The sequence below is a fragment of the Geobacillus sp. B4113_201601 genome, assembly GCF_001587475.1.
GTDB lineage: Bacteria > Bacillota > Bacilli > Bacillales > Anoxybacillaceae > Geobacillus > Geobacillus icigianus.
Window position 1 is genome coordinate 67,985 of sequence record NZ_LQYX01000121.1, and the last position, 57,183, is coordinate 125,167.

Annotated in this window: 61 protein-coding genes, 1 pseudogene and 1 other annotated feature (1 of these 63 running past the window's edge); of the genes and pseudogenes, 57 read left to right on the top strand and 5 right to left on the bottom strand. The window is 54.1% G+C overall.

The features are described 5' to 3' along the window. A partial coding sequence (locus B4113_RS16810; protein WP_061912690.1) for an Asp23/Gls24 family envelope stress response protein occupies positions 1-232 on the top strand: 232 nt, incomplete at its 5' end. 38 nt (positions 233-270) lie between these two features. Here the strand turns inward: B4113_RS16810 and B4113_RS16815 are convergent. Together B4113_RS16815 and B4113_RS21060 are read right to left on the bottom strand one after the other, a co-directional pair. After that, positions 271-630: a YugN family protein gene (locus tag B4113_RS16815; protein ID WP_033843460.1), complete on the bottom strand. Its 360-nt coding sequence runs from the start codon at positions 628-630 to the stop codon at positions 271-273. A gap of 53 nt (positions 631-683) precedes the next feature. After that, positions 684-806, bottom strand: a complete 123-nt coding sequence (locus B4113_RS21060) for a hypothetical protein (RefSeq protein WP_255358745.1) — start codon at positions 804-806, stop codon at positions 684-686. A gap of 272 nt (positions 807-1,078) precedes the next feature. Between B4113_RS21060 and B4113_RS16820 the strand changes: the two genes are divergently transcribed. The 7 genes from B4113_RS16820 to B4113_RS16850 all read left to right on the top strand — a co-directional run bounded on the left by B4113_RS16820 (position 1,079) and on the right by B4113_RS16850 (position 4,856). Then, on the top strand, positions 1,079-1,504 hold the full coding sequence (locus B4113_RS16820; protein WP_033022159.1) for a CBS domain-containing protein: 426 nt from the start codon (positions 1,079-1,081) through the stop codon (positions 1,502-1,504). A 126-nt stretch (positions 1,505-1,630) separates the two neighbouring features. Further along, the gene (locus B4113_RS16825) at positions 1,631-2,638 is read left to right on the top strand and encodes a CAP domain-containing protein (protein WP_033843461.1); all 1,008 of its coding nucleotides are present in this window, start codon (positions 1,631-1,633) and stop codon (positions 2,636-2,638) included. A gap of 80 nt (positions 2,639-2,718) precedes the next feature. After that, positions 2,719-3,102, top strand: a complete 384-nt coding sequence (locus B4113_RS16830) for a YlbD family protein (RefSeq protein WP_033843462.1) — start codon at positions 2,719-2,721, stop codon at positions 3,100-3,102. Between the two features lie 12 nt (positions 3,103-3,114). Beyond that, positions 3,115-3,348 carry a YlbE-like family protein gene (locus tag B4113_RS16835; RefSeq protein WP_033022311.1) on the top strand — a complete coding sequence of 78 codons (234 nt, stop codon included), beginning with the start codon at positions 3,115-3,117 and terminating at the stop codon, positions 3,346-3,348. A 90-nt stretch (positions 3,349-3,438) separates the two neighbouring features. After that, entirely contained in the window at positions 3,439-3,798 is a 360-nt protein-coding gene (locus B4113_RS16840; protein WP_033843463.1) for a hypothetical protein, read from the top strand. Positions 3,799-4,121: 323 nt separating this feature from the next. Beyond that, positions 4,122-4,568: a YlbF family regulator gene (locus B4113_RS16845; RefSeq protein WP_033844843.1), complete on the top strand. Its 447-nt coding sequence runs from the start codon at positions 4,122-4,124 to the stop codon at positions 4,566-4,568. A gap of 18 nt (positions 4,569-4,586) precedes the next feature. Further along, a complete protein-coding gene (locus B4113_RS16850) occupies positions 4,587-4,856 on the top strand; it encodes a YlbG family protein (RefSeq protein WP_033022165.1) in 270 nt (89 codons plus the stop codon). A gap of 405 nt (positions 4,857-5,261) precedes the next feature. Here B4113_RS16850 and B4113_RS16855 read toward each other — a convergent pair whose 3' ends face one another. Then, positions 5,262-5,651, bottom strand: coding sequence for a hypothetical protein (locus B4113_RS16855; RefSeq protein ID WP_033022170.1), 390 nt, complete (start codon positions 5,649-5,651; stop codon positions 5,262-5,264). Positions 5,652-5,835: 184 nt separating this feature from the next. Here B4113_RS16855 and B4113_RS16860 point away from each other — a divergent pair, with 184 nt between their 5' ends. The 3 genes from B4113_RS16860 to coaD are packed head-to-tail and all read left to right on the top strand — an operon-like array spanning position 5,836 to position 7,098. Then, a complete protein-coding gene (locus B4113_RS16860) occupies positions 5,836-6,024 on the top strand; it encodes a hypothetical protein (protein ID WP_033843465.1) in 189 nt (62 codons plus the stop codon). A 5-nt stretch (positions 6,025-6,029) separates the two neighbouring features. Then, positions 6,030-6,626 carry a 16S rRNA (guanine(966)-N(2))-methyltransferase RsmD gene (gene rsmD, locus B4113_RS16865; RefSeq protein WP_033843466.1) on the top strand — a complete coding sequence of 199 codons (597 nt, stop codon included), beginning with the start codon at positions 6,030-6,032 and terminating at the stop codon, positions 6,624-6,626. After that, a complete protein-coding gene (gene coaD / locus B4113_RS16870; RefSeq protein WP_033843467.1) occupies positions 6,592-7,098 on the top strand; it encodes a pantetheine-phosphate adenylyltransferase in 507 nt (168 codons plus the stop codon). The genes rsmD and coaD overlap by 35 nt, the downstream gene beginning before the upstream one ends. Before the next feature lie 143 nt (positions 7,099-7,241). On the opposite strand, the gene ylbJ is transcribed toward coaD, so the two are convergent. Then, positions 7,242-8,474, bottom strand: a complete 1,233-nt coding sequence (gene ylbJ / locus B4113_RS16875) for a sporulation integral membrane protein YlbJ (RefSeq protein ID WP_033843468.1) — start codon at positions 8,472-8,474, stop codon at positions 7,242-7,244. Positions 8,475-8,607: 133 nt separating this feature from the next. Between ylbJ and B4113_RS16880 the strand changes: the two genes are divergently transcribed. Beyond that, the gene (locus B4113_RS16880; RefSeq protein ID WP_033843469.1) at positions 8,608-9,396 is read left to right on the top strand and encodes a patatin-like phospholipase family protein; all 789 of its coding nucleotides are present in this window, start codon (positions 8,608-8,610) and stop codon (positions 9,394-9,396) included. Then, the gene (locus B4113_RS16885; protein ID WP_033843470.1) at positions 9,393-10,412 is read left to right on the top strand and encodes a SepM family pheromone-processing serine protease; all 1,020 of its coding nucleotides are present in this window, start codon (positions 9,393-9,395) and stop codon (positions 10,410-10,412) included. Before B4113_RS16880 ends, B4113_RS16885 begins: the two co-directional genes overlap by 4 nt. Here B4113_RS16885 and B4113_RS16890 read toward each other — a convergent pair. Beyond that, positions 10,385-11,605 (bottom strand): nucleotidyltransferase, encoded by a 1,221-nt coding sequence (locus tag B4113_RS16890; protein ID WP_033843471.1) that lies wholly within the window; start codon positions 11,603-11,605, stop codon positions 10,385-10,387. The two genes, B4113_RS16885 and B4113_RS16890, sit on opposite strands and share 28 nt — an antisense overlap. A gap of 530 nt (positions 11,606-12,135) precedes the next feature. Here B4113_RS16890 and B4113_RS16895 point away from each other — a divergent pair. The 44 genes and pseudogenes from B4113_RS16895 to pyrR form a co-directional block, all read left to right on the top strand. Then, positions 12,136-12,678, top strand: coding sequence for a DUF177 domain-containing protein (locus B4113_RS16895; RefSeq protein ID WP_033843472.1), 543 nt, complete (start codon positions 12,136-12,138; stop codon positions 12,676-12,678). A gap of 145 nt (positions 12,679-12,823) precedes the next feature. Beyond that, a complete protein-coding gene (rpmF, locus tag B4113_RS16900) occupies positions 12,824-12,997 on the top strand; it encodes a 50S ribosomal protein L32 (RefSeq protein ID WP_011230605.1) in 174 nt (57 codons plus the stop codon). A 146-nt stretch (positions 12,998-13,143) separates the two neighbouring features. Continuing rightward, entirely contained in the window at positions 13,144-13,899 is a 756-nt protein-coding gene (locus B4113_RS16905) for an enoyl-CoA hydratase/isomerase family protein (RefSeq protein WP_033843473.1), read from the top strand. Positions 13,900-13,972: 73 nt separating this feature from the next. Next, entirely contained in the window at positions 13,973-14,548 is a 576-nt protein-coding gene (locus B4113_RS16910; RefSeq protein WP_033843474.1) for an RsfA family transcriptional regulator, read from the top strand. 99 nt (positions 14,549-14,647) lie between these two features. Continuing rightward, entirely contained in the window at positions 14,648-15,541 is an 894-nt protein-coding gene (locus B4113_RS16915; RefSeq protein WP_033843475.1) for a 2-dehydropantoate 2-reductase, read from the top strand. After that, positions 15,534-15,920 (top strand): DUF3397 domain-containing protein, encoded by a 387-nt coding sequence (locus B4113_RS16920; RefSeq protein ID WP_033843476.1) that lies wholly within the window; start codon positions 15,534-15,536, stop codon positions 15,918-15,920. The genes B4113_RS16915 and B4113_RS16920 overlap by 8 nt, the downstream gene beginning before the upstream one ends. A 447-nt stretch (positions 15,921-16,367) precedes the next feature. Continuing rightward, positions 16,368-17,996: a bacillithiol biosynthesis cysteine-adding enzyme BshC gene (gene bshC, locus B4113_RS16925; RefSeq protein ID WP_033843477.1), complete on the top strand. Its 1,629-nt coding sequence runs from the start codon at positions 16,368-16,370 to the stop codon at positions 17,994-17,996. A gap of 278 nt (positions 17,997-18,274) precedes the next feature. Next, the gene (rsmH, locus tag B4113_RS16930; RefSeq protein ID WP_033843478.1) at positions 18,275-19,207 is read left to right on the top strand and encodes a 16S rRNA (cytosine(1402)-N(4))-methyltransferase RsmH; all 933 of its coding nucleotides are present in this window, start codon (positions 18,275-18,277) and stop codon (positions 19,205-19,207) included. 136 nt (positions 19,208-19,343) lie between these two features. Further along, the gene (ftsL, locus tag B4113_RS16935) at positions 19,344-19,700 is read left to right on the top strand and encodes a cell division protein FtsL (RefSeq protein WP_033844845.1); all 357 of its coding nucleotides are present in this window, start codon (positions 19,344-19,346) and stop codon (positions 19,698-19,700) included. Between the two features lie 6 nt (positions 19,701-19,706). Then, a complete protein-coding gene (locus B4113_RS16940) occupies positions 19,707-21,914 on the top strand; it encodes a penicillin-binding protein (protein ID WP_033843479.1) in 2,208 nt (735 codons plus the stop codon). Between the two features lie 72 nt (positions 21,915-21,986). Then, entirely contained in the window at positions 21,987-23,906 is a 1,920-nt protein-coding gene (locus B4113_RS16945) for a stage V sporulation protein D (RefSeq protein WP_033843480.1), read from the top strand. 112 nt (positions 23,907-24,018) lie between these two features. Then, on the top strand, positions 24,019-25,488 hold the full coding sequence (locus tag B4113_RS16950) for a UDP-N-acetylmuramoyl-L-alanyl-D-glutamate--2,6-diaminopimelate ligase (RefSeq protein ID WP_033844846.1): 1,470 nt from the start codon (positions 24,019-24,021) through the stop codon (positions 25,486-25,488). After that, the gene (locus B4113_RS16955) at positions 25,485-25,940 is read left to right on the top strand and encodes a hypothetical protein (RefSeq protein ID WP_033843481.1); all 456 of its coding nucleotides are present in this window, start codon (positions 25,485-25,487) and stop codon (positions 25,938-25,940) included. The genes B4113_RS16950 and B4113_RS16955 overlap by 4 nt, the downstream gene beginning before the upstream one ends. Next, the gene (gene mraY, locus B4113_RS16960; protein WP_033843482.1) at positions 25,925-26,899 is read left to right on the top strand and encodes a phospho-N-acetylmuramoyl-pentapeptide-transferase; all 975 of its coding nucleotides are present in this window, start codon (positions 25,925-25,927) and stop codon (positions 26,897-26,899) included. Before B4113_RS16955 ends, mraY begins: the two co-directional genes overlap by 16 nt. Then, a complete protein-coding gene (murD, locus tag B4113_RS16965) occupies positions 26,900-28,255 on the top strand; it encodes a UDP-N-acetylmuramoyl-L-alanine--D-glutamate ligase (RefSeq protein WP_033843483.1) in 1,356 nt (451 codons plus the stop codon). Positions 28,256-28,308: 53 nt separating this feature from the next. Continuing rightward, positions 28,309-29,409 carry a stage V sporulation protein E gene (spoVE, locus tag B4113_RS16970; protein ID WP_033843484.1) on the top strand — a complete coding sequence of 367 codons (1,101 nt, stop codon included), beginning with the start codon at positions 28,309-28,311 and terminating at the stop codon, positions 29,407-29,409. Between the two features lie 201 nt (positions 29,410-29,610). Further along, positions 29,611-30,396: a cell division protein DivIB gene (gene divIB, locus B4113_RS16975; protein WP_033843486.1), complete on the top strand. Its 786-nt coding sequence runs from the start codon at positions 29,611-29,613 to the stop codon at positions 30,394-30,396. Then, a complete protein-coding gene (locus tag B4113_RS16980) occupies positions 30,377-31,081 on the top strand; it encodes a DUF881 domain-containing protein (protein WP_033843487.1) in 705 nt (234 codons plus the stop codon). The genes divIB and B4113_RS16980 overlap by 20 nt, the downstream gene beginning before the upstream one ends. Positions 31,082-31,151: 70 nt before the next feature. Continuing rightward, positions 31,152-31,811 (top strand): DUF881 domain-containing protein, encoded by a 660-nt coding sequence (locus B4113_RS16985; RefSeq protein ID WP_051962810.1) that lies wholly within the window; start codon positions 31,152-31,154, stop codon positions 31,809-31,811. 1 nt (position 31,812) lies between these two features. Further along, complete coding sequence (locus B4113_RS16990) at positions 31,813-32,175, top strand: small basic family protein (protein ID WP_033022217.1); 363 nt, start codon at positions 31,813-31,815, stop codon at positions 32,173-32,175. Beyond that, positions 32,162-32,305 (top strand): hypothetical protein, encoded by a 144-nt coding sequence (locus B4113_RS19975; protein WP_156102707.1) that lies wholly within the window; start codon positions 32,162-32,164, stop codon positions 32,303-32,305. Before B4113_RS16990 ends, B4113_RS19975 begins: the two co-directional genes overlap by 14 nt. Positions 32,306-32,351: 46 nt before the next feature. Continuing rightward, positions 32,352-33,620: a cell division protein FtsA gene (gene ftsA / locus B4113_RS16995; protein WP_033022325.1), complete on the top strand. Its 1,269-nt coding sequence runs from the start codon at positions 32,352-32,354 to the stop codon at positions 33,618-33,620. A gap of 26 nt (positions 33,621-33,646) precedes the next feature. Next, positions 33,647-34,774 (top strand): cell division protein FtsZ, encoded by a 1,128-nt coding sequence (gene ftsZ, locus B4113_RS17000; protein ID WP_033022220.1) that lies wholly within the window; start codon positions 33,647-33,649, stop codon positions 34,772-34,774. A gap of 539 nt (positions 34,775-35,313) precedes the next feature. Beyond that, positions 35,314-36,228, top strand: coding sequence for a sigma-E processing peptidase SpoIIGA (gene spoIIGA, locus B4113_RS17010; RefSeq protein ID WP_033022224.1), 915 nt, complete (start codon positions 35,314-35,316; stop codon positions 36,226-36,228). A gap of 110 nt (positions 36,229-36,338) precedes the next feature. Continuing rightward, positions 36,339-37,058 carry an RNA polymerase sporulation sigma factor SigE gene (sigE, locus tag B4113_RS17015; RefSeq protein ID WP_033022225.1) on the top strand — a complete coding sequence of 240 codons (720 nt, stop codon included), beginning with the start codon at positions 36,339-36,341 and terminating at the stop codon, positions 37,056-37,058. A gap of 119 nt (positions 37,059-37,177) precedes the next feature. Next, on the top strand, positions 37,178-37,957 hold the full coding sequence (gene sigG / locus B4113_RS17020) for an RNA polymerase sporulation sigma factor SigG (protein ID WP_033022326.1): 780 nt from the start codon (positions 37,178-37,180) through the stop codon (positions 37,955-37,957). Between the two features lie 95 nt (positions 37,958-38,052). Then, positions 38,053-38,301 (top strand): YlmC/YmxH family sporulation protein, encoded by a 249-nt coding sequence (locus B4113_RS17025; RefSeq protein WP_033022226.1) that lies wholly within the window; start codon positions 38,053-38,055, stop codon positions 38,299-38,301. Positions 38,302-38,550: 249 nt separating this feature from the next. Further along, complete coding sequence (pgeF, locus tag B4113_RS17030; RefSeq protein WP_061912745.1) at positions 38,551-39,369, top strand: peptidoglycan editing factor PgeF; 819 nt, start codon at positions 38,551-38,553, stop codon at positions 39,367-39,369. A 2-nt stretch (positions 39,370-39,371) separates the two neighbouring features. Next, a complete protein-coding gene (locus tag B4113_RS17035) occupies positions 39,372-40,046 on the top strand; it encodes a YggS family pyridoxal phosphate-dependent enzyme (protein ID WP_061912692.1) in 675 nt (224 codons plus the stop codon). Between the two features lie 12 nt (positions 40,047-40,058). After that, positions 40,059-40,490: a cell division protein SepF gene (locus B4113_RS17040; protein ID WP_061912693.1), complete on the top strand. Its 432-nt coding sequence runs from the start codon at positions 40,059-40,061 to the stop codon at positions 40,488-40,490. Positions 40,491-40,493: 3 nt separating this feature from the next. Beyond that, positions 40,494-40,766 (top strand): YggT family protein, encoded by a 273-nt coding sequence (locus tag B4113_RS17045; RefSeq protein WP_033022236.1) that lies wholly within the window; start codon positions 40,494-40,496, stop codon positions 40,764-40,766. Positions 40,767-40,906: 140 nt separating this feature from the next. Next, positions 40,907-41,680 carry an RNA-binding protein gene (locus B4113_RS17050; protein WP_061912694.1) on the top strand — a complete coding sequence of 258 codons (774 nt, stop codon included), beginning with the start codon at positions 40,907-40,909 and terminating at the stop codon, positions 41,678-41,680. A gap of 75 nt (positions 41,681-41,755) precedes the next feature. Then, positions 41,756-42,268 carry a DivIVA domain-containing protein gene (locus B4113_RS17055; RefSeq protein WP_131385764.1) on the top strand — a complete coding sequence of 171 codons (513 nt, stop codon included), beginning with the start codon at positions 41,756-41,758 and terminating at the stop codon, positions 42,266-42,268. Between the two features lie 595 nt (positions 42,269-42,863). Beyond that, positions 42,864-43,083, top strand: a binding site (T-box leader). Positions 43,084-43,131: 48 nt separating this feature from the next. Next, the gene (ileS, locus tag B4113_RS17060; protein WP_061912695.1) at positions 43,132-45,906 is read left to right on the top strand and encodes an isoleucine--tRNA ligase; all 2,775 of its coding nucleotides are present in this window, start codon (positions 43,132-43,134) and stop codon (positions 45,904-45,906) included. 398 nt (positions 45,907-46,304) lie between these two features. Then, a pseudogene (locus tag B4113_RS21310) lies at positions 46,305-47,196 on the top strand (hypothetical protein); the annotation flags it as partial. A gap of 389 nt (positions 47,197-47,585) precedes the next feature. Beyond that, positions 47,586-49,637 carry an ABC transporter permease gene (locus B4113_RS17075; RefSeq protein ID WP_033843491.1) on the top strand — a complete coding sequence of 684 codons (2,052 nt, stop codon included), beginning with the start codon at positions 47,586-47,588 and terminating at the stop codon, positions 49,635-49,637. Further along, entirely contained in the window at positions 49,634-50,503 is an 870-nt protein-coding gene (locus tag B4113_RS17080; RefSeq protein WP_033022250.1) for an ABC transporter ATP-binding protein, read from the top strand. Before B4113_RS17075 ends, B4113_RS17080 begins: the two co-directional genes overlap by 4 nt. 32 nt (positions 50,504-50,535) lie before the next feature. After that, positions 50,536-51,159, top strand: coding sequence for a hypothetical protein (locus B4113_RS17085; RefSeq protein WP_231559812.1), 624 nt, complete (start codon positions 50,536-50,538; stop codon positions 51,157-51,159). 338 nt (positions 51,160-51,497) lie between these two features. After that, on the top strand, positions 51,498-53,516 hold the full coding sequence (locus B4113_RS17090) for an ABC transporter permease (RefSeq protein ID WP_033022255.1): 2,019 nt from the start codon (positions 51,498-51,500) through the stop codon (positions 53,514-53,516). Further along, the gene (locus tag B4113_RS17095) at positions 53,500-54,366 is read left to right on the top strand and encodes an ATP-binding cassette domain-containing protein (protein WP_061912696.1); all 867 of its coding nucleotides are present in this window, start codon (positions 53,500-53,502) and stop codon (positions 54,364-54,366) included. The genes B4113_RS17090 and B4113_RS17095 overlap by 17 nt, the downstream gene beginning before the upstream one ends. Beyond that, positions 54,359-54,991: a hypothetical protein gene (locus B4113_RS17100; protein WP_033022258.1), complete on the top strand. Its 633-nt coding sequence runs from the start codon at positions 54,359-54,361 to the stop codon at positions 54,989-54,991. The genes B4113_RS17095 and B4113_RS17100 overlap by 8 nt, the downstream gene beginning before the upstream one ends. A gap of 255 nt (positions 54,992-55,246) precedes the next feature. After that, the gene (gene lspA / locus B4113_RS17105; protein ID WP_081897193.1) at positions 55,247-55,738 is read left to right on the top strand and encodes a signal peptidase II; all 492 of its coding nucleotides are present in this window, start codon (positions 55,247-55,249) and stop codon (positions 55,736-55,738) included. Then, the gene (locus B4113_RS17110) at positions 55,739-56,653 is read left to right on the top strand and encodes an RluA family pseudouridine synthase (RefSeq protein WP_033022263.1); all 915 of its coding nucleotides are present in this window, start codon (positions 55,739-55,741) and stop codon (positions 56,651-56,653) included. Between the two features lie 269 nt (positions 56,654-56,922). After that, on the top strand, positions 56,923-57,183 hold the 5' end (the start) of the coding sequence (pyrR, locus tag B4113_RS17115) for a bifunctional pyr operon transcriptional regulator/uracil phosphoribosyltransferase PyrR (RefSeq protein WP_031410515.1). The gene runs 279 nt beyond the window's last position; the window shows 261 of its 540 coding nt (coding positions 1-261); it begins with the start codon at positions 56,923-56,925; its stop codon lies off the right edge, out of view.

Sequence of the window (57,183 nt, forward strand, 5' to 3'; positions counted from 1 at the left end):
GATGTGTGTGCAGGAGCAACGCGATGTCGTTCTTGATGACTGTGAAGCGCTTGTCATAGCAGGACAAGATGGGCGGTGCCGCGTGCTTGTGAAGCTGTCTTTGCACTACGGAGCGCCGGTGATGGCCGTTTGCCGCCAATTGCAGCGACAAATTGCCGAGGAAATCGCGACGATGACCCCGTATGTAGCGGAGGCGGTTGATGTGGTGGTCAAACGGCTCGCCATGCCGTGAAAAAACGCATGAGCGCAAACGTCTCATGCGTTTTTTCCTTACTCTTTGATCTTCTCGATTTCGCTTTTGACTTGGGCCAATACGTTTTGGCACTGGTTGACAAGGGAAGACGGAAAATGTTCATCTTCGCCATACTCGACGCCGTGCGGATAGTAATGTTTGCCTAAAATCGGTGTGAGCAATTTGATGAGCGCATAACGCGAATCAACGTCGCCTTCGATGGCGTACCCTTGGACGCGCAAATAGTACGTCCCTTCTTTCACAACGTATTTGCGGTCGTATGTAACCCGCTCGTAGTCCCATTGCCCCGCGCGCACAAAGCCGAGGCGCTCCATAATGTCATCAAGGCGGGACAGTTCAACCGTCTGATTTTCCAGTCCGCTATTTTCAAATTTCATGCTTCTTCCTCCTAACAACGCAGTATGGAAAGCGCCAAAAAGAAATGATCCCCTCATTTATAATAGTACGAAAACGGTTTGTTTTTCAATGAATTGTTTGCCGCCGTTGCCGTTTCGTCTTGCATTTTTTCCCGCGCCGAAGCGCACAATATAGAACGGAAAAGTTCCACGGGCAATGGTTTGCCCTCCACTGGGGATGAACATCCGGCTCGGTTCGGAATTTTCATGGGGAGCGATGTAACATCGACCCGGGGATGAAAGTGACCGTTTGCTGACGGGATTTTCGCAGAGAAGTTCCATGGACAGCGGACCCTGCCCTCGACCCGGGGATAAAAATTACGCGCTAGTGCGGCGTTTTTACGGAAAAGATCCATGGGCAATGGTTTGCCCTCTACCCGAGGATGAACATCCGCGTCAGTGCGGCATTTTCACAGAAAGGAGGAAAATCATGCAAACGGTGCGGGATATTATGTCGACGGATGTGCAGTATTGCACCCCGCTTGACAATATGTATGAAGCGGCGGTAAAGATGCGCGATTTCGATATCGGGGCCATTCCGATCGTTGACGAGGGGCGGCTTGTCGGAATGATTACGGACCGCGACCTCGTCGTGCGCGGCATCGCGGAAAAGCATCCGGGCTCGACAGCGGTGACGGAAGTGATGAGCCGCGATATCACGGCGGTTTCTCCTGATGATTCCGTGCAGGCGGCGGCCGATCTGATGGCGCACCACCAAATTCGCCGCCTCCCGGTCGTTGAGAATGGACGGTTGGTCGGGATGGTTTCTCTCGGCGATTTGGCGGTGAATCGTTATTCCGATGAACGGGCTGGCCGCGCGTTAAGCGACATTTCCGAACCGGCCCGCCATCCGTAGGACGCCGGAGCTTGTGCCGCTTTTTTCGCAAAGAAAGGGGGCGTTTTGGGCCGCCCTCTTTTTTTTGCTTTCCTAAAACCGCTATAATGACAGTAAGAAGACTGTGCAGAAGGCGGGAGTTGCTGGGTGAAATGGATGTTCCTTTTTTTGCTCTTGTTCATCGGATTGTACTTTTTCACGCCGAGTCCGCCGCCCCCAAGCCCCCCGGGGCAGCCGGAAATCAATGGGCATATGTTGAAAGAACCGAAGGCGACAGCCGGCTTAGTGACATTGATCGGCCAGCCAGTACAGGCGGTGAACCAACAGCTCGGTCGGCCTGATCGCGTCGATCCCTCCGCCTATGGATATGAATGGTGGGTGTACAGGCGTCATCTCGACTCGTATGTACAGGTCGGTGTTGCTCGCGGAAAAGTCGTCACCATCTTGGCCGGTGGGGAACGAGTGAACGTTGAGCCGTTTGCGGTCGGCCAGCGCCTGCAGACGATTTTTCAAACGATGCCGGTTTTATCCAATATTAAAATTCAGCTCCCGAGCGGAACGTATCGATTCGAGCTGTCGGAGCAAGATTATTCGACAAGGCCGGTGGTGAAAGTCGGTGCCGTCTATGCCCAGCTGTACGTAGACCGCTTCACTGACCAAGTGGCGGCCGTGCGTTTAATGGACGGGGAAACGTTTGTCAAGTTGCGGCCGTACGAGCTCGTTTATCGCGGGCATCTACCTGATGTTCCTACCCTTTCGGAAGAACAGCAGCGGATGGTCGATGCCGGCAATGCGAAGCAAATTTTTGACTGGACGAATCTCTTTCGCCGCCGCCATGAGCTGTCTGTTCTCGCTTGGGATGACGACGCAGCGGCGGCCGCAGCGAAGCACAGCCGCGATATGCATGATCATCAGTTTTTTTCCCATAAATCGCCGCGGTACGGTGATTTATCGGAGCGGTTGCAGGCGCTTCGCATTCCGTTTCGAGTGGCTGGGGAAAACATCGCCGCTCACCAAGTGGACGGCGTTGAGGCGGCCATCGGTTGGTTGAATAGCGAAAAACATCGGGAAATAATGATGAATCGGGAGTTTACGCATCTCGGCGTCGGCGTTTACGGCGATTATTACACGCAAAATTTCTTTACGCCGCGTTGAAAATTGGGCGCACCCTCGCCTGTCAGGCACGATATGATATGGCAGATAGGCAAGAGTGGAGGAAAGGGATGAGAGCGACCATGGCCAAGCCTTTGCACCCATCCGTTGAACAGTTTAAGCAGTTTGTAAAAAAACATCCGAAACTCATCCAAGAGGTGCGCAGCGGCAAAAAAACGTGGAAGCAAGTGTATGAGGACTGGTACTTGTTCGGCGAGGACGATGAGATATGGGATCCTTACCGGGAAAGGGACGGCAAACGGAACGAAGGCGAAAAAGGAGCGAGCAAGTGGCTCGACAAGCTGGCCGCCATGCTTGGACAGATGGACGCCGCTGAAGTGCAGAAACATTTGGCGAACGTCCAGCAGGCGATTGGGGCCATTCAAAGCATTCTTTCCGAATTCCAAGGGGCCAGCCAGCAGCGCCCAAACAAAGATGAACATCCGTTTTCCTTTCGGAAGGATTGAAGGATGGTGGCGATGAGAAAAGACGTATGGCAATATGTGCAGGGACAGCCGATGTTGCGAGCGTTTTTGCGTGAACAGCCGCGCTGGTACCGGATTCTTGCCCGCCGTCCGCATGAGCTGGCCGCGTTCCAGCTGGCGGCGTTGCGTCATTATGAATTGACGATCCCGGACAAGGTTAAAAAATTTTCCCAGTCGCTGCAAATGGCTTCGCTGATGTGGCAAGTGTTTAAAGCTATGCGCGACTAATGGCTTCTTCCGACTCACAGCCAACATAATGAGAAACAGGTTCGACTAATTGGGCTGTCGGCGGCAAAGACTATGAGTCAGGAAGGGGTGATGTCTTTGCCGAAACGGCTCAAATCGTTGGCTGGAGCCATGCTGTTCGTTGTCTTCGCCTTCTGGGCGCTGGCGCCTGCTCATGCCGAACGGGCGGATGCGCCGCTGCACATCAACCATGAGGTGAAAGGAAGCGACGTGTTCATCGAATGTTTCGCTCCCCGCTTTCCGTTTCGCCAAGGGAGCGGCGGCGGGCATGTCGATGTGTATGTCAATGGGCAAAAAGTAACCCAAGTGTATACAGCCGCCTTTGTTGTGCGCGGCTTGCCGAGCGGAACCCATCATATTCGTCTGGAGTTTGTCTATAACGATGGGAGAACGGCCGGCGTGGGGCACGAATTTGACGTTTCGATTCCGTAGTAAGGATTGAAGAAACCGGCTGTTACGGTCGAGCGCAGGCTGAGCCGCTTCTGCCATGCGCGCATGATCACCTAGAAGGCCGGTGAAAAACCGTTGTCGCACACCAATCGGTGTCATGTTCATTCAAAAAAGAAAGCTGGTTCTGCAAAGTTTCTCACATTGGGAAATGGATGGAATCAGCAGCATTTTGCACGAAATCACCAGCCTCCTAGTGAAGAGGGCGTTCCACAGCGCGGGACGCCCTTTTTCGTTTTCCCTCCTTCTCTTTCCTTTTCCTTTTCGTTTTATTCATGGTATGATGAACGTATGGAGGTGCCATATTGGTGAGAATTGCGACTCTCGAGCGCATCGAGATTCTAGATAAAGCAGAAGGGTTAGCGAAAATGATTGTCGAGTCCGAACTGGCCGAGGAATACCGCCGCGCATTTTGGCGGCTGAAGCAGGACCGCCGCGCCCAGCAGCTGATTTCCCGATTTGTTCAGCTCAAAGAGCAGTATGAGGACGTGCAGCGCTTCGGCAAATACCACCCTGATTATCGCCCAATCATGAAAGCAGTGCGCGAAGCGAAACGGGAGCTGGATTTGCACGAAACCGTCGCCGCTTTTAAACAGGCGGAGAAGGCGCTGCAACAGCTGCTTGATGAAATCAGCGTGCTGATCGGCAAAGCGGTATCGGAGCATGTGAAAGTGCCGACCGGAAATCCGTACTTTTTGTCGGCAGGTTGTTCCGGCGGCTGCCGAAGCGGTGGAGGCTGCGGCTGCCGCACATAGAAAAAAGGGGAAGGGACTATGTTTCCACAACGGCAAGGAATTATTGTTTGGCTTCATTCGCTGAAACACGGAAAACAGCTGCGCAAGTTTGGTAACATTCATTACATTTCCAAGCGGCTGAAGTATGCCGTCTTATACTGCGACATGGAGCAAGCGGACTATGTCATGAAAAAGCTCGCCGCGCTTCCGTTTGTCAAACGGGTGGAGCCATCGTACCGCCCGTTTTTAAAGCTAGAATTCGAATCAAAAGGAGAGAAAGAGAAAGATTCCCCCTATCCGCTTGGCTGAACGAAAAGAGGGCACGGAACGCGCCCGGGTGGGGAAATCGCGGCGGAATGAGGACGAAAACGGTCGAAATGTTCGCTGACTTGCGCACCGTCCATCGAGGACGACAGCGGGAAAAGCCGCCGGTTTTCAATCACATCGATCACAGGCGGTGGAATGCCAGTACGTATCGAAAAGAGGGAGTTCCGGCTTTTTTGGGGGGAACTCCCTCCTCTTTTTTTGCCATGGCCGATCGCGCTGCGGCGGGAGCGGAAAGCTTGTTTCCCCTCAAGCGCTGACGGTGGAAAGAAACCGGCCGTTTGCCAGCACCATTTCTCCAATCAAAAAATTGGTCGCACCGGTGCTGCTCGCCACACGTGCACTGATCGAGCAAGCGGAACCGCTCGTTTTCGCTCTCGTTCGTTCCCGTTATTGAAGCGGGGGAATAAAGCGGTTTAGGCGCATGATGCCGATCAAATGTTGATAATACAAATCGCGTTCGGCAAACCATGTCGATGGCTTGACGTCGAGATGAATCACGTTCATACCGAGCGCTTGGGCCGTTTCGGCAAACAGCTCATACCGTTTGTTTGGCTTGACAGCCGGGTCGGGAATGCCTTCGCGGCAAATGTAAAGCGGCTGGAAGTCGCCGGGGTCGGTCGGATGCAGGACAACGGCCAAGGAAACGACGGCCCGTCCTTGTTTCACCGTATGGAAAGCGAAAAAGCCGGAGACGCGATGACGGTTCGCGCGCGCCAGCTCGATCAGTTCATATATATCGGAATACCCTTCACCAAGTTCAATGAATCGTTGGATCATTGCTTGTTCCCCCTTGCAACCATCGTCCATTCTTAACTTTACCGGCTGTTTGCCGCGATTGCAATAAAAAAAACCTTGCGGAACCGTTCCGCAAGGTCCTTTCCAGTTTCTTGCCTCCGCGTAGGGCGGAACAAGAAACGGAAAGAATAAAGAAAAGGGAGAGGAGAAACCGGAGGAAGAACTTATGGGGAAACGTAAGTCTTCTCCGTCACTGGCAACGATGATGTTGCCATTACTCATTATGGCCCGTTCGCTCGTTTCTATACATTCGCGGGCGAAAAAATTCTTCAGTTTGACGTTTCTCAACTTTATGGTAAGATTACAACGAATCGATTTTGCGTGCGATAAGATGGAAACGACCAAGAATGGGTGAAGGCGATGAGAGTCATTTCCGGAACGTGCAAAGGAAGGAAACTGCAAGCGGTTCCAGGAATGTCGACACGGCCGACGACAGATAAAGTGAAAGAGGCCATCTTTAACATCATCGGCCCGTATTTTTCCGGCGGCATCGGTCTCGATTTGTTCGCTGGCAGCGGCGGTTTGGGCATCGAGGCGCTCAGCCGCGGGCTCGATCGCGTCATTTTCGTTGATCACGATCGGAAAGCGGTGCAGACGGTGCGAAAAAACGTCGCGGCCTGCGGGCTTGAGAAGCAGGCGGAAATTTACTGCAACGATGCCGAGCGAGCGCTGAAGGCGGTGGCGAAACGCGGCCTCCGGTTTTCCGTCATTTTTCTCGACCCGCCGTATAAAGAGAACGAGTGGCCAGCGCTTCTGTCCGCGCTTGCCGGTTGCCGGTTGTTGGAGCCTGGCGGCGTCGTCGTTGCTGAGCATTCGGCAAAAGCGCGCTTGCCGGAAACAGCCGACGGCTTGGTGCAATGGAAGCAGGAAACATACGGCATCACCGGTGTGACGATTTACAGGTGGAAAGGAGACGAAACCGATGGCGAGCATTGCCGTTTGTCCAGGGAGTTTTGATCCGGTGACTTACGGACATTTGGATATTATTAAACGCGGGGCGAGAGTGTTTGACCAAGTGTACGTCGCGGTGCTGAACAACTCGGCGAAAAAGCCGCTGTTTACCGTTGAGGAGCGGATCGAATTGTTGCGCGCGGTGACGCAGTCGCTCCCAAACGTCCATGTCGAATCGTTTCATGGCTTGCTGATTGATTACGCTCGCAGCAAAAAAGCGAATGCCATCTTGCGTGGGTTGCGCGCGGTATCTGATTTTGAGTACGAGATGCAGATCACGTCCATGAACCGCGTTCTTGACGAAAACATTGAAACGTTTTTTATGATGACTAACAGCCAGTACGCGTTTTTAAGTTCCAGCATCGTCAAGGAAGTGGCCAAATACAACGGCGATATTTCCGAACTGGTGCCGCCGGTTGTCGAGCAGGCGCTCAAAAAGAAATTTGCTTCGCTGGCTGCCGACGGGCCACAGCGATGACGGACAGCGATCACGTCCCAAATCAACACAGCCTGTTTTCTTGCCGATGAGCCACAGCGATGACGGACAGCCCCGCCCCTCGCCCGGCCGGGCCGGCAGCGGGCGAGGGAGGCGGTCAAGAGCAGCGCGGGCGTCTCGCGGATTTAGGAACGGCGGGGCCGTTCGCTGGCCGCTTTGGCCGTCAGCCATATATACAGGCAAAGGAACAGCATGGTGATCAGCGGCCCGTATGGCGGCAGCCCTAAGTGTTCCTCAGGGCGGGCGTAGGTCAATATATGGAAAAACGCCGGAATGTGGCCCGACTCCCTAGTCGCTGTCTCGACATACAGCGGCTGCCAAAGCGCATATGTAAAGATAGCAGCAAAGAGCCCGTGCAGCAGGCGGGCGACCAAAAACGGCTGAAAGCGGATGTTCGCTTCGGCTAAAATGCTCGCGACCTGCGCTTGAACGGAAAATCCGCCGAACGCGAGAATGAAGCTGACCGCCACCGCTTTTTCCAACAATGTCGCCCCGTCGGTTTCGCTGATCATCTGGCTGCCGAGCGTAATTTCAAACAGGCCGGAAAACACCGGGATATCGAGCTCTTCCGGCAGCTGGACGAGGTGAAGCAGACGGCGGACGAGCGGAGCGAGCTGCTCGGTGAAATGCATAACGTTCAACAGTTGATTGACCACGGAAAAGAGAATAATAAAACCGCCGATCATCAACAGCGTTTGCACAGACGAGCGCACCGCATCACCAAGCAGTTTGCCAAGCGGCTGTTCGTTTTTCACCCGCGTGCGGTGCAGCGTCCGCAAGGCATACGGCAGCGAGAACGGCCGGCGTCTGCTTTTTGGCTGCCCCCGCTCCTTTCGGATGCCGTGAAAACGCATGATCAGCCCGACGGTGATGTTTCCTAAGTAATGCGAGGCGGCCAGCACGAAGCCAAGCTGCGGGTTGTGGAAAAATCCGGCTGACACTGCGCCGAAAATGAACAGCGGATTCGATGAATTGGTAAACGAAGAGAGCCGCTCCGCCTCAATGGTGGACAGCTGCTTTTCTTGGTATAACCGCGCCGTCAGCTTGGCGCCCGATGGGTAACCGGACGCCATGCCCATCGCCCAAGCGAATCCGCCGACTCCCGGGACGCGGAACAGCGGGCGCATGAGCGGCTCCAGCAAGACGCCGAGAAAGTTGACGACGCCAAAGCTGATGAGCAGCTCTGAGACGATAAAAAACGGCAAAAGCGATGGAAACACGACTTCCCACCACATCGTGAGGCCGCGGATGGACGCCTCAAGCGACTGTTTCGGGTAGCTAATGAGCGCAAACGCGAACAAGGTGGCAGCGGAAGCGAGCAGCGCCGTTTTCCCTTTTGTTCCCCAGTTTCGTTTCAATGGTCTCCCCCCTTTTTTGCCGTGCAGCTTCGCGCGGTACAACCTCATATACCCTAATATACGAGCATAGGGGGACGTTTTAGACCATAAGATGGGAGCGGAGAACGCTGCGGCAGCAAAGGGGGGAGGAGGTATGCCGCCGAAAATAGGCGTAGCGCTTGGGTCAGGGGGAGCGCGCGGGTTTGCGCACCTTGGGGTTTTGAACGTGTTGGAAGATGAACAAATTCCGATTTCCTATCTGGCCGGCAGCAGCATCGGGGCGCTTGTCGCTGTGTTGTACGCGAGCGGCCACGGCCTTCATCGCCTTTATCGGCTCGCCCAATCGTTTCGGCGCAACGATTTTCTTGATTGGACAGTGCCGAAAATGGGGTTGATCGCCGGGGAACGAATTACGCAGTTCATTCGGTTGCTGACGAAAGGGAAGCGGCTTGAGGAGCTCTCGCCGCCTGTGGCGGTGGTCGCCACCGACTTGCGGACGGGGGAAAAGGTCGTGTTTCGGGAAGGGGAAGCGGCGCGTGCGGTGCGGGCGAGCATTTCGATTCCCGGCATTTTTGTGCCGGCGGAAATGAACGGGCGGCTGCTGGTCGATGGCGGCGTTGTCGACCGCGTGCCGGTGTCGGTCGTCCGCGCGATGGGCGCCGACCTTGTCATCGCCGTTGATGTCGCTCCGCTGAACACGAACGCCGAAATCACGTCGATCGCGGATGTGATCTGGAAAAGTTTGGATATTTTACAAGCGGAACTCGTCGTCCATCGCCAGCTCGCCTCGGACGTGATGATTCGTCCGCGTGTTGAATCGTACAGTTCCCGAGCGTTTACGGACATCAAAGAAATCATCGCCCGCGGAGAAGAGGAAGCGCGCAAGCAAATCGCTGCGATCCGCCGAGCGATGGAACAGTGGAAGGAGCCATCGTCACGATGAAAAGACGAACGTATATCGTTGCTTTTGTTCTTGGTGTCGTCCTTACTTTTCTCTTCATTTTTATCAAATTGCCGTACTATGTGACGATGCCGGGAAGCGCGCAAAGTTTACGGCCGCTCGTGCACGTTGAGCACGGTGACCGCGATGCCGGCACGTTGATGTTGACGACGGTGCGGATGGGGCGGGCGAATGTGGCCTCGTATTTGCTCGCCCATATCCGCCCGTTTTATGAGCTGTATCCGGCAGAGGAAATCAAGCAGGAAGGGGAGAGCGACAAAGACTATACGCTGCGCCAGCTTGAACTCATGGAACAGGCGAAAGAAGCGGCGATCATCGTCGCCTATCGGCAGGCCGGGAAACCGGTGTCGTATCAACCGCGCGGCGCTTATGTCATGAGCGTTCTTTCCGATATGCCGGCCGCCGGGCGCTTGAAAACCGGCGACCTCATCGTTGCTTTGGACGGAAAACCGCTCGCCACATCGGAGCAAATGGTCAGCTATCTCCGCGGAAAGAAGGCGGGCGACCGCGTTCGTGTCACGTTCATCCGTGGTGGGAAGCGGCGGGAAGCCGAGATTGCTTTACGGCCGTTTCCAGACCATCCCGATCAAGCCGGCCTTGGGGTGATGCCGGTGACCGAGTATGACATCCGTACCGATCCGCCCGTTGAGATCGATTCGGAACAAATCGGCGGCCCGTCGGCCGGGCTCATGTTTTCGTTGGAAATTTACAATCAGCTCGTTCCCGAAGACATCACCAAAGGTCATAAAATCGCCGGCACCGGAACGATCGATCTGAACGGAAACGTCGGCCCGATCGGCGGCGTTTCGCAAAAAGTGGTGGCCGCTGACCGCGAAGGGGCTGAAGTGTTTTTCGCGCCCAACGAACATGGGGCACCGGCATCCAATTACCGCGAAGCGCTGCGGACGGCGAAGCAAATCGGGACGAAAATGAAAATCGTCCCGGTCGATACGTTTGATGATGCGATTCGTTATTTGCGCTCCATGCCGGAAAAATAAATGGGCGCTGTGGCGTATTCTTCCCGAAAAGCACGGCTTGCAAGCGGCTCGGGAAAAGCGGCGGCGTACGCGGCCGCCGCTCGTTTTTCCTGCTCGTAAAGCGGATCGCCGTTGAGCTTCGCGGCTTTGGCAACGAGCGGCAGCGCCAGCTGTTTTTTCACCTGCTGCAAGTAGCGGCGGCCGGTTTCGCTCATGCCTAGCAGCCGAATGTACGTCGGGTCGGCCGCCTCGCTTTGCGCTTCTTTGGTGAAGTGGGTCAGCACATGGGTGCACAGACGCTGCAACCTTGTCCACGTGTAGCGCTTCGTTTTCACCGCAGCGATGAAAGCGGCAAACGTTTCCGCCGCGGCGATGTGCTGTTTCAGCCGATGTTCAATTCCTTCTTCGACCCCGGCGATGCGGCGCAAGTCGGCTTCTGTGGCCGTCAGCAGCCGGTATTTTAACAGTGGAAAGTACATTTCCCAATCATGCAAGCGGCCGTACGTCTCTTGATATTGGCGAAGCTGGTCGAGCGCGGCGGCCGGTACGTACGCAGCGACCGCTTCGAGCTGCCCGGTTTGCCGCAAAATTTTTCGCACGCTAGTGGCGCTGGCGATCGACGGGTGGGAAGCCGATTCATCATGGTAGCCGGCCGCGCGCCTTGGGATCGTGTGAGGCGTCATCGGCAATGCGTGTTGCCGGATGGCTTTCACGTAGGCAAAGCCAAGCACGTTGTTCGGCTTCGATAAATCGAGCGGAGCGGCGCCAAGCGCTTGCCACGCCGCGGCCGCGGCTCTCGGAAAGCTTTGTCCGCGCGCCAGCTCAGCGCGGACGAGGGAATCGAATGGCTCCTGCTGCTCGCTCCATGTGTCGGCCGCCGATAAAAACGCGGCAATGTCCCCGGATTCACTGCCGAAGCAAAGTTCCCGACAGCCGATGGCGGCGAGCAGTCGAACGGCGCCTGAGGCGAACCGTTCCGCCGCTTGGACAGCGAAGGCGTACGGCAGCTCAATGACGATATCGATGCCGGAAGCGAGCGCCATTTTCGTCCGCGCCCATTTGGAGACGATGGCCGGTTCGCCTCGCTGCAGGAAATTTCCGCTCATGACCGCAATCAAGCAATCCGCGTTCGTTTTTCGTCTCGTTTCTTGCAAATGGTGAAGATGACCGTTATGAAAAGGGTTGTATTCCACAATCACGCCAACGGCTTTCACGGTTTTCGCTCCTTTTCGTCAAGGCGATGGTTTCTTTCGCAAACATGAAACAAATGCGAGGCCGGACGTGTCCGGCCAGACCGCATCATGGGGCTCCATGCATTTAGTATGAAGCATGCAAGCGACTTCCAACGCCCGTCCTCCCCTTTCGCAAGAGGCGCTCCATGCATTTAGTATGAAGCATGCAAGGGCATCGGTTCAACGGTTTTGTCCTTTTGCCTCCGTCGAAAAACAGCCGTTTTTTCGCCGGGCTTTTAGGGTGCATCGGGAGGGCGCCGTTTGGAAATGATGGAACTATGCGCCTCTGATTGGCGGGCGTCAAGAAAGAGGAGGGAAGCGTCCCGGTTCCGCCGCCGATGTTCGTTGGCGAACGAAAGGGGCAGGATGGTCAAGAGGTGTCGAGCGGAGAGAGTTCGCGTCCGCTGTTGCCTTCGCCATCGGCTTTCAACACTGATGGTTGTAAAGAAAAAACATTGACAAAAATAGAAACGAAACGTATAATTTTATTCGTTGCCTTGAGGTGATAGTTGATGAAATGGACGGTCCAACAACTTCGCCGTTTCCAACATAAGGAAATGGTGATTGATGAGACGATCGATGTGTCTGATTTGAAACAAATCGACACATTGATTCGCGACATTTCGCCGGTGCGCGTCCAAGGGAAAGCGGATGTTGCTTCGACAAAGTTTACGTTTCATTTGACGCTGTCCGGGACGATGGTGCTGCCGTGCTCACGGACGCTTGTTGATGTCCATTATCCGTTTTCCATTGAGACGACGGAGACGTTTTTTGCCGAGGGTGGCGGTTTGGCGGAAACGGATGACGATACCCATGTGTTGACCGGAGATACGGTGGACTTACATCCGATTATCCGTGAACTCATTTTACTGGAAATCCCATTGCAGCTCATCGCCGACAGCCCGGCGGTTGATGGAGCGCCGCAACACGGAGAGGGCTGGGATGTCCTCACAGAGGACGAATGGGAGAAAGTCGTGCAAGAGCGCGAGGCGAACAAAGTAGATCCCCGCTTGGCGGGGCTGGCGAAATTTTTTGAGGAAAAACGGGAGAAATGATCATGAGCGGCCTTGCCGGCTGAAGGCGCCGGAAGCGAGCGCTTCGGTCCGGCAGCTGCCTTGTTTGCCGGCAGGCGGTGTCCGGAAAGGGCGGCCGCCCGCTGGCATCGATATGCTGAATGCGCTCGACAAGGAGGTGGGAACGATGGCGGTACCTTTTCGAAGAACATCGAAAACGAGAAAACGGCTGCGCCGTACACACTTCAAGCTGCAAGTGCCGGGCATGGTGCAATGCCCAAACTGCGGTGAGTGGAAATTGGCGCACCGCGTCTGCAAAGCATGCGGAACGTACAAAGGAAGAGATGTCGTTAACAAATAATGGCCGACATCTGAGGACAAGCTGTCCGATTATCGGACAGCTTTTTTTATTTCCGCCAAGCAGGAAATCGGTCGATGGCTGCCCAATTCATCAAGCGAAAAGGAAGAGAAGCAGCGAGGGATGCAAGTGAAAGGAGAGAAGCACCGATGGAAGCGAAAATGGAATATGAGGCTGGCGTTGGCCTGTTTACGATTTGCCGGCCGGAAAAGCGCAATGCCATCAACTTTGCGGTGATGGAGGCGTTGGAAGAAGCGATGAAACGGGCGGCGGCCGATGAACACGTCAAAGTGTTCGCCATAACGGGCGCCGGCGGCGAGGCGTTTTGCTCCGGCGGCGATTTACACGAGTTTGGGCATTTGCGCGGCGCGGAAGCAAAACAAATGCTTACGCGCATGGGGGAGCTGCTGTACAAGTTGTTGACGTTTCCGAAACCGACGGTCGCCCTCGTCAACGGAACGGCGATCGGCGGCGGCTGCGAGCTGGCGACCGCTTGCGATATCCGTTTGGTCAAGGAAGGGAGCCGGATTGGATTTGTGCAAGGGCGGCTTGGCATCACTACCGGCTGGGGAGGGGCGTCGATGTTGTTCGCCAAGCTTCCGTACGGACAGGCGCTCGATGTCTTGCTGCGCGCGGAGCTGATGACGGCTGAGGAGATGAAAGCGCGCGGTTGGACAGATGCCATTGTGCCGGCCGAGTCGTGGCGCGAACAATGGCGTCAGCGGCTCGCGGTCTACACGGAGCGGTCGCTTGCTGTTTTACAGGCGTACAAAGCGACCGCCGGCGAAAAATGGCGAACGGCTTGGTTTCGTGAGCAGTTTTTCACCGAGATCGACCGCTGTGCCGAACTGTGGGGATCTCGCGAACATGAACAGGCGCTGCGCGCTTTTTTGCACAAGAAGTAATTTTTCCTTCTACCGTTTCTAGTAGTCGCATACATATAATGACAAAGCGGTGATCAGGGGGAGGGGGAAGGAGATGACAGGCATCCGCCAAGACGCATGGACAAAGGAAGAAGATGAGCTGTTGGCCAAGGTCGTTCTTCAGTATATTCGCGAAGGCAACACCCAGCTGGAAGCGTTCGCTGAAGTGGGACGACGTTTGTCGCGGACGGCGGCGGCGTGCGGATTTCGGTGGAACTCGTGCGTCCGCAAGCAGTATAAAGAGGACATTGAACTGGCGAAGCAAGAGCGGAAAAGGCGAAAAAAAGAGGTGGCAGCGATCAAGGAAAGCGGGGGATGGGCGAAGGTGGAAGCGGAAGGGAAACAACACTTGTCATGGCCGGACGTGCTGGCGTTTTTGCAGGCGGAGGAACAAAAGGCGCGCGAGGCCCGGCGGGCAGCGGACGAAAATCGGGCGCTGAAAAATGATATGGAGCAGCTCCAGCAAATGGTAACCAAGCTGCAAATGGAGAAAGAGGCGCTCGAAAAACAGTTGGCCACTGTTCAAGAAGAGTACAAGACGTTGCTGGCGATTATGGAACGGGCGCGTCAAATGGTGGCCGATCATGAGAAGCCGGAGCCGAACGAGGCGGATGGCGCCGGTGAAAGCTGAAAAGCTGGCTGTTAGCCGGCTTTTTTTCTTAACGGAACCAACAGATGTTTGCTACAATAAGGCTAACGTCATATGTCAAGAAAGCGGGGGAGAGGAAGCTTGAAAATCGGGATTGTCGGCGGCGGGGCGGTCGGTCTGCTGCTCGCGGCTTACCTTGGACGCCACCATGAAGTGACGATGTACACAAGACGCTTGGCGCAGGCCAAACAGCTGGCTGAGCAAGGAGTGGCGCTCGAAAAAGACGGGGAGACGACAACGGTGGCGGTCAGGGCGCGGCCGTTTGCCGACGCGGAGTTGGACGAGCCGCTCGTGTTCGTAGCGGTCAAACAGTATGACCTTGATGCCATCTGGGCACGAGCCGACGCGTTTCGTCGCGTGCGCACCCTCGTGTTCGTGCAAAACGGCATGGGCCATCTTGATTCGCTTCCGTTGTTGGTCGGCCAAACGATTCTGGCTGGCGTCGTTGAACACGGGGCGTGGAAACGGGATGATCGCACAGTCGTACATACAGGCGTCGGCAAGTTGACGTTGGCAGTCCGCTTCGGCTCGATTGGTGATGCTCGCGAACTTCAGAGCGACGATCCTCATTTTCCGATCGAGTGGGTCGATGATTGGAAGCGCATGCTTGTCGACAAGCTTGTCGTCAATGCGGTTATCAACCCGCTCACGGCGCTTTTGCAAGTGAACAACGGAGCGCTCCTAGAGGTGGCTCCGTATCGCGAGATGATGGCGCAGCTGTTTGATGAAGTGCGGCAGGCGCTGGCGCTTGCCGATGAGCAGCGGGCGTGGGAACGCATCGTTCACATCTGCCGAAAAACGGCGGACAACTATTCATCGATGTATATGGATTTGGCGCATGGACGTCGAACGGAAATTGACGCCATTTTAGGCTATGTGCTTCAACAAGGTGAAGCGCGCGGGGTGGCGCTGCCGCTTATTCGCTTTTTGTTTTGCGCCATCAAAGGGAAGGAAGGGAGGGAGGAGGATGGATGAGTGGCTTGCTTCAGCGTTGGCAACGTTTATTACCGCGCCGCTTTTGTTGTTTTTGCTCGTCTACGTTGGCGCGCGCCTGTTTGGCCGGCGCAAGCGGTCATCGTTTTACGCCGCCGTCAACGCGGCAACGGTGTTTTTCATCGCCGCTGTTTATTTTTTGCTGGCGGTCGTGTTTCATCGGTCGTACCTCGTTCCCCTTCTTCTCTTTTTGTTCGTCTTGCATGCATTGATCGCGCTCGGCTATTGGCGGAAACAAGGGGACTTCCGCCTGCGCGCGGTGTTTCGCTTATTTTGGCGGGCGAGCTTTCTTATTTTTGCCTCTCTTTACGCGGGACTAATGGTTTATGGCATTGTCGTGCGCATTGCGGCCAGTCTTTAAAAGAGGAAGGGGGCGCGCAGCTCGATCCAGATCTCCGGTGGCCGGCTAGCGAATAGGCGGTTTCCGTCTTTCAGCGGGTTGGTGAAAAACTAGAATGGCGACGCAGGGGGATATAGACGTCTCTTTCCGTCTTCTAGGAGGGCGGTGAAAAACGGTTGTTTCTCTTGAGCAATGGGGGAACGTTTGAAAGGCGCTCTTGACGTGACAAGGCTTATCTGTTTGAGAAACGGGCTTGATCAGCGGCTTGCTCCCTTAAATCACCAGCCTTCTAGTGGATTGGTGAAAAACTGTTGTTTGCCTTGATTGGCGATGGAATGGGTGAACGTCGCTGTTTCCCCCGATCGATCAGGAGATGCGCGATATCCGAACGGCTGAGCATGGCTTTTTTCTCTTGGCGCCAAACGTGCTATACTCAGGAAAGAATACATAGAAAGGGAGTTTTGGGCCATGGAAGTTCGCGATATTTCGCTGCCGGCAGCGACGAAGTTGGCCGCTGATTACATAACAGGTGCGTTTCCAGCTGAGCGGGGATTCGCCTATGCGCGGGTGGACGATGAGGCGTTCCGCCGACGGCTGTCTTATTTGCAAGAAAAAACGTATGCTCGACGCGCGCTCGCCGATTATTTGCGCGTCTACCATCGCCGGCTGGCGGCGGGAGCCAAGACGATGGGCAACATTGAACGATTGAGCGACGAGCGGAGCGTTGTCGTCGTCGGCGGGCAGCAAGCCGGGCTGTTGACCGGTCCGCTTTATACGATTTATAAAATCATCACGATCATCCGTCTGGCCAAAGAGCAAGAGGAAAAACTAGGTGTGCCGGTCGTCCCGCTGTTTTGGATCGCCGGCGAAGACCACGATATCGCCGAGATCAATCACGTTTACGTGGTGGAAGGGGGAGAAGTGAAAAAAGCCGTTTATCCGCACAAGGTCAATGACAGGCGGATGGCGGCCGATCTCCCGCTTGATCGGCGGTTGGCCGAAGAGTGGGTGGAGCGCGTTGTCAAAACGTACGGGGAAACAGACGTCACGAATGAACTGCTCTCCTTCCTTTTTTCCTGTCTCGATGGGGCGGCTACGTTTGTCGACTTTTTTGCCGCCATCGTGCTGCGTTTGTTCGCCGATGAGGGACTGGTCGTTTTGAACGCCGGCGATGCCGCCGTGCGCCCGCTTGAACGCCGGTTTTTCGCCGAGCTTGTCAACCGTCACCGGGACGTAACGTCCGCTGTGTTGGCTCAGCAAGAAGCGCTGCGCGCGCTCGGGTATGCGCCGCTCATTGAAATAGGGCCTGATGCGGCCAATTTGTTTTATTACGACGGCCATGAGCGCTCGCTGTTGCACTACGATGAACAAACCGGACGGTTTCGCACTAAAGCGGGGAATGTCGCTTGGACGAAGGAAGAGCTGCTCGCGCTCGCTGAAACGAAGCCGGCCTGTTTCAGCAACAACGTCGTCACCCGCCCGCTTATGCAAGAATATTTGCTGCCGACGCTCGCGTTTGTCGCCGGGCCCGGCGAGATCGCTTATTGGGCGGAATTGAAGGAGGCGTTTCCGCTGTTCGGGATGGAAATGCCGCCGGTTGTGCCCCGGCTGCAAGCGACGATCGTCAGCCGTTCGCTGCAAACGGACTTGGCCGATCTCGGCTTGGAAGCGGCTGACGTATTGCGTGGGCAGCTTGATGTGGTGAAGCAGCAGTGGTTGAAACGAACGGCGGAAGCCCCGCTTTCAAGCGCGTTTGCCAAAGCGAAAGCGGAAGTGGAGGCGGCGCATCGGCCGTTGCGGGAGCTCGGGATGGCCATTGATCGCGGATTGGAGGGATTGATGGCGAAAAATGCCGCCATCATCCAGGCGCAAATCGAGTTTCTTCAACAGGCGCTAGAGCGGGCGCTTTTGCGTAAACACGAAACCCAATGGCGGAAATTTTGGCGTGTGGAAACGGCGCTTCGGCCGCACGGCGCGCCGCAGGAGCGGATTTGGAACGTGTTTTACTATGTGAACCGTTATGGATTTGATTTTGTAGAAAAACTTTTGTCCATTCCTGCTCCGGAAAACGGAATGCATAAAATTGTATATATATAAGGCTTTTTCAAAGAAAAAGTCGAAAAGAAAAATCCTGTTTCAAGCAGGATTTTTTTTTTGTAAAAGGAATTGTAAAAAAACAACGTTCTTGTTTTGGGAATAAAAGTAAAGTCTGTCAGAACGGATAGCGCACTGCTCGTTTCGCCATCCGACAAAAAGAAACAAAAAGGGACGGTTTTTTACAAAAAAAGCTAAAATTTTGCTTCTGTTTGCGATATAATAAGGGAGCGGCCCTTGGTGACGCTAAGGAGCCGGCAAGCAGCAAAGGTGGTGGACATGTGTTTCGACATACAACAGTGTTGCTGAAAGAGGCGGTGGATGGGCTGAACGTCCGCCCGGACGGCGTTTATGTCGATTGTACGTTGGGCGGCGGCGGCCATAGCGAATATTTGCTCTCTCTTCTTTCAGAACGCGGCAAACTGTTTGCGTTTGACCAAGACGAGGCCGCCATTGCTCATGCGCGGAAACGGCTGGCCCGCTACGGCGAGCGAGTGCAGTTCGTGCACCGCAATTTCCGATTTTTGCGGGAAGAGCTTTCAGCGTTTGGCGTTCACTGTGTTGACGGCGTCCTTTTTGATTTAGGGGTTTCTTCGCCGCAGCTCGACGAGCCGGAGCGCGGCTTCAGCTATCAGCATGATGCGCCGCTGGATATGCGGATGGATCGTACGCAGTCGCTGACGGCGGCGGAAATTGTCAATCGTTGGCCATATGAGGAACTCGTGCGCATTTTTTTTCGCTACGGCGAGGAAAAGTTTTCAAAGCAAGTCGCGCGCAAAATTGAAGAGGCGCGCCGCCAACAGCCGATTGAAACAACCGGTGAACTCGTCGAGGTGATCAAGGCGGCCATCCCGGCACCGGCGCGCCGCAGCGGCGGGCATCCCGCCAAGCGCATTTTCCAGGCGCTCCGCATCGCGGTCAACGATGAACTCGAAGCGTTTCGCGAGGCGCTCGAGCAGGCGATTGAATTGCTAGCGCCGGGCGGCCGCGTGAGCGTCATTACGTTTCATTCCCTTGAAGACCGCATTTGCAAAGAAACGTTCAAAAAGGCGAGCGAGCGTCCGCCGCTTCCCCCGGGGCTTCCGGTTCTTCCCGAGGAAGGGCGGCCCGTGCTGAAAATCATTACGAAAAAGCCGATCGTTCCTTCGGAAAACGAGTTGGAGCAAAACCATCGCGCCCGCTCGGCCAAGCTTCGCATCGCTGAAAAACGATGACCGATGCAAAGGCGCAGCGCCCAGTAGGGCAACGGCCAGCAAGGGCAAAAGAAGGGACATGACATCGAACGGCCATGACCGCATGGCGGTTGGCCATACCGAACAAAACGAGTGGAGAAACAGGAGGGGAACAATGGTGAACGATGCAGCTGTCAAAGTCGTGCGTGAACAAGGACGTCCGGCCGCGTCGCCGAGCCGGGCGCCGCGGCGGAAGCGGCGCTTTCGCCTGTCGCTTGCTGAAAAACTGTTGTTTGTTTCGTTTTTCTTGTTTGTCGTTTATGCGGCTGTTCACATCGTGGCCAACCAAGTGCGCCTTTATGAACTGAACCGGCATGTCCAGCAGCTTGAAGCGACGATTGGCGAGCAGAAAAAAGCGAACAACGACTTGTACGTCGAGGTGCAGCGGCTGAGCGCGTACGAGCGCATTTTGCAAAAGGCGAAAGAGCTCGGTCTGTCGCTTGACGAAAACCGCGTGAAAGTTGTGCAGGAATGATGGCCGATGGAAACAAAGAAGCATCGCAACACCCATCGGGGGGCATGGCTGTTGTTTTGCCTGTTCGGCTTGGCTTTCTCGCTCTTGTTTGCCCGCTTTATCCAGCTCGGATGGACCGGAAAAGCGGAAGGGCACCCGGTGGCGGAGATCGCCGAACAGCAGCGCAAGCAAACGCGGACGCTTGAGGCGAAGCGCGGCACGATTTTCGACCGCAACGACGGCATTTTGGCTCAAGACGTGCCTTCCTACACGCTTGTCGCGGTGTTGGATCCGAACATGACGACCGACCCGAACCATCCGCGCCATGTCGTTGATCCGGAAAAAACGGCGAAAAAGCTCGCGCCATTGCTCGGCATGGACGTCGAAAAGATGAAGCGCATTTTAACGAAAAAGGCGAAGCAGGTAGAGTTCGGATCGTATGGCCGCAACATCAGCTTTGAGCTGAAGCGGAAAATTGAAGCGCTCGACCTGCCGGGCATCGCTTTCATCCGCGATACGACCCGGTTTTATCCGAACGGCACGTTCGCTTCGTATGTGGTCGGCTACGCGCAAAAAAACGAGCATAACGACACGGTCGGCCAAATGGGCATCGAAAAACAGCTTGACCGCTATTTGCGCGAAAAAGACGGCTATGTATCTTTCGACGGCGATGCGAACGGATTTCGCCTTCCGGGGGGAAAGGAGCATATCGTCAAGCCGAACAACGGCGCGAATGTGTATTTAACGATCGATGAAAAAATTCAAACGTTTTTGGAAGACGCCATGAACGGCGTTGAAAAACAATATAGGCCGAAAAAGATGATCGCCATTGTCGCCGATCCGAAAACGGGAAAAATTTTGGCTATGGCGACTCGCCCGAGCTTTGACCCTAACAAGCGCAACATCACCAACTTTTTCAATGACGCCATCTCCTATCCGTACGAACCGGGCTCGACGATGAAAGTGTTCACGCTCGCCGCAGCGATTAACGAAGGGGTGTACAACGGCAATGAAACGTTTCATTCAGGTTCTTATCGAGTCGGGCCGAATATCGTTCGTGACCATAACGATGTCGGTTGGGGAACGATTACGTTCAATGAAGGAGTGCAGCGTTCCTCGAACGTCGCTTTCTCGATTTTGGTGAAAGAGAAGCTAGGAGAAGACCGGTTTTTGCAATACTTGCACCGCTTCCATTTCGATCAGAAAACCGGCATTGACTTGCCGAACGAGGCGGTCGGGCAAATTCGCTACCGCTATCCGATCGAACGGATCACGACGGGATTCGGCCAAGGGACATCGGTGACGCCGATTCAGCAAATCCAGGCGGCAACAGCGATCGCCAACGACGGGAAAATGATGAAGCCGTACGTCATTGAAAAAGTCGTCGATCCGGACAGCGGCAAAGTCCTCCTTGATCATGAGCCGACGGTGGTCGGCGAACCGATCACGGCGGAAACGGCGCGAAAAGTGCGGGACATTTTAGAGACGGTTGTCACGTCGGAACACGGCACCGGCCGTCCTTATCAAATCGAAGGCTACCGCGTCGCCGGCAAAACCGGGACGGCGCAAATTCCGTCCGCTGCCGGCGGCTATTTGACCGGGCGGGAAAACTACATTTTTTCCTTTTTAGGCATGGCGCCGGCCGATGACCCGAAGCTGCTCATGTACGTCGCCGTTCAACAGCCGCACCTCGATGTGACCGAAACCGGGGCGGCGCCGGTGTCGCAAATTTTTACAACAGTGATGAAAAGCAGCCTGCAATATTTGCACATTCAACCGGTCGAAGAGAAGCGCACCGAAGAAAAGAAGGCGCAGCGGCCGCTCGATTCCTTCATCGGCCAGCCGGCGGAACTGGCCGCCAAGCAGTTGAAAGAAAGCGGCTATGTCCCGGTCGTGATCGGTCGCGGCCGCTCCGTTGAAGATCAGCTGCCACAAGCCGGCGAGGACGTGCTCGTGGGCGAGCGAGTCGTGCTCAAGACGGATGGGACCGCCGCGATGCCGGATTTGCGCGGTTTTTCGCTTCGCGACGCCATGAAAGTGGCCCGCGTTCTCGGATTGCGGCCGAGCACCAAAGGAAGCGGCTACGTCATCAGCCAAAGTATTCGTCCGGGGGCGGAAGTGCGCAAAGGAGATTACTTGATCGTCGAGCTCGCTCCGCCGCGCCAGTGGGAGGAAGCGGCGGCGAGAAAGGCGAAGGAGGCAGCGGAACGAAAAGACGACGGCCCGCATGAATGATTTTTTGCCGTTCTACAACGGGGCGTACAAGCATATAGTGGAACGAGCCCACGATAAAGGAGGTTCCGCCATATGCGCGTATCGTACGTGACCGTGCGCAAGCGGTTGACGATCGTCTTTTTGACCGGAATTTTGATTTTTGCGATTATCGATCTTCGTCTTGGCTACGTCCAATTTTGGCTCGGCGATCTGTTAGCGGAACGGGCGAAAGGGCTGTGGGGCAGGAACATTCCGTTTGAGCCGAAGCGCGGCGAAATTTTGGATCGCAATGGCGTCCCGTTGGCGACCAACATGAGCGCGCCGACGGTGTACGTCATTCCCCGACAAGTGAAAAACCCAGCGCAGGCAGCGGAAAAATTGGCGCAGGCATTGGGGGGCTCCGTCGAATCGATCTATAAACAAATCACGCAACCAACATCGATCGTCCGTCTCAAAGAAGGGCGGAAAATTTCCGATGAAAAGGCGGCGGATGTGCGCGCTCTCGATCTCGATGGCGTGTATATTGCCGAAGACACGAAGCGCTATTACCCGTTTGGCAGCTATTTGTCGCATGTGCTCGGCTTCACCGGCATCGACAATCAAGGGCTCACCGGGCTTGAGCTGTATTATGATAAGGAGCTGAGCGGCGAGCGCGGATCGGTGCAGTTTTACTCCGATGCCAAAGGCCGGCGCATGCCCGACATGGCGGATGATTATACGCCGCCGACCGACGGCTTGAATTTGGTGTTGACGATCGATTCGCGCATTCAGACGATCGTCGAACGGGAGCTCGACATTGCGGAGGCGAAATACAATCCCGATGGCATCATTGCCATTGCCATGAACCCGAACACCGGCGAAATTTTGGCGATGGCAAGCCGCCCGACTTTCGACCCGTCCAACTACCGCAACGTTCCGCCGGAAATTTACAACCGCAACTTGCCGATTTGGAGTACATATGAACCGGGATCCACGTTCAAAATCATTACGCTGGCCGCGGCGCTGGAAGAGCACAAAGTGAACTTGCTGAAAGACCATTTCTTTGATCCGGGGTATGCGAAAGTCGCCGGCGCTACGCTCCGTTGTTGGAAAAAAGGCGGCCACGGAGAGCAGACGTTTTTGGAAGTCGTGCAAAATTCGTGCAACCCAGGATTTGTCGAGTTGGGGGAACGGTTAGGGAAAGAGACGTTGTTTAAGTATATTAAGCAATTCGGGTTTGGCGAGAAAACCGGCATTGATTTGCAAGGGGAAGGAACGGGCATTTTATTTGATTTAAAACGAGTCGGGCCGGTGGAGCTGGCGACGACGGCGTTCGGCCAAGGGGTGTCGGTGACGCCGATTCAGCAGGTGGCCGCTGTATCGGCGGCGATCAACGGCGGCATTTTGTACACGCCATACGTCGCCAAGCAATGGGTTGACCCGGAGACGGGGGAAATCGTGCGCCGCAATACCCCGAAGGCAAAACGGCGCGTCATTTCCGAGGAAACATCCAAACAAGTCCGGTACGCGCTTGAGAGCGTCGTCGCGCAAGGAACAGGGAAAAAGGCGTATGTCGAAGGCTACCGCGTCGGCGGAAAAACCGGAACGGCGCAAAAGGCGCAAGGCGGCCGCTATTTGCAAAACAATCATATCGTATCGTTCATCGGCTTTGCTCCGGCGGACGATCCGCAGCTCGTCGTCTACGTGGCGGTTGACAATCCGAAAGGGACCGTTCAGTTTGGCGGCACGGTGGCGGCGCCGATTGTAGGGAAAATCATGGAAGATAGCTTGCGCACGATCGGAGTGAAGCCGCGTCCGGATCAATTGGAAAAAGAGCGTGATTGGAACGAGCCGAAAGTGATTGAAGTGCCGAACTTGATCGGGTTGACAAAAAAAGATTTGCAAGAACAGCTTTTTGACTTAAAATTAGATGTTAGTGGCGAAGGGGATGTCGTGGTCGAACAATCTCCAGAGCCGGGAGCGAGAGTAAAAGAAGGCTCGACCATCCGCATTTATTTCGCAAAAGAACGGTAAAGGGATCGGGTAAGGGGCGGCCGATGCGATGACACGTCGGGTTGGCTGTGCCCCTTTTTCCGCTGTCCGCATCGTTCGGCAGACGATTTCGATGGGAAAGGAATGGACCAACATGAAGCTGCTGACATTATTGTCCCGTTTGCCTAGTTTTTGGACGCATTGCGGGGGAAACCCGGATATCGTTGCGCTCGAAATGGATTCGCGCCGCGTCCAGCCTGGCTCTCTCTTTTTTTGCCTGAAGGGATTTACGGTTGACGGCCACGATTTTGCCGCTGAGGCAGCGGCGCGCGGCGCGGCGGCTATGATCGCTGAGCGGCCGCTTCCGGTTGACGTTCCGGTCGTGGTCGTGCCAGATAGCCGGCGGGCGATGGCCATATTGGCGGATGCGTTTTATGGGCAGCCAACCCATCGCCTTCATTTGGTGGGCGTGACGGGCACAAACGGCAAAACGACGACGACTTCGATCATTGAACAGATTGCCAGATACAACGGCAAAAAGACGGGGCTGATCGGCACGGTGCAGATCAAAATCGGCGACCGCTCTTATCCTTCGGTGAATACGACGCCGGAGTCGCTTATGCTGCAGCGCACGTTCAAACAAATGGTGGATGAAGGGGTCGAGTTCGCCGCGATGGAAGTATCGTCGCACGCGCTGCACCAAGGACGGGTGCACGGCTGCGACTATGATGTGGCCGTCTTTACGAATTTGACGCAAGACCATCTCGATTATCATGGGACGATGGAAGAGTATCGAAATGCCAAAGGGCTGTTGTTTGCCCAGCTCGGCAACCGCTATGACGAACAGCGCCCCAAATTTGCCGTTTTGAATCATGACGATCCGGTTTCGCAATATTATAAACATATGACGGCAGCGCCGATCATCACTTACGGGATAAACGAAAAAAGCGATGTGACGGCGGAAGACATTCGCATGACCCCAAGCGGAATGGCGTTTCGGCTTTGCACGCCGCATGGGGCGGCCGCGGTCGAAACGAAGCTCGTCGGGGCGTTCAATGTATATAATATTCTTGCCGCCGCTTCCGCTTGCCTCGCTTCCGGTTTTCCGCTGGAAGCGCTCGCCGCTGCGCTCGCTGCTGTCGAGCCGGTACCGGGACGCTTTGAAACGGTTGATGAAGGGCAACCCTTTACGGTCATCGTCGATTACGCCCATACGCCGGACAGTCTAGAAAACGCCTTGAAAACGGTGCGCCAGTTTGCGAAGCGGAACGTCTATGTCGTCATCGGCTGCGGCGGTGATCGCGACCGGTCGAAGCGGCCGCTGATGGCGCGGGCGGCGGTGCAATTCGCCGATCTGGCCATTTTCACTTCCGACAATCCGCGTTCGGAAGACCCGAAGCAAATTTTGCGCGACATGGAAGCGGGAGTCGAGCCTGGCATGGGAGCGTATGTGACGATCCCCGACCGAAAAGAGGCGATTCGCTATGCGGTGCACAACGCCCAGGAAGGGGACGTTGTCCTGATCGCCGGCAAAGGGCATGAAACGTACCAAATCATTGGCGATGACGTGATTGAGTTTGACGATCGCGCCGTCGCCCGAATGGCGCTGAAGGAGAGAGGATGACGATGATCGCGTATACGATGGTGAAATCGGTGGCAACGGAGGCGCGCGGAATTGTCGATGAAACGATTCGCTTCCATGCCGTATTTGTCGATCCGACAAGACAAGTGAAAAAAGGATTGTTTGTGCCGCTCGAAAACGGGGCGGAAACGTTGAAACTGGCGATTGAACATGGCGCGATCGGCGCGTTTTGGCGGCTTGGCGACCCGCTGCCGCGCTACATCCCGAACCAGTTTCCGCTCTTTTTCGTCCCATCGCCGCTGGAAGCGGCGGCCGCCCTGTTTGCGCGCTATGTGGAGCAGTCCGGCGCCGCCGGGGAAGCGGAGTTTTTCTTCACCCTTCCCGATGGCGCCTCAGTGGATGAGGACGTTCGCCGCCGGCTCGCCGACTTGCAGAAGCGGTGGCTGAACGTGCGGCCGGCTAAAGGATGTGAAGACGTATGCGAGAGCCAATGATCATCATGGCCATGGCGGTTTCCTTTTTCGTCACCGTCATTTTGTCGCCGCTCGTAATCCCGTTTTTGCGCCGGTTGAAGTTTGGACAAAGCATTCGCGAAGAAGGGCCGAAGTCGCATCAAAAAAAATCAGGTACCCCAACGATGGGGGGAATCATGATTTTGGCGGCGATTGCGGTGACGACCGTATGGGTGGCGCCCCATTTCACCCCCGTATCCACAGGGACGTACTTATTGTTGTTCGTCACCATCGGCTATGGGGCGCTCGGTTTGCTCGATGATTTGATCAAAGTGGTGATGAAGCGGAACCTTGGCTTGACGAGCCGGCAAAAATTTATCGGCCAGCTCGTCATTGCGGCGGTCTTTTTTGCCGTTTACCGTCAAAGCGGATTTTCCACTGCGCTACATATTCCTGGCACCGATCGGTCGGTCGAGCTAGGTGTGGCTTATGGGGTGCTGCTGTTGTTTATGCTTGTCGGCAGCTCCAACGCCGTCAATTTGACGGACGGGCTTGACGGACTGCTCGCAGGGACGGCGGCGATCGCTTTCGGGGCTTACGCGGTGTTGGCTTGGAATCAGGGGCAGTACGACATTGCTGTCTTTTGCGTGGCCGTTGTCGGGGCGGTGCTCGGCTTTTTGGTGTTTAATGCCCATCCCGCGAAAGTGTTCATGGGCGATACCGGTTCGCTGGCGCTTGGCGGCGCGATTGCGGCCGTTGCCGCTTTGACGAAACTGGAGCTATTGCTTGTCGTCATCGGCGGGGTGTTTGTCATTGAGACGCTGTCGGTCATCATTCAAGTCGCTTCGTTTAAAATGACCGGCAAGCGCGTGTTCCGCATGAGCCCGCTTCATCACCATTATGAGCTTGTCGGTTGGTCGGAATGGCGCATTGTCGTCACATTTTGGACGGTCGGGCTGTTATTCGCCATGTTAGGAATTTATATCGAGGTGTGGATGTAATTGAAACCGACTCTGTCTTATCAACATCGTCGTGTGCTGGTCATTGGATTAGCGAAAAGCGGAGTGGCGGCGGCGCGGCTGCTTGTGGAGCTGGGCGCCGATGTGGTTGTCAATGACCAAAAGCCGCTTTTTGAAAATACGGAGGCTCGGCAGCTGGAACAGCTTGGCGTCCGCGTCATTTGCGGCGGACACCCGCTCGAGCTGCTCGATGAGCCGTTTGATCTTGTCGTGAAAAACCCGGGCATTCCGTACACGAACCCGATGGTGAAACGGGCGCTGGAAAAAGGGTTGCCGGTGGTCACCGAAGTGGAGCTTGCCTACCACATTTCCGAAGGGCCGTTGATCGGCATCACCGGCTCGAACGGAAAAACGACGACGACGACGCTCATTTATGAAATGTTAAAAGCGGACGGAAAAGATCCGCTGCTTGCTGGCAACATCGGCCTTGTCGCCTGTGAAGTGGCGAGAGAGGCAAAGCCGGGACAATGGCTCGTCACCGAGCTGTCTTCGTTTCAGCTCGCCGGCATTGATCAGTTCCGGCCGGCCATTGCGGTATTGCTCAACATTTTTGACGCGCATTTGGATTATCATGGAACGAAAGAGGCGTACGTGGCGGCGAAGGCCAACATTTTCCGCAACCAGACGAAGCGCGATTACGCCGTCGTCAATGCCGATGATCCGATTGTGATGGCCGCCGCTTCGTCGATTCGAGCGCAAAAAGTGCTGTTTTCGGCGACGAAACCTCTCGGCGAAGGAGCGTACGTTCAAGACGGCGCCGTCTATTGGAATGGCGAGCCCGTCATTCCAATCGCCGACATCGTCCTTCCAGGTCAGCACAATTTGGAGAATATCACCGCGGCGGTGGCGGCCGCCAAGTTGGCCGGCGCCAGCCATGAGGCGATCCGCCGGGTGCTGGCGACGTTTTCCGGCGTGAAACATCGGCTTCAGTATGTGGCGGAAATTGACGGCCGGCGATTTTTCAATGACTCGAAAGCGACGAATATCTTGGCGACGCAAAAGGCGCTCTCGGCGTTCGCTGGCGAGCCGGTCATTTTGCTCGCTGGCGGGCTTGACCGCGGCAATGAGTTTGATGATCTTCTTCCGTATTTGCAACGGGTGAAGGCCGTTGTATTGTTCGGCCAGACGGCGGCCAAAATCGGTCGCATCGCCCAACAAGCGGGAATAGAAACGATCCGATATGTCGATAATGTGGAAAAAGCCGTCCCGATTGCTTTCGAGCTTTCCGAACCGGGCGACGTCATTTTGCTCTCTCCGGCCTGCGCCAGCTGGGATCAATACAAAACTTTCGAGGAGAGAGGGGACATTTTTATCAACGCCGTGCATAAGTTGAAATAGAGGGAAAGGGACAGCCCTTTCCCTCTAGTTTACAAAAATAGAGGTGTTGGGCATTGCCGCGGAAAAGGTCTGCGCCGGATATTTTGCTCATTCTTTTAACGTTTTCGCTTCTGGCCATCGGGCTGATCATGGTGTACAGCGCGAGCGCCATTTGGGCGGAATACAAGTTCAATGATTCGTTTTTCTTTGCCAAGCGCCAGCTGTTGTTCGCAGGTATTGGCGTCATCGCGATGTTTTTTGTCATGAACATCGATTATTGGGTATGGCGCGACTGGTCGAAAGTGCTGCTTGGCGTTTGTTTTGTGCTGCTCGTTTTGGTGCTCATTCCCGGCATCGGCATGGTGCGGAACGGATCGCGCAGCTGGATCGGCGTCGGGGCGTTTTCCATTCAGCCGTCTGAGTTTACGAAGCTCGCCATGATCGCCTTTTTGGCCAAATATTTATCGGAAAACCAAAAAAAGATTCCTTCGTTCAAACAGGGACTGCTGCCGGCGCTGTTGCTCGTGTTTGCCGCGTTCGGCATGATTATGCTGCAGCCGGACTTAGGGACGGGAACGGTCATGGTCGGCACTTGTGTGACGATGATTTTCGTCGCCGGCGCCCGCCTCAGCCATTTTGCCGGGCTTGGCATCTTGGGGCTCGCCGGGTTTGCCGCCCTTGTTTTATCCGCGCCGTACCGGATCAAACGAATTACGTCCTTTTTAAACCCGTGGGAGGACCCGCTCGGAAGCGGGTTTCAGATCATTCAGTCGCTGTATGCCATCGGGCCGGGCGGTTTGTTTGGCCTCGGGCTCGGGCAAAGCCGGCAAAAGTTTTTTTACTTGCCGGAGCCGCAAACGGATTTTATTTTCGCCATTTTGGCGGAGGAGCTCGGTTTTATCGGCGGCTCGCTCGTCCTATTGCTTTTTGCCCTTCTCCTCTGGCGCGGGGTGCGCATCGCTCTTGGCGCGCCCGATTTGTACGGCAGCTTTTTGGCGCTTGGCATCATTTCGATGATCGCCATTCAAGTGATGATCAACATTGGCGTTGTGACCGGATTAATGCCCGTCACTGGCATCACCCTTCCGTTTTTGAGCTACGGCGGATCATCGCTGACGCTCATGCTTATGGCCATCGGCGTGCTGCTGAACATCAGCCGGCATGCCCGCTATTAGGCAGGCGGCGAAGATCCGCCGCCTTTTTTGTTCGTCCGCGCGTCGAACAGTGCCGGCAAATGCGGCAAAAACAGGCTCTCGCTCGCTTTTTGTTTGTGATATAATGAAAACAAATGCAAAAAAACGGCATCGGCCTCATGGGGTGGGCCAACAGACCAACGGCGGAAAGCAGGGCGTTGGAGAAAGAAAGCGGGGAATGCGATGGAAAAAGGAAAGGTCGTCGTCCTAGAGGATCGCGTGCCAAAGTTGAAAAAGCGGCGTCGTCAAAAAGCGAACCGCCGGCTGATTGCGTATTTGTTCTTCTTTTTTCTGGCCATCTTGTGCGTTCTTTATTTTCAATCGCCGTTTAGCGCGGTCAGGCACATTGAAGTGAGCGGCAACCGCCATTTGTCAGATGAGCGCATCATCAGCCTAAGCGGTGTGACGAAGCGGACAAGCTTTTGGAAAGTGAAGGAACAACAGGTGGAAGCGAACATCGCCCGCCATCCGGAAGTGAAAGAGGTAACGGTCAAAAAGCGGCTGCCGCATACGCTTGTCATTCATGTCCGCGAATGGCGGCGGATCGCCTATGTATACGATCAGCAAACGTTTTTTCCCCTGCTCGAAAACGGGCGGCTGCTGAAGAAGGAAGGCGTCAAAACGGCGCCGACCGATGCGCCTGTTTTGGTCGGCTGGAAAAACGGCGACGCCATTGCCGAGATGACGGGACAACTTGCCGAACTGCCGGCCGCCGTGCTTGGCGCCATGTCGGAAATTCATTACAAGCCGACGAAGGAGTATGAAGACCGCGTCATCGTCTATATGAACGATGGCTATGAGGTGAGCGCGACGATTCGGCGCTTTGCCGACAAGCTGGCGCATTATCCGGCGATTGTCGCCGCGCTGGACCGAAATGTCAAAGGAGTTATTCATTTGGAAGTCGGCAGCTACTTTGTTCCTTACGATCCGCCGAAAAAGGAGGATGACGATGAAGCGCCAAGCTCGTAGCCGCATCCTTCTGACGATCATTTGCTTTATTTTCGGTGCCATGCTCGGGTTTTCGTATCAGCACGCCAGCAAAGAAGCGTCCCACCGCGGATGGAAGGACGGCGAGTGGAACAAAGAGTATGAATATCGTTCGGCGCTTCTTTCTTTGCAAAAGGAAAACCGATCGCTCAAGCAACAGCTTGTTCAAAAACAAGAGGAGCTGGCCGCATGGGAGAAAAAGCTTTCCGAGAAGCAGGAAAGCGAAGCCGGGTTGGCAGAGGAAGCGAAACAGCTGCGCATGTATATCGGAAAAGCGAGGGTGAAAGGGAAAGGCGTTGCAGTCACGCTTTCCGATTCCTCTTATATCCCCTCTGAAGCGAGCGCTACCGATTACATCGTTCACGAACAGCACGTCTGGAGCGTTGTTCATGAGCTGCTCATCTCCGGCGCTGAAGCCGTTGCCATTAACGGGCAGCGCATTTCCCATCGTTCGTACATCGTTTGCAACGGCCCCGTCATTGAAGTGGATGGGACGCCGCATGCGGCCCCGTTTGTCATTTCGGCGATCGGCAATCCGGATGTGCTCGCCTCCGCGCTCGGACTCCCTGGCGGCGTTGTCGATCAGCTCGTTGAAGACCATGTCGATGTGAAGGTGGAAAAGCAAGAGGCGATCGTTCTTGATCCGATTTTTGCGCCCAAGCCATAAGGAAGGGTGGTGAAGCGCATTGCACCCAAAAAGACAGCTGTATTTTGCCGGAGTCGCCGCCGTGTTTGGCATGATGATCGCGGTGGGGCTGCGCACGACGCTGCCTGCAGAAGGACGCGACACGCGCGACATTTGGCAGCTGCGCGCTGATTTGACGAAAGAGCAGAAACTAGAACAGCAGCTGCTTGACGAGCTTGAAAAGTATGAGGAGCGGCTGCGCTACTATCGACAAAAAGAAGCGACAGGCGGGGCAGAGGCGCTCGAGACGACCGTCGCCGAACTTCGCGAAGCGGCCGGGCTGACGGAAGCAAAAGGCCCCGGTGTTGTGCTGACGATCGCGCCGCTTGCCGGCTATGTTGGGCCGGTCGCGGCAACCGTGTCGCCGGAGCTGCTGCAACGGCTGGTCAACGAGTTGAATAAGTACGGAGCGAAAGAAATCGAAATCGGTGGGGAGCGGCTGACGAATGGGACGGCGATTCGCGACGTCAACGGCATCACCAAAGTCGGGCTCCGCCCCGTGGGGCTGCCCACCACCGTCAAAGTGATGGCCGATGATGTCGATAAGCTGTACAGCGGATTGTCTGTTTCCCCGATTCGCGATGACTTTGCCGTTGAAAATCTGGACTTGGCGATCTCTCCCCCTCAACCAACCGTTGTCCTTCCGCCTGCTTCCGCGCGGCCAAATGTCAAGTATATGGAAACGGTCAACGCCGGCAAGGAGGGGAAATAGGATGTGGCTGCCGCTTCTTGGCTTGCTGCTTGGGTTTGCCATCGGCGTTCTTGCCGGCTGGGAAGTTCCCGATGCCTATTCCAGTTATTTATCGATTGCCATTTTGGCTGCCTTTGATACATTAATAGGAGGGTGGCGCGCCCATTTGCAGCAAACGTATGACGAAATGGTATTTATAACGGGATTTTTTTTCAACATTGTTCTTGCTGCAACTTTAACTTTTCTTGGGGTGCATCTTGGTGTAGACTTGTACTTAGCAGCCGTGTTTGCTTTCGGCGTTCGCCTTTTTCAGAACATGGCCATCATCCGCCGCCTTTGGCTTGCCGAGTGGGCGAAGCGGCGGCAAAATCGTGAAAAAAGTTAAGCGAACGACAGGGAAAGTCTTTTCGCGTGTTGAATTATTTATGAAAGAAAACGAGCAAACGAAACAACCGTTCATAGATGAAAAGAGTGGGGAAATTTCAGCCGAAAAAGGAGGTGTCGCTGCTTACTGAAACGCCGGCCGGCACCGGCGCGTTTTTAGTAGGCAGATGCCAAAAGATGAGCAGCAATGAGATCGTCGTGAGCTTAGATGTGGGAACATCGAGCGTCAAAGTCATCATCGGAGAAATGCTAGGAAGCTCCATCAATATTATGGGAATTGGCAATGTCAAATCAGAAGGGCTGAAAAAAGGTGCGATTGTTGATATAGATAAAACGGTGCATTCCATCAAGCGCGCGGTCGAACAAGCGGAACGGATGGTCGGATTGTCGATTCGCCGCGTTATCGTCGGGGTGGCAGGAAGCCATATTCAGCTTCATGATTGCCATGGCATCGTGGCGGTGGCAAGCGAAAACCGTGAAATCAGCGATGAAGATGTCGCGCGCGTCATCGATGCGGCTCAAGTCGTCTCGATTCCCCCCGATCGGGAGATTATTGGCGTCGTTCCGCGCCAGTTTATCGTCGATGGACTGGACGGTATTCATGACCCGCGCGGCATGCTCGGCGTCCGTCTGGAAATGGAAGGGACTATGATCACTGGCGCGAAGACCGTGTTACATAATCTTCTTCGCTGCGTGGAGCGAGCCGGCTTGGAGATCAGCGACATTTGCCTTCAGCCGCTAGCCGCCGGCTCGCTTGCGCTGTCCGATGACGAGCGGCATTTGGGAGCGGCGTTGGTCGATCTTGGGGGCGGCTCGACAACGGTAGCCGTCTTTGAACAAGGGGCGCTTCAAGCCGTTTCCTCGCTGCCGGTCGGCGGCGAGCATATTACGAAAGATTTGGCGATCGGGTTGCGAACGACAACGGATGACGCGGAAAAAATCAAACTGAAGCACGGGCATGCGTGCTACGATTACGCTTCTGAAGAGGAAGTGTTCAGCGTCCCGATCATGGGCACGGATCAGCACCAACAGTTCAGTCAGCTCGAGATTGCTGACATTATTGAAGCGCGAGCGGAAGAAATGCTGCAAATGGTCCAGCAGGAAGTGCGCCGGCTCGGGTTTCGCGATCTTCCCGGCGGCTATGTGCTGACCGGCGGCGTGGCCAATCTGCCGGGGCTGCTTGAATTGGCCCATATGGTGCTCGGGACAAGCGTTCGCGTTGCCATGCCAGACTATATCGGCGTGCGTGACCCGCAATATACGGTTGGCGTCGGGCTGCTCAAGTTCGCCTATCGGCAGGCGCAGCTGCAAGGGAAAGCGGTCCCGGCCGCTGCTGCCGCGGAGCCGGCGGACCGCCCCGCGCCGAAACAGCAGATGAAGCCCAAAAAGAAAGAGGACCATTTCGGAAGGAAAGTCAAACGATTTTTCGGTTCTTTCTTCGAATAGAGATTGAAATGTAGGAGGATTCGGCAATGTTGGAGTTTGAGACAACGGTTGATCAGTTGGCAACGATCAAGGTGATTGGGGTCGGGGGCGGCGGCAACAACGCCGTGAATCGAATGATTGAGCACGGGGTGCAAGGTGTCGAATTTATCGCAGTCAATACCGATGCGCAGGCGCTCAACTTGTCAAAAGCGCCGATCAAGCTGCAAATCGGGGCAAAGCTGACACGCGGCTTAGGTGCGGGGGCGAACCCGGAAGTGGGAAAAAAAGCGGCTGAGGAGAGCAAGGAGCAAATCGAAGAGGCGCTGCGCGGCGCCGACATGGTGTTTGTCACCGCCGGCATGGGCGGCGGCACGGGAACGGGAGCAGCGCCGGTCATCGCCCAAATCGCCCGTGAATTAGGGGCGCTGACGGTCGGTGTCGTGACCCGTCCGTTCACCTTTGAAGGGCGGAAACGCGCAACTCAAGCGGCCAGCGGCATCGCCGCCATGAAGGAAGCGGTCGACACGCTCATCGTCATCCCTAACGATCGGCTGCTCGAAATTGTGGACAAAAACACGCCGATGCTCGAGGCGTTCCGCGAAGCGGACAACGTATTGCGCCAAGGGGTGCAAGGCATATCCGACTTGATCGCCGTGCCGGGGCTCATCAACCTTGACTTCGCCGATGTGAAAACGATCATGTCCAATAAAGGCTCGGCATTGATGGGGATTGGCATCGCCAGCGGGGAAAACCGGGCGGCGGAGGCGGCGAAAAAGGCCATCTCCAGCCCGTTGCTCGAAACGTCCATCGATGGCGCGCAAGGGGTGCTCATGAACATCACCGGCGGGATGAACTTGAGTTTGTATGAGGTGCAGGAAGCGGCCGATATCGTCGCTTCGGCGGCCGATCAGGAAGTGAACATGATCTTCGGTTCCGTGATTAACGAGAACTTAAAGGATGAAATCATCGTGACGGTCATCGCGACCGGATTCAACGAAAACGTCGCTTCGCAGTCGCGTCCGCCGCGCATCGGCACGGCAACGAAGGCCGCGCCAGCACCGAAACGGGAAAAGCGCGACGAACCGGCGCAAGATTACGCGGCGCTCCGTTCGGGGCAAGCGGAAGACCCGCTCGATATTCCCGCCTTCTTGCGAAACCGCAACCGTCGCCGCTAGCAGCGGCCGCAGATAGTAGCAGCTGCGGACGGCAACGGACGACAGCAACCGCCTATAGCGATGAAAGAGAGGCTGACCCAAAAGGTTATCTCTCTTCAAGATTGGCGCAACGTATCGTGCGGCAGAAGCAGTCAGCCCGTATATATAGCAACGAAAGAGGGTGTCTCGATCCTTTCGGGACACCCTCGTTTTTTTTGCTTAGGTGTTGACGTGTGCTTGCTGTCTTTTGGCATCGGCGGCGGGGAACGGGCCGCAAGGGGGCGTGCGGCGGGCGCTTCTTTTCATTTGGCTGCCGCGTTTCAGCAAACACGGTCAGGCGGCCGCGCTCTTGGGTTTTTCGGCTTCTCTTTTCGTTCCCCTTGGCATGATGCGACACGAAACGAAACGGCTCCTTGGCGCTTGCCGTTGATCTGCCGCGATTCCCTTCGCTTTGACAAAACATCCTTTTTTTCACGGCCACCGATTGACAGACTTCCTGCTGGCAGGTGCTATATACTTGTTTCAGACAAAGCCGCTGGGGGCGGGGGAGGGCTTTTGTTTTGGTCGTCTATCTCGATGTCATTTGGCTGCTAAACGTTTGCTTTGACGCGCTGCTTCTGTGGCTGACGGCGCTTATGCTCAAGCGGCCGATCGTCTGGTGGCGATTGTTGGCCGGAGCGCTCATCGGCTCCATGCTCGTGGTGCTGTTATTCACCCCTGCTGCCGCCATCGCCCAACATCCGCTGAGCAAAATCGGCGTGTCGGTGCTGATTGTGCTCGCCGCTTTCGGTTTTAAACGGCCGCGTTATTTGCTTGAAAACATGCTGGCGTTTTATTTTGCCACCTTCGCTGTCGGTGGCGGCATGCTGGCGGTCCATTACTTTTTCGCCCAGCATTGGTCGGTTCGGCAAGGGCTTCTTTTCATGCGCCAGCCCGGAGCGGGCGACCCGATCAGCTGGCTGTTTGTGATCGTCGGGTTTCCGGTTTTATGGCTGTTTTCGCGCCGCCGTGTGGAAGCGATTCGCGAAAAAAAACTTCGGTTTGAGCATATCATCGACGTCACCGTCATCTGGGACGGGCGAACGCTCGCGCTCCGCGGCTTGATCGACAGCGGAAATCAGCTCGTCGATCCGCTGACGAAAACGCCGGTGATGGTGGTGGAGCGGGAAAAAGCGAAAGGGGTGCTGCCGGAAGACTTGCTCGTTTGCCTCGGCAGCCATGCGTCCTTAGACGCTCTTCCAGAACGATGGATGGACCGTCTTCGCCTCATCCCGTATCGCTCCGTTGGCAGCGGCCCGCAATGGATGATGGCCATTAAGCCGGATGGCGTAATGCTGCGGTATGAAAACGAGTGGCTGGAGGTGGCGCACGGGCTCGTCGCGCTCAGCACGGAACCGTTGTCAGCCGATGGGGAGTATGACTGCATCGTCCATCCGAAAATGGTGCAGACGGGAAGGAACGTAACGGCTTCGTAGGCGCTTCTTGACCTGCCGGAGCGGTAGGCTGTTAATGGGAAAAAACAGTCGGTTTCGTAGCTCGTTACTATATCATACTCGCTTTTGATGCGTTTAGAAGGGGGATTTTCATGAAAAGATGGAAATTTCGTTTCATGTACTGGCTGTATAAGCTGCTGGCGAAAATCGGCCTGAAGGCGGATGAAATTTATTATATCGGCGGCAGTGAGGCGCTTCCCCCGCCGCTGACAAAAGAGGAGGAAGAGCAGCTGATCGCGCGGCTTGCCGCTGGCGATGAGACGGCCAGATCGCTGCTTATTGAGCGCAACTTGCGCCTCGTCGTTTACATCGCGCGCAAGTTTGAGAACACCGGCATTCACATTGAAGATTTGATCAGCATCGGAACGATCGGCCTCATCAAAGCGGTCAACACGTTCAACCCGGAGAAAAAGATCAAGCTGGCCACATACGCCTCCCGCTGCATTGAAAACGAAATTTTAATGTATTTGCGCCGCAACAATAAAGTGCGGGCCGAAGTATCGTTTGATGAGCCGTTGAATATCGATTGGGACGGCAACGAACTGCTGCTGTCCGATGTGCTTGGCACAGAAGACGACGTCATTACGAAAGACTTGGAAGCGGACGTCGACCGGCGCCTGCTGCTCAACGCCTTGCGCCAGCTGAGCGATCGTGAGAAGCAAATTATGGAGCTGCGTTTTGGCCTGTCAGGCGGTGAAGAAAAAACGCAAAAAGATGTCGCTGATTTGCTCGGCATCTCGCAATCGTACATATCGCGGTTGGAGAAGCGGATCATTAAACGGTTGCGCAAAGAATTTAATAAAATGATGTAGACAGGCGGCGGGGCGAGGCTTCGCCGCTTTTTCCATGTTGGACAGGCTGTGCATATTTTTCCCTCCCGAGGAGATACTGAAAACTGACGACTTAGCATCTCCTGATGGGAGGGAACAACTTGACAAGGAACAAAGTCGAGATTTGCGGCGTAGATACTTCGAAGCTTCCCGTCCTCAAAAACGAGGAAATGCGTGAACTGTTTCGGCGGATGCACGAAGGGGATTTAGAAGCGAGGGAAAAACTAGTCAACGGCAATTTACGCCTCGTGTTGAGCGTCATTCAGCGCTTCAACAACCGCGGCGAGTTTGTAGATGATTTATTCCAAGTCGGCTGCATCGGACTTATGAAATCGATCGATAATTTTGACCTCAATCAAAACGTGAAATTTTCCACCTATGCGGTTCCCATGATTATTGGCGAGATTCGCCGCTATTTGCGCGACAACAACCCGATCCGCGTCTCCCGCTCGCTGCGCGACATCGCCTACAAAGCGTTGCAAGTGCGGGAGCGGCTCATGAGCGAGACGGCGAAAGAGCCTTCGACAGAAGAGATCGCGAAAGAGCTCGGCGTTGCCCATGAGGAAGTCGTTTTCGCCCTTGATGCCATTCAAGATCCGGTTTCATTGTTTGAGCCGATTTACAATGATGGCGGCGACCCGATTTACGTGATGGATCAGCTGAGCGACGAGCGCCACCGTGACAGCCAATGGATTGAAGAGATCGCCCTGAAGGAAGGGTTGCGGCGGCTGAATGAGCGGGAAAAAATGATCATCCGGAAACGGTTTTTCCAAGGAAAAACGCAAATGGAAGTAGCCGAGGAAATCGGTATTTCCCAAGCGCAAGTGTCAAGGCTGGAAAAAGCGGCGATCCGGCAAATGAACAAAAACATTCAAGTGTAACGGCTGCCTGGGCAGCCTTTTTTCTTTGGTACATAACCGTTCCGCGCCCGTCATATAGATGAAAGAGAGGGAAGAGGAAAGGCGGGGAAGAATCGATGATGAGAATTTCCGAGTTTCAGACGAAAGATGTCGTCAATGTGGCCAACGGAAAAAAGCTTGGCAATATTGGCGATATTGACATCGATTTAGATACGGGCAAAATTCGTTCGCTCATCATTCTAGGCGCCGGAAAAATGCTTGGGCTGTTCGGGCGCGAGGAAGCGATCGTCATTCCGTGGCAAAACATTGTCAAAATTGGCGCTGATGTCATTTTAGTTCGCCTTCATGATGCCGATGGGGGATGAACAACACGCCCGCAGGCATGGGGACGCGTCCGCGCGCCGGCCCGTTGTCCCCGCTTCGCCCGGCGTTTTAGGGTGCAGTGTCGATAGGGCGGAGGGATCGGCACTCAGCTGCCGCGGCGCTACGTTTCGCGACATCACCGGCAAGATTTCGACAAAATCACAAATAAAGGTTATCATCCGTCAACAAACTATGATAAAATAGGAAAAAAAGTGATGAAAAAACGACAAACAGGCGTGGAGTTGACGCGAATGCCGGATGTGTTTCAACACGACTCCCACGGCTGGCTCCGCTGTACGGCACCCCCGTTTGCTGGGGCGGTCGTTGGGATGACGACAAAACAAGGAGGAGAAAGCAAAGGGGCGTTTGCCTCGCTCAATATGGGGCTGCATGTCGGCGACGAGCGCGCGGCTGTCGTCAACAATCGCCGCCGCCTCGGAGAATGGCTCGCTTTTCCGCTTGAGCATTGGGTGTGTGGCGAGCAGGTGCACGGTGCCGAGATTCAGAAAGTGACCAAACACGACCGCGGAAAAGGGACCGATGATTGGGGCACCGCCATCCCGGGCGTTGACGGGTTGTACACAGCGGAGTCGGGGGTGTTGTTGGCTCTTTGTTTCGCTGATTGCGTGCCCGTTTACTTGGCGGCGCCGTCGGCGGGACTGTTCGGCCTTGTTCATGCCGGCTGGCGGGGAACGGCGCGCGGGATTGCCCCAAAGATGGTGCAGCATTGGCGGTACCAAGAACGGGTGGAGCCAGACGCCATCTATGTCGCCATTGGCCCCGCTATCGGTCCGTGCTGCTACACGGTCGATGATCGGGTGATCGCCGGTTTGCGCGCGACTCTTCCGAAGGATTGCCCGCTGCCATGGCGGGAAACAAGCCGTGGGCAATATGCCCTCGATCTCAAGGAAGCCAATCGGCTTCAGTTGCTCGCCGCCGGTGTTCCGAACAGCCAAATTTGGGTGTCCGAGCGCTGTACAAGCTGTGAGGAAACGCTGTTTTTTTCCCACCGCCGCGACCGCGGGACGACCGGAAGAATGGTGGCGTTCATCGGCCGAAGGGAGGAATGATCATGACGGTGCGCGACAACTTGGCTCTCATCCGCCGACAAGTGGAAGCGGCTTGCGCGCGCGTTGGCCGCAACCCGGCCGACGTACGCATCATCGCCGTCACGAAATATGTGGATGCGGCAAGGGCGCAAGAAGTGCTCCATGCTGGCATCGGCGACTTGGGTGAAAACCGTTCCGAGCAGCTGCTCGAGAAATACGAAGCGCTCGGCAATCGAGCGACATGGCATTTTATCGGAACGCTTCAATCGCGCAAGGTGAAAGAGGTCATCGACAAAGTCGATTACATTCATTCGCTCGATCGCCTGTCGCTCGCCAAAGAGATCGAGAAGCGGGCGGCGCGGCCGGTGAAATGTTTTGTGCAGGTGAACGTATCCGGCGAGGCGACGAAACACGGACTCGCTCCCGAGGAGACGATCCCGTTTATCGAGCAGCTTCGCTCGTTTTCCCGCATCGAGGTAGTCGGATTGATGACGATGGCGCCGCACACGGATGACGAGGCGGTGCTGCGCTCCTGCTTCCGCCGTTTGCGGGTGCTGAAGGAGCGCGTTCAGGAGTTCGGCTGGGCTCATGCGCCATGCACCGAGCTGTCGATGGGCATGTCGAACGATTACGTGATCGCGGTTGAGGAAGGAGCGACATGGATCCGCATCGGCAGCGCACTAGTTGGATCACTGTAGGAGGTGGATTCGGTGGGATTGATGAAAAAATTTCGTGATTATTTTTTAGAAGAAGATTACGAAGACTATGAAGAAGAGTACGAAGCGTCGCAGCCGGAAGAGGAAGCGCCGGCGCCGAAAACGGCGAGCAAATCGAACGTTGTCAGCTTGCAAAGCGTGCAAAAATCGGCGAAAGTCGTGCTTGTCGAGCCGCGCGTGTATGCCGAGGCGCAGGAGATTGCCGACCATTTGAAAAGCCGGCGCGCCGTCATCGTGAATTTGCAGCGCATTCAGCACGAACAGGCGAAGCGGATCGTCGACTTTTTAAGCGGCACCGTGTACGCCATTGGCGGCGACATTCAGCAAGTCGGCGCGAAAATTTTTTTATGCACGCCGGAAAATGTCGATGTCAGCGGTTCGATTTCGCTTGACAGCGAGGATGACAGACCGATGAAGAGGTGGTAGCGCTTGGATTATGTGCTTACATTTTTGACGACGTTGATTCAAGTGTATTCGTACGCCTTGATCATTTACATTTTGATGTCGTGGTTTCCGAATGCGCGCGACTCGCGGTTCGGTCAGCTGCTCGCTACTATTTGCGAGCCGTATTTAGAGCCGTTTCGACGCGTCATTCCGCCGCTTGGCATCATCGACATTTCACCGATCATCGCCTTTCTTGTCCTTGAGTTCGCCACGAGGGGGCTTTATGCCTTGTTTGACATTCTGCAAGCGCAAATTTAGGGGCGGCGTTGGCGGCTGAACCGATCGGGTTGGCGGGGAAGGGCATCGCCCGCTCGTTGCCCGGGCCGGTCTTGCGCCGGTGTTGGAAGCGGAACGGACAATATGTCTGTCTTTCGTTGAGGAAAGCAAGGTGAATTTTGATGGAATGGTATCAGCATTTTCGCCAAGAGGAGCGCCCGTTCATCGATCAAGTGCTCGAGTGGAAGGAGATGGTGAGCCGCCAATACGCTCCGAAGCTCACCGATTTTCTCGATCCGCGCGAGCAGCAGATCGTGCAAAGCCTCATCGGCAGCGGCGGGGACGTGCGCGTTTCGTTTTTTGGCGGGGCTTCGTTTGCCGAACGCAAGCGTGGGCTGCTTTATCCGCCCTATTTTGCCCCGGAGGAAAACGATTATGAGATCGCGCTTTTTGCCGTTCGTTATCCGGTGAAATTCGTCTCCCTCGGGCATCGCGATGTTCTCGGCGCGCTCATGTCGCTCGGATTGCGGCGGGGCAAATTTGGCGACGTCCTTGTTCAAGGTTCGGACATTCAATTTTTTGCCGCTGCCGAAGTCGCCGACTACGTCCGTCTGCACATCGAAGCGATCGGCAAAGCTCCGGTGGCGTTGGAGCCGCTGCCGCTTTCCGCTGTCTTGCCGGTTGAAGAACGATGGCAAGAAGGGACGGTGACCGTCTCTTCGCTTCGACTGGATGCGCTGCTTGCCCAGGCGTTCCGTCTCGCGCGCGAGAAAGCGCGGGCGCTGGTGGAAAACGGGCTTGTCAAAGTCAACTGGAAAGTGGTGGACAAGCCCGATTTTCTCTGCGGCCCAGGCGATGTATTGTCGGCGCGCGGGTTTGGCCGCTGCAAGCTAATGGCTGTGGAAGGGCCGACAAAGAAAGAGCGCTGGCTCGTGCGCATCGGTTGGCAAAAATAATCAAATGGCAGCAGGAAATCGGCAAACCTTGTCGAACAAAGAAGAAAAGGAACGATGAAGACGGAGGTGGCCGCTGTGCCGTTAACGCCATTGGATATTCACAACAAGGAATTCAGCCGTGGATTTCGCGGATATGATGAGGATGAAGTCAACGAGTTTTTGGATCAAATCATTAAAGATTACGAAATGCTCATTCGCGAGAAAAAGCAGCTCGAAGATAAAGTAGCGGAGCTGACAGAGAAGCTGAACTATTTTTCCAATATTGAGGAAACGCTAAACAAGTCGATTCTCGTCGCCCAAGAAGCGGCTGAGGAAGTCAAGCGAAACGCGCAAAAAGAGGCGAAGCTGATCATTAAAGAGGCGGAAAAAAACGCCGAGCGCATCATCAGCGATGCATTGGCGAAATCGCGGAAAATCGCCCTCGAGATCGAGGAGCTGAAGCGGCAGTCGAAAGTGTTCCGCGCCCGTTTCCGCATGTTGGTCGAGGCCCAGCTCGATATGATCAACAGCCGCGATTGGGACGAGCTGATGGAGTATGAAGCGCCGGATTGGGAAGAAGGGGCGAAAGAACCGCTGTCACAGCCTTGACGAACGGAAGGCATTTCCGCTATAATAATTGGCAAAAAATCTCGCGGCTCGTTTGATCGCCGTTGAGGCACAGCTCTTCACGTTTCTGTGAAAATGCAGGCCTGACGCGGATTTTCATCCCTGGGTGGAGGGCAGATCACTGCCCATGGATCTTTTCCGTGAAAATGCCCGCCTGACGCGAGATTTTCATCCCCGGGTGGAGGGCAAACCATTGCCCATGGAACTTTTCTGTGAAAATGCAGGCCTGACGCGGATTTTCATCCCCGGGTGGAGGGCAGATCACTGCCCATGGAACTTTTCTGTGAAAATGCAGGACTGACGCGGATTTTCATCCCCGGGTGGAGGGCAGATCACTGCCCATGGATCTTTTCTGTGAAAATGCCCGCCTGACGCGAGATTTTCATCCCCGGGTGGAGGGCAAAACGTTGCCCATGGAACTTTTCCGTGAAAATGCCGCACGGACACGGGATTTTTATCTCCGGATGGAGGGCAAACCATTGCCCATGGAACGGTTCCGTTCTAAGTGATTGGCAAAATCTCCGCCTCAGCCGCCGTGGGAGGCGGTCGGCTTTTTTCCGTTATGAATTGCGAATAACCATCAACGATGAAAGGGACAGTAGCTCTTGCACGACCGGTCGCAGCGAGCCGGGGATGGTGGAAGCCCGGCACCGGCGCAAGAGTGAACATCACCCTGGAGTTCCATGCCGAAACAACGAGTAGGCCATGGCGCGTCATTCCCGTTACGAATGAAAAGTGGGCCTGTGCCTTTGCATGGCCAAAAAGGGTGGTACCGCGAGACCGTTCTCGTCCCTTGCCGGGAGAGAACGGTTTTTTATTTTATATTGTTCAAAGGAGGAGCAGCGATGGATTACAAAGACACATTGCTCATGCCGAAAACCGAGTTTCCGATGCGCGGCAATTTGCCGAAGCGGGAACCGGAAATGCAAAAAAAATGGGAGGACATGGACATTTACCGGAAAGTGCAGGAGCGGACGAAAGGCCGGCCGCTGTTTGTCCTGCACGACGGCCCGCCGTACGCCAACGGCGATATTCATATGGGGCATGCGCTAAACAAAATTTTAAAAGATATCATTGTCCGCTATAAATCGATGAACGGTTTTTGTGCGCCGTACGTGCCCGGCTGGGATACGCACGGCTTGCCGATTGAAACGGCGCTTACGAAACAAGGCGTCGACCGCAAATCGATGAGCGTCGCCGAGTTTCGCAAGCGGTGTGAGCAGTACGCGTATGAACAAATCGACAACCAGCGCCGGCAGTTTAAACGGCTCGGGGTGCGCGGCGATTGGGACAACCCGTATATCACCCTCAAGCCGGAATACGAAGCCCAGCAAATGAAAGTGTTCGGTGAAATGGCGAAAAAAGGGCTCATCTACAAAGGACTGAAGCCGGTCTATTGGTCGCCGTCGAGCGAATCGGCGCTCGCCGAAGCGGAAATCGAATACAAAGACAAACGCTCACCGTCAATTTATGTCGCGTTTCCGGTCAAAGACGGCAAAGGTGTGCTGGACGGCGACGTGCGGATCGTCATTTGGACGACGACGCCGTGGACGATTCCGGCGAACTTGGCGATTGCTGTTCACCCGGACCTGGACTACCATGTCATCGACGCCAACGGGCAGAAATACGTTGTCGCCGCCGCCTTGGCCGAATCGGTGGCGAACGAAGTCGGCTGGGCGTCGTGGTCCGTCGTTAAAACCGTAAAAGGAAAAGAACTTGAGTACGTCGTCGCGAAACATCCGTTCTACGAGCGCGATTCGTTGGTCGTCTGCGGCGAGCACGTCACGACCGACGCCGGCACCGGCTGCGTCCATACGGCGCCAGGCCACGGGGAAGACGACTTTGTCGTCGGGCAAAAATACGGGCTTCCGGTTCTCTGCCCGGTCGATGAACGCGGCTACATGACCGAGGAAGCACCCGGGTTTGCAGGAATGTTTTACGATGAGGCGAACAAAGCGATTACGCAAAAGCTCGAAGAAGTTGGAGCGCTCCTGAAGCTCGGTTTCATCACCCACTCGTATCCGCACGACTGGCGGACGAAGCAGCCGACGATCTTCCGGGCGACGACGCAATGGTTTGCCTCGATTGATAAAATTCGCGGCCAGCTCCTTGACGCCATTAAGGAAACGAAATGGGTGCCGGAATGGGGCGAAATCCGCATCCATAACATGGTGCGCGACCGCGGCGACTGGTGCATTTCCCGCCAGCGCGCCTGGGGTGTGCCGATTCCGGTCTTTTACGGCGAAAACGGCGAGCCGATTATCACCGATGAGACGATCGAGCATGTGTCGAACTTGTTCCGCCAATACGGTTCGAACGTTTGGTTTGAGCGCGAGGCGAAAGACTTATTGCCGGAAGGATTCACCCATCCGTCAAGCCCGAACGGCATCTTTACGAAAGAAACGGACATTATGGACGTCTGGTTTGACTCCGGCTCGTCGCATCAAGCGGTGCTCGTCGAGCGCGATGATCTCGCGCGTCCGGCTGATTTGTACTTGGAAGGGTCTGACCAATATCGCGGCTGGTTTAACTCGTCGTTGTCGACGGCGGTCGCCGTCACCGGCAAAGCACCGTATAAAGAGGTGTTGAGCCACGGCTTCGTTTTAGACGGCGAGGGGCGGAAAATGAGCAAATCGCTCGGCAACGTCGTCGTGCCGGCGAAAGTGATGGAACAATTTGGCGCCGACATTTTGCGTCTTTGGGTTGCCTCCGTTGACTATCAGGCCGACGTGCGCATTTCTGATCATATTTTGAAACAAGTGTCGGAAGTGTACCGGAAAATCCGCAACACGTTCCGGTTTATGCTCGGCAATTTGTTCGACTTCGATCCGAACCAAAACGCCGTTCCGGTTGGGGAGCTTGGCGAAGTCGACCGCTATATGCTGGCAAAGCTGAACAAGCTGATCGCCAAAGTGAAAAAAGCGTATGACAGCTACGATTTCGCCGCCGTCTATCATGAGATGAACCATTTTTGCACGGTTGAGTTGAGCGCGTTCTATTTGGATATGGCAAAAGACATTTTGTACATTGAAGCGGCTGATTCGCGCGCCCGCCGCGCCGTGCAGACGGTGCTGTACGAGACGGTTGTCGCGTTGGCGAAGCTCATCGCCCCGATTTTGCCGCACACGGCCGATGAAGTGTGGGAGCATATCCCGAACCGGAGAGAAAACGTCGAAAGCGTCCAGCTCACCGACATGCCGGAGCCGATCGCCATCGATGGCGAAGAAGCGCTGTTGGCGAAATGGGATGCGTTTATGGATGTGCGCGATGATATTTTCAAAGCGCTCGAGAACGCCCGCAATGAAAAAGTGATCGGCAAATCGCTGACCGCCAGCGTCACGATCTATCCGAAAGACGAGGCGCGCAAGCTGTTGGCGTCGCTCGACGCTGATTTGCGCCAGCTCCTCATCGTCTCGGCCTTTTCGATCGCCGATGAGCCGTACGACGCCGCACCGGCCGAAGCCGAACGGCTTACCCATGTGGCGGTCCTCGTTCGCCCGGCCGAAGGCGAGACGTGCGAGCGGTGCTGGACGGTGACGAAAGAAGTCGGCGCCGATCCATCGCATCCAACGCTTTGCCCGCGTTGTGCGCACATTGTGAACGAACATTATTCCGCGTAGCGAAAAGCGGCAGGTTGCCTTGGGGCGGCCTTGCCGCTTGCTTTTGGTGGAGGAAAAAAACCAAAACGATGGTGTAAAAAGCGCAATGGGATCAGAGGGTTTTTGTCAAGAAAAAGTGCAGGATGTTGCAGTGTATAAATTCAGTTGTGCAGTTGAATCAATTCTATAGTTGAACCAATTCTGTCAAACTCCGTGTCTCATGAGCCTCCGTCGCATTTACTCCATTATCTTCGACCACACGTTTGCTTAAAATTATAAGGTTTATAGCGCAATTTTCCTATTATTTGTGAATATATTGTGAATTTCCATGTAAAAGGTTGACATCTTCTTCTTTTTTTTTTATAATGCCATTGAATTTTACAAACATTTCAAATTCATGATTAGAGAGGGCATTCCATATGAAATGGGTGTTCATTTCAAGAATGGCGTCCCGCTTAAAAGCAGAAGCTAGTTTCATATTCGTATTTTCTGGGGTTTTGATGTTTGTATGCCTCAATCCCCATACCACCAATCCAGCGGAATGGATCTTATATACGAAATATTTGGTTCCGATTGGAATGGCTGTCTGGCTGCTCTTCAGCTTCCGTTTGCATGTTTCGTTGTTCACCTCGACTCCAATTCACTGGATCGCGATGAATGACATCATGCCAACCCCGCAAAAGATCGTCTTCTGCCAAACTGTTGGCAAACGACGTCAAACTCTATCAACAAATTAAACATCAGGCTCAGCCCAAGAACATCCCGTTGCATGGATATTGGAAAATCAAGGAGATCGAGGTGAATCCGAAATCCACGTATCCGATCAAAGCCACACTCTCTCTGCATCCGAAAGAACACACCGTTCGTTTTTCGATCAACGAGCAATTTCAAATCGATCACATCCAAGGCGGAGGGAAGCGTTTCCCCTTTCAACAACAAGGAAACGTTGTTCAGGTGCAGACCAACGGCGCCCCATCCATGACGATCTATTATCGGCATACGTTCGGCTCAACCTTTTATCCGTTGATATCGGGCGTCACGTTGTTGCCATTTGAAGCCAACTGGTATCCACAGTCCATGGATTCAACGCTTTACGATATCGACTCATCCGGAACGCTTCATTCCAATGTGGAAACGAAAACATGTACACGAGTCAACATGATTGTCGGAAAGGAAAAGTACCGTTGGCATGGGAGCCATCTCCCTTGTCTCTCCTTGATCAATGGTCCTTACAAACAAATTCAAGTGCAACATACTCGTTTCCTTGTTTATAAACCATTTCTCACTACAAGAAGAAATTATATGGAATTAGGGAATAGTTCTGCCAAAGGAGCACCAGTGAAGGCTACCGGGACTTCTGGAACATTAGCAGTCTCTTCATCAGGTCCTGCATTTTATGTACAAGGATATGCTAAAAAACAAATCAACTGGTGGCCTGATTCAATAGTTGCTTCGGCAATAGCCTATCCATCACAAACAGTAAAAAATCTTTTACAGCTGAAAATGGGGCTTTCTACTATGCTGAAGCATATACACAAGCCAACACGACCTCTATTTATGGTGAAGCAAAAGTAACTGTGAATTAAAATTAGACTCTTCATTTAACAAGCAAGCGAATGGTCAAAACGGTTCGCCGACATTCGCTTGCTCCCTTTTATCGTTCATCGATACGACCATGCTCGAAAATGGAGTGACAGCTTATGACTTTGTTTGCTCGCCTATCATGGTTTTATGCCAAACATATGGGAAAAAGCATTCTCTATGTGGGAACATACACTTTTTGGTTCATCATGTTGATGATGCGTTTTCTCATTCGCCAGTACGATTCGTTTGGTAAGACGGATTATGGAAATTTTGTCGGGGAAATGACGCTAATCGTTCAAGCGGCCATGCTGCTGTTTATGGTGTTTTTTTACAAGTTGTTCTCTGATGAATATCGATTTGGCGCCAATCTTTTATTTGCCGGTTCATTGCGTATCACAGCGTTGAAAATCGCAGCCTTGTTGGCCAATCACCTGTTGTTTCTTGCATTCTTCACTAGTCTGCAAGTTGTACTCGTATGGCAGTTTTATCGGACATGGAGCCTTCCCTTTTCTTCGTTGTATACCGAAACGATATCGTATATCGTCGCATATTGGTTATTGCCACTCGTATTTGCCTTTTTTCTTGGTATTTTCACTGCTCTATTGTTCGGGAAAAGCCGATTAAGCTTTGCTTGGATGGTGATCATTTGGCTGGCAATCGGCCCGGTGAATACCCAATTGTTTTCTCGTTATTTCCAGCGCCTCCCCTTTTCCGACGTCCGTAGTTTGTTCTACATCGGTCCGTTGAATATGGACGATGTATTTCGTGATGTTATTGGATACAACGTCAGCCTTCCGACGTATATGAAACTATTGTTTTGGATTCTAACCTCGATGATGGCGGTATGGGCCATTCTTTGGAAAACAGCCCGCACTACAAAGGAGAAAGCGGCCATTATCATAGGCGTTACTTTGCTTTTGGCGGGTGATGCTTGGGTGTTTCCGCATATTTGCACAGGAAGCAAACTGGTGTTTAGTTATGCTGATTTGGATCAAGAAAACGATTTCTATCGAACTCATAACCCAACCATTTCACCGAGCACATTGCGCTATTCGATTGAACGGTACGACATTCAGCTGGAGGCCAAAAATAGTGTACATGCCAAAGTGAAAGCGACCTTGCGACAAATTCAGGGCAACACACTGTCGTTTGTGCTTTACCATCATTTTTCTCTGAAACAAATCACTGATCAAACCGGAAAACAGTTGCCGTTTATTCAACAAGGGGATGTCATCACGGTCAAACGATCATCAAATCGCTTGACCGATGAATGGACATTTGAGTATCAAATGAACGATTCGGCACAAATTCCCGTTTCACCGCGCTATTTGTTTTTGCCGAGCGACTTCAGCTGGTTGCCGACAAAAGCCGACCATGCACCGTTTGCCTTTGTGAACGTTCATTCCAGTCCGGCGCCTGTATCGATGCAACCGAGCCATCCGATCCACTATACGTTGTCATTTCATGGAACGGTGCCGTTTTATACGAATTTGCCGCTCCGGAGCGACGGAATGTACGAAGGAGTTGTGTCCAGCGGCATTACAGCTATAGCGGGAATGTTTTTGAAAGAAAGGATCGGACCATGGCAGATCGTGTACCCCGCCGATTGGTCCAATCTTGAGCAGGATTGGTCCGTCTTTGAACGTCACGTGCGACGCATTCACCACGACACCGTTCAGATGTTCGGCTTAAAAGGGGTAAAGTTGCCGACAAATATCGTGTTGCTCGCTCCCCATGGTGAACAACGGAGCGTATATAGAAGCGATCATTTGCTTCTTCAAATTGATACGCCATATTCCCTTCACTCCCAAGAAGGAACATTGATGTATTTGCCGGAAATTTTAACGGAAGGACTTCTTTGGAAGGAAACGCATTCATCGAGACAAAAAGAAGTGTTTCAAGCATTGCTGACAAGATGGTTCCAGCAACAATTGGCCCTTCCCTATTCCGGAGGAGATTTGACGTTTGATGTAGCTTTGTCAGTGGACTCTCCTGATGGGAAAACGGAGGAAGAGCTCAGGCAGCTGTTTGGGGAATATGAACGCTTATCGGATAGGAAAAAACAAAAATTTTTGGCTTTATGGTATAAACAAATCAAGGAAGGAGCAGACGATAGCTGGGAGAAAACCATCCAACTTATCCGCATGGTTCGGGAGGGACAGACATGATCCATATATCCAGCGTCACAAAACGAATCAAAAAACAAATCATTTTATCCAATGTATCGCTTTGTATGGAAGGGATTTACGGGTTAGTTGGACCGAACGGAGCTGGCAAGACAACATTGATGAAAATCTTGGCTGGCTTGACACCCATGAATGATGGACAGGTGGCGATTGATGGACAAAGCTGTACCAAAGGAAAATATGTGAAAGCCCCTGAACGGATCGGTTATTTGCCGCAAGATTTCATGGTCTATCCTAACATTACGGTCGAAGAAGCGCTTGACCATCTCGCCTTATTGCAAGGAATGATGGACAAACACAAACGGCACGCAGCCGTTGCTGAAGCCATTCAAAAAGTGAACTTGAACGGACACGAGACAAAAAAGATGTCTGAGCTGTCCGGCGGAATGCGGCGACGAGTGGGAATTGCTCATTTATTGACGCGAAAGCCATCCATCTTGCTGTTTGATGAGCCGACCGCCGGCTTAGATATTGAAGAACGAATCCGGTTTCGCCATCTGCTCAAACAGCTTGGTTCCGAACATACGATTGTTATTTCTTCCCATATTGTGGAAGATATTGAGTTTTTATGCACCAAAATCGGAATTTTAAAACAAGGGCAAGTGTTGTTTGAAGGCACGCCGTCTGAGCTGAAGTCCTGCGCAGAAGGCTTCGTGTGGGAATATTGCATACATCCCGAAGAATTGGATGACTTGATCGCAGCGAGAGAAGTGGTACAGCTTCTCGAAGAAGAAGATGGTATTCACGCACGAGTGTTCTCGCAAAATGAGGAAACAGGGGGGAGACGGGTCAAACCACGATTGATCGATGGCTATTTGGCTGTTGTCAGAAGAGGGGGATCAAGATGAGAGCTTACATCGAATGGATAAGAGCCGCTTTTGTGTTTGACCGAAAAACAATGGGCGGAGCCTGTTTTGTTCCACCAGTGATGTTCATCCTATCACTGTTGCTTATTTTGCTTGTCGCCCGCAAACCGTCAAGTATTTACGACAATGTGATAATCATCCAAGGGCTGTTCATCCCGTTTTCCGGCTGGCACTTGATTTATCGATTCGGTGAACTGTATGAAGACGGGGCGCAAGAGACGCTTATCCCTTATTATAGGCAATGGTTTGGGATTGATATCGTACGTTATTCTTTCATCCATTTGTTAGGGGTCGCCATGCTAAGCGGGGCATTCATGTGGAGATATGGCATTACTTCTTTGTCTTTTTTGAATCTCATTCATTTCATTCTATTGACTTTCTTTTACCTATTTTTCAGCACTGCCTCCCTTGTTCTTACAAAAAACACGAATATCGCATTGACAATCATTTTTCTTTATACGGTGCTTGAAGTGGCCACATTAGGAACGTTCATGCCTTGGCCGCATATCTTTTTGTTCGAACCACCGGTTTGGGAACCGATGCTCATCAGCAAATTCATCATGCTAACGCTGTCCATCTTTCTAGCAGCATTCATCACCATTGTATGGATCAGTAAGGGAGATCGGAAACCCCAATAAAGGCTAACGTTTGGCCGCAAATAACCTCTTCTCCCCTAAAAGCGAGAGGCTATGCTTACAAATCGATTAATTGGTGGCCCGATAGCGTCGTCGCCTCCACCAACTGGCTCAATCCTAGGCAAGAAGAAACGCGCAATTTTACACAACGAAAAGGCGATAAATATTATGGCCAAATTGTGGGCCAAACGGTTGGTTCAAGCGGATACGTGACCATTACGGTCAAATAACGATGCCGAATCCGGATGATAAAGGAGTCAGGGATACGCGTAAAAAATAAAGCGGTCCCTGACCGCATTCTTCTTTTGTCAACTTCTTGGAAAGAAAGCGGTTGATCGGCGATGAGATGGAAATGGCTGTTTGTTTTTTATTGGAAACGATTGTTGAAAAGCAAGTTATACATTGGTGCTAGTTTCTCGTTTTTTCTTTTGCTGGCCGTACGGTTTACACTATTTTTTACCGATCCGTACAATATGGAGAGTTATGGGGATATCCCTCATGAAGTGTTCATGCTTGTTCAAATCGTTTCGCTCTTTTACATCGTGTGGTTCTACCTTCTCTATTCCAACGAACTTCGTTACGGCGTTTCGTCATGGTTCGCCGATGGCTACCGAATTTTGCTGGAGAAAATGAGCGCCTTGCTTGCGGTTCATGCGCTGTACCAAGGGATCATGCTGATGATGAGCTGCGGCGTTTTTTCAATCGTGTATCTCTTCGTTGGGGTGGAGCCTTCGGATCTGTATTTGTCGTTGCTTCGGTTTCTCGCCGTCTATCAGTTTGGACCGCTCGTGCTCACCGTCCTGTACGGCGTCATCATCGCACTGCTGTTGGAAACGAAAAAGGTCAGTTTTTTCGCTATTTTGCTTGTGTGGATCCTGACCGGACCGATGACGACGGAGCTGTTCATCGATCTATCCAAAACTGTTCATGCCCGCGACTGGGCGTCGTTGCTGTTTATCGGAAAACACGCGATTCAACGAGCATATGATTCCTACATCGGGTTTGAGGTCGACCGCGGCGGGGAATGGAAATGGGCCGCATGGTTTCTTTCCCTTGTCGGGTTGGCGTTGTTGTCGTCGATCCGCTTTACGCAGACGAGAAAGGAGCGAAACGCCGTCTTGAAAGCATTTCTCGTCTTCCCGTTTCTGATCGTCCTAACTGCCTACCATTCCTTGCAAACGAACACCAAGGCGTTCACTCGGGCCGATCAGACGACCGAACTCGAGGAATACCGCCAGATGAAACAAGAGACGAACGCCGATTTGCGCTACCGTATCCAGTCGTATGACCTTTCCTTGCATGGATCGCGTGCGGTCGTGCGCGTGGCCTTGTCCCAGTTGGAAACGAACCGGCCCACGTTTCAACTGTACCATTTGTATCCGCTCCACTCGATTGAAGCGGACCATCAGCCCGTCAAGTTTACAAGAAACGGCGATCTCGTGACCGTGTGGCTGCCGAAACGCACCTCGACGCTCACGTTTTCGTATGAGATCGTCGATACGGCGCTCATCCCGTACACCAACGGCCGCATCGTCCTGTTGGCGGATCGAGCGTGGTATCCGAAAAGGAGGGCTTCGCACATGTATCGGACTTATGAATATCGGATGGCGGGGATGACAGTTTGGGATGGGGCGTTCACCGATCAATTCTTTCCGGACGAAACATATACGTTTACCTTAAACGTAGACGGCGATGTGCTGTTTTGCAATGTGCCAAAGCGGGGGACGGTTTACCGAGGGAAGGCGCAAGCGGTCACCTTGATCAAAGGGCAAGGGCATCAACTCGTCGATCAAGGATATGAGATCATCTACCCGGCCGATTGGCCGCACATGGCGGAACGGGCGCCGACGGTCATCCGCCAGATGGAAAAAACATTCCGTCATGTACAACAAATCGCATCAACGGCGGTTTCATCGTTGCCGAACAAGATTGTCTTCTCTAGTTTCGGACTGTCCTCGTTTCTCGCACACGATCATCTTGTATATAACACAGATGACTTATATGGGATCGATCAATATATTATGGAACAAAATTTTTACGAAAAAATACTTCGGCTTTCCGTACCGCCGAAAGGATCGCGGATCATGTACAACGAGTGGATTTCGCTGGCCACCCGCTGGTTGATGCAAAAAAATGACCTGCCGGTGATCGACTGGAGCTCCAAAAGTGAGTGGTTCGAGTCGCAACCTCAATCCGTGCAGAAGCAGATTGAATCAGTGTATAGCGAGTTTCAGTCGCTTGACGTAGACCAAAAACAGCAATTATTACGGACATGGTATGAGAACATGGACGATGCTTGGACATGGGATCGCGTCATCGAGATAATGCAGGAGGTGAAAGGCGTTGGCGGTCGTCATTGAAGGATTGACGAAAATCGTGAAAAAAAAGGCGATTTTATCGGATGTCTCCCTCACCCTCTCCGGCGTGTACGGCTTGCTGGGACCAAACGGCGCCGGCAAGACGACGTTGATGCGCATTGTGGCCGGCCTGTTGGAGTTCAATGCCGGACGGGTGTCGCTCGGAGACGAGCCGATCAGCACCGGCACGAGGGTGAAGCGGGTGAACGAGATCGGCTATTTGCCGCAAGAGTTTATGATGTACCCGGAGCTGACGATGTATGAAGTGCTTGAGCATCTCGCTGTCTTGCAAGGTGAACATCCCGTCGCCTGCCGACCTAAAATCGAGAAGGTCATCGAACAAGTCAACTTGTCTTCGCACATCAACAAAAAAATGCGCGAGCTGTCCGGCGGCATGCGGCGGCGAGTGGGCATCGCCATGCTGTTGCTTCGGGAACCGTCCATCCTGCTGTTTGACGAGCCGACGGCCGGGCTTGACATCCGCGAGCGCGTGCGGTTTCGCAATTTGTTGAAGCGGCTGGGCTATGACCATACGATCGTCATCTCTTCGCATCTTGTCGAGGACATTGAATTTCTGTGCACCAAAATCGGAGTTTTGGACCGCGGCACGGTGCTGTTTGAAGGCAGCCCGGACGAGCTCAAGCAAAAAGCCGCTCCTTATACGTATGAGTTGGACGTGCCATTTGCGGAGCTTGACTCGGTCATGGCCACCAACGAAGTCGTGCAAATGAGCGAAGAGCCTTCCCACGTCGTCGTGCGCGTCTTGTCCGAAGAGCCGATCGGTCGGCCTGTCGCCCCGCGGCTGATGGACGGATATTTGGCGTTATTGAAAGAGGCGGAAGCGCATGGATAAAAAGACGATCGCCCATCATTTTTCCTTCGACCGCCGCTTGCTCGGCCGATTGTACTGGTTTCCGTTTCTCGTCTACGGGCTGTGCGTCGGGTTGATGGGGATCTTGTCCGCCCGCTCCGACGAACCGTTTTTGCCGTACACCGTCATCCAAGGCATCGCCGTGCCGATCGCCGGATGGCATCTCGTCTTTTTGTACCGCCATTTGTACGACGAAGGGGCGAAAGAAGCGCTGTTATGGCATTACCGAAAAACGGTCGTCTTCGACTTGGTTCGCTATGCTGTTTTGCACGGGGGATGCATCGTTCTTCTTGTCGCGGCGGTCATATGGATTCATGGAACGATGTTTCTCACCGCACCCGTGTTGGTGCACCTGTTTCTGCTGTTTTCGTTTTACCAGTTGATTGGGCTTGCCTTGTTAGGCGTCTTTGGCAGCCTAGATATCGCCTTATCGGTCATCGCGGTCTATACCTTTATGGAAGTCGCAACGCAGGGAACATTCATGCCGTGGCCACATCTGTTTTTGTTTCAAGCGCCGGTCGACTCATTGTCTCTCCTTCTCCCCATGATGTGGCTGGGGGTGGGCATCGTGATCGCCGCCATTTTGATTGGACGGGAGTTTTGGTAAACGAATTGGAAGCCATCGGCTGAATGTGGGGATGAGGAGCTTCTATGGAACGATGTCGGTTCGTTTAGTGCACCCGGCCGCACACTCCTCTTGTCGCTTCCATGGTCAGGAAGTGAGAAGTCGCTTCTCCTTATCATGGCTAATTGAGATGGCCGCCGTAAATCGAAAAAAGCTCTCTATAAAGTCTTGACTGACTCCTTTTTGCCGCTTCATTTGTTTGCCATGGCGAATTATGCTACAATGCAAAAAGGATGAATGAGAAGGACAGGGGGATTTGGCACGGTGGCATACTATTGGCTTGCGGCGGCGGTCATCATCCTCGATCAATGGACGAAATGGCTTGTCGTCCGCTCTATGCGACTTGGGGAAAGCATCCCGATCATCGACAACGTGCTCTACATTACGTCGCACCGCAATCGCGGAGCGGCATGGGGCATGCTGGAAGGGCAGTTTTGGCTCTTTTATTTGATTACGGTGATCGTCGTGGCGGCGATCGTGATTTACATCCGCCGCCTGAAGCCTTCCGAGCGCCTAGCCGGCGTGGGGCTTGGGCTGATGCTCGGCGGGGCGATCGGCAATTTTATCGACCGCGTATTCCGGAAAGAAGTGGTCGACTTTATTCATACGCACATCGGCACGTACAGCTTTCCGGTGTTCAATATCGCCGACTCGGCGCTGACGGTTGGCGTCATCTTGCTGTTTATTCATCTATTTTTTTTCGCGACACCAGAGAAAGGGAATGAGTAGATGGACACGATCACGTTTCACATCGAAGACGAATATGACGGTGAGCGGATCGATAAAGTGATCGCGGCGCTGAATGATGAATGGTCGCGTTCGCAAGTGCAGCAATGGATCAAAAACGGGCTCGTGACGGTCAACGGCCGCACGGTGAAGGCGAATTACAAATGTGAAGCGGGTGACTCGGTCGCCATCTCGCCGCCCGAACCGGAGCCGATTCATGTGGAACCGGAGCCGATTCCGCTCGACATTTATTACGAGGACGAGGATGTCCTTGTCGTCAACAAACCGCGCGGCATGGTCGTCCACCCGGCGCCCGGGCATATGCGCGGCACGCTCGTGAACGCTTTGCTCGCCCATTGCCGCGACCTATCCGGCATCAACGGCGTGCTGCGCCCCGGCATCGTCCACCGGATTGACAAAGATACATCGGGGCTGTTGATGGTGGCGAAAAATGATGCCGCCCATCGCTCGCTTGTTGAGCAGCTCGTCAACAAAACGGTGACGCGCCGCTACAAGGCGATCGTCCATGGCGTCATTCCGCACGATTACGGCACGATCGACGCTCCTATCGGCCGCGACAAACGCGACCGAAAAAAAATGGCGGTCACCGAAGAAAACGGCAAAGAAGCCGTCACCCATTTCCGCGTGCTCGAGCGGTTTCGCCAGTATACGTATGTCGAATGCCAGCTGGAAACGGGACGGACGCATCAAATTCGCGTCCATATGAAATATATCGGCTACCCGCTCGCCGGCGACCCGCAATACGGGCCGAAAAAGACGCTCCCGATCGACGGCCAGGCGCTTCATGCCGGGGTGCTTGGCTTCCATCACCCGCGCAGCGGCGACTATTTGGAATTTGAAGCGCCGTTGCCGCCGGAGTTTGCCGAGCTGCTCGAATGGCTGCGAAAAAACGATTGACAAACGAACACGCTCCCTTTACAATGAGAACAGGTGAACAGGAACCTTTAAGTTCAGTCCTGTGAGGCTGAGAAGGGGTCGGATCAACAAGAGATAGGCAGCGTATGCCCGTTTTTTGAAACAGGATGGGCCGCACCCCCGCTTCGCAGGCGGGGGATTTTTTTGTGCAAACAGGCAAACGCAAGCAAAACGTCATCGACCATTGGACGAAGCCGAGGGCTGGCGCCGATGCATGAGAGCGGCAGGCCCGGTTGGAGGAGGTGGACGGAATGCAAAAGGCGGTCGTAATGGATGAACAGGCGATTCGCCGCGCGTTGACGCGCATCGCCCATGAAATCATCGAACGGAACAAAGGCATTGACGGCTGTGTGCTGGTCGGCATCAAAACGCGCGGCATTTACTTGGCGCGCCGCCTAGCTGAGCGGATCGAGCAAATTGAAGGGGCGCCCATTCCGGTCGGCGAACTCGATATTACGCTGTACCGCGACGATTTGACGGTGAAAACGGATGACCATGAGCCGCTTGTCAAA

Bases quoted from the DNA above. Each gene is read 5' to 3' on its own strand.
- B4113_RS16815 (WP_033843460.1), bottom strand. From the start codon at position 630: ATGAAATTTGAAAATAGCGGACTGGAAAATCAGACGGTTGAACTGTCC.
- B4113_RS16820 (WP_033022159.1), top strand. From the start codon at position 1,079: ATGCAAACGGTGCGGGATATTATGTCGACGGATGTGCAGTATTGCACC.
- B4113_RS16830 (WP_033843462.1), top strand. From the start codon at position 2,719: ATGGCCAAGCCTTTGCACCCATCCGTTGAACAGTTTAAGCAGTTTGTA.
- B4113_RS16835 (WP_033022311.1), top strand. From the start codon at position 3,115: ATGAGAAAAGACGTATGGCAATATGTGCAGGGACAGCCGATGTTGCGA.
- B4113_RS16840 (WP_033843463.1), top strand. From the start codon at position 3,439: ATGTCTTTGCCGAAACGGCTCAAATCGTTGGCTGGAGCCATGCTGTTC.
- B4113_RS16850 (WP_033022165.1), top strand. From the start codon at position 4,587: ATGTTTCCACAACGGCAAGGAATTATTGTTTGGCTTCATTCGCTGAAA.
- B4113_RS16855 (WP_033022170.1), bottom strand. From the start codon at position 5,651: ATGATCCAACGATTCATTGAACTTGGTGAAGGGTATTCCGATATATAT.
- B4113_RS16860 (WP_033843465.1), top strand. From the start codon at position 5,836: ATGGGGAAACGTAAGTCTTCTCCGTCACTGGCAACGATGATGTTGCCA.
- rsmD (WP_033843466.1), top strand. From the start codon at position 6,030: ATGAGAGTCATTTCCGGAACGTGCAAAGGAAGGAAACTGCAAGCGGTT.
- coaD (WP_033843467.1), top strand. From the start codon at position 6,592: ATGGCGAGCATTGCCGTTTGTCCAGGGAGTTTTGATCCGGTGACTTAC.
- B4113_RS16880 (WP_033843469.1), top strand. From the start codon at position 8,608: ATGCCGCCGAAAATAGGCGTAGCGCTTGGGTCAGGGGGAGCGCGCGGG.
- B4113_RS16885 (WP_033843470.1), top strand. From the start codon at position 9,393: ATGAAAAGACGAACGTATATCGTTGCTTTTGTTCTTGGTGTCGTCCTT.
- B4113_RS16895 (WP_033843472.1), top strand. From the start codon at position 12,136: ATGAAATGGACGGTCCAACAACTTCGCCGTTTCCAACATAAGGAAATG.
- rpmF (WP_011230605.1), top strand. From the start codon at position 12,824: ATGGCGGTACCTTTTCGAAGAACATCGAAAACGAGAAAACGGCTGCGC.
- B4113_RS16905 (WP_033843473.1), top strand. From the start codon at position 13,144: ATGGAAGCGAAAATGGAATATGAGGCTGGCGTTGGCCTGTTTACGATT.
- B4113_RS16910 (WP_033843474.1), top strand. From the start codon at position 13,973: ATGACAGGCATCCGCCAAGACGCATGGACAAAGGAAGAAGATGAGCTG.
- B4113_RS16920 (WP_033843476.1), top strand. From the start codon at position 15,534: ATGGATGAGTGGCTTGCTTCAGCGTTGGCAACGTTTATTACCGCGCCG.
- bshC (WP_033843477.1), top strand. From the start codon at position 16,368: ATGGAAGTTCGCGATATTTCGCTGCCGGCAGCGACGAAGTTGGCCGCT.
- B4113_RS16940 (WP_033843479.1), top strand. From the start codon at position 19,707: ATGGAAACAAAGAAGCATCGCAACACCCATCGGGGGGCATGGCTGTTG.
- B4113_RS16945 (WP_033843480.1), top strand. From the start codon at position 21,987: ATGCGCGTATCGTACGTGACCGTGCGCAAGCGGTTGACGATCGTCTTT.
- B4113_RS16950 (WP_033844846.1), top strand. From the start codon at position 24,019: ATGAAGCTGCTGACATTATTGTCCCGTTTGCCTAGTTTTTGGACGCAT.
- B4113_RS16955 (WP_033843481.1), top strand. From the start codon at position 25,485: ATGACGATGATCGCGTATACGATGGTGAAATCGGTGGCAACGGAGGCG.
- mraY (WP_033843482.1), top strand. From the start codon at position 25,925: ATGCGAGAGCCAATGATCATCATGGCCATGGCGGTTTCCTTTTTCGTC.
- divIB (WP_033843486.1), top strand. From the start codon at position 29,611: ATGGAAAAAGGAAAGGTCGTCGTCCTAGAGGATCGCGTGCCAAAGTTG.
- B4113_RS16980 (WP_033843487.1), top strand. From the start codon at position 30,377: ATGAAGCGCCAAGCTCGTAGCCGCATCCTTCTGACGATCATTTGCTTT.
- B4113_RS16985 (WP_051962810.1), top strand. From the start codon at position 31,152: ATGATGATCGCGGTGGGGCTGCGCACGACGCTGCCTGCAGAAGGACGC.
- B4113_RS16990 (WP_033022217.1), top strand. From the start codon at position 31,813: ATGTGGCTGCCGCTTCTTGGCTTGCTGCTTGGGTTTGCCATCGGCGTT.
- ftsA (WP_033022325.1), top strand. From the start codon at position 32,352: ATGAGCAGCAATGAGATCGTCGTGAGCTTAGATGTGGGAACATCGAGC.
- ftsZ (WP_033022220.1), top strand. From the start codon at position 33,647: ATGTTGGAGTTTGAGACAACGGTTGATCAGTTGGCAACGATCAAGGTG.
- sigE (WP_033022225.1), top strand. From the start codon at position 36,339: ATGAAAAGATGGAAATTTCGTTTCATGTACTGGCTGTATAAGCTGCTG.
- B4113_RS17025 (WP_033022226.1), top strand. From the start codon at position 38,053: ATGATGAGAATTTCCGAGTTTCAGACGAAAGATGTCGTCAATGTGGCC.
- pgeF (WP_061912745.1), top strand. From the start codon at position 38,551: ATGCCGGATGTGTTTCAACACGACTCCCACGGCTGGCTCCGCTGTACG.
- B4113_RS17035 (WP_061912692.1), top strand. From the start codon at position 39,372: ATGACGGTGCGCGACAACTTGGCTCTCATCCGCCGACAAGTGGAAGCG.
- B4113_RS17050 (WP_061912694.1), top strand. From the start codon at position 40,907: ATGGAATGGTATCAGCATTTTCGCCAAGAGGAGCGCCCGTTCATCGAT.
- ileS (WP_061912695.1), top strand. From the start codon at position 43,132: ATGGATTACAAAGACACATTGCTCATGCCGAAAACCGAGTTTCCGATG.
- B4113_RS17075 (WP_033843491.1), top strand. From the start codon at position 47,586: ATGACTTTGTTTGCTCGCCTATCATGGTTTTATGCCAAACATATGGGA.
- B4113_RS17080 (WP_033022250.1), top strand. From the start codon at position 49,634: ATGATCCATATATCCAGCGTCACAAAACGAATCAAAAAACAAATCATT.
- B4113_RS17090 (WP_033022255.1), top strand. From the start codon at position 51,498: ATGAGATGGAAATGGCTGTTTGTTTTTTATTGGAAACGATTGTTGAAA.
- B4113_RS17100 (WP_033022258.1), top strand. From the start codon at position 54,359: ATGGATAAAAAGACGATCGCCCATCATTTTTCCTTCGACCGCCGCTTG.
- lspA (WP_081897193.1), top strand. From the start codon at position 55,247: ATGAGAAGGACAGGGGGATTTGGCACGGTGGCATACTATTGGCTTGCG.
- B4113_RS17110 (WP_033022263.1), top strand. From the start codon at position 55,739: ATGGACACGATCACGTTTCACATCGAAGACGAATATGACGGTGAGCGG.